43 protein-coding genes and 1 pseudogene are annotated in these 47,833 nt (G+C 48.0%); 12 read left to right on the top strand and 32 right to left on the bottom strand.

Annotated features, from left to right (window positions below):
- Positions 1–898: 898 nt before the first annotated feature.
- The 9 genes from B153_RS37845 to B153_RS0124375 form a co-directional block, all read right to left on the bottom strand.
- Positions 899–1,162 (bottom strand): hypothetical protein, encoded by a 264-nt coding sequence (locus B153_RS37845; protein WP_157634819.1) that lies wholly within the window; start codon positions 1,160–1,162, stop codon positions 899–901.
- A 50-nt stretch (positions 1,163–1,212) separates the two neighbouring features.
- Entirely contained in the window at positions 1,213–1,911 is a 699-nt protein-coding gene (locus B153_RS0124410; protein ID WP_020599374.1) for a hypothetical protein, read from the bottom strand.
- A 31-nt stretch (positions 1,912–1,942) separates the two neighbouring features.
- The gene (locus B153_RS36890; protein ID WP_020599373.1) at positions 1,943–3,451 is read right to left on the bottom strand and encodes a replicative DNA helicase; all 1,509 of its coding nucleotides are present in this window, start codon (positions 3,449–3,451) and stop codon (positions 1,943–1,945) included.
- 135 nt (positions 3,452–3,586) lie between these two features.
- Complete coding sequence (locus tag B153_RS0124400; protein WP_020599372.1) at positions 3,587–4,354, bottom strand: hypothetical protein; 768 nt, start codon at positions 4,352–4,354, stop codon at positions 3,587–3,589.
- Between the two features lie 265 nt (positions 4,355–4,619).
- Positions 4,620–4,907, bottom strand: coding sequence for a helix-turn-helix domain-containing protein (locus tag B153_RS0124395; protein ID WP_020599371.1), 288 nt, complete (start codon positions 4,905–4,907; stop codon positions 4,620–4,622).
- Between the two features lie 66 nt (positions 4,908–4,973).
- Positions 4,974–5,807 (bottom strand): hypothetical protein, encoded by an 834-nt coding sequence (locus B153_RS0124390; protein ID WP_020599370.1) that lies wholly within the window; start codon positions 5,805–5,807, stop codon positions 4,974–4,976.
- Between the two features lie 55 nt (positions 5,808–5,862).
- Positions 5,863–7,173 (bottom strand): tyrosine-type recombinase/integrase, encoded by a 1,311-nt coding sequence (locus tag B153_RS0124385; protein ID WP_040761982.1) that lies wholly within the window; start codon positions 7,171–7,173, stop codon positions 5,863–5,865.
- Positions 7,174–7,600: 427 nt separating this feature from the next.
- On the bottom strand, positions 7,601–7,924 hold the full coding sequence (locus B153_RS0124380) for a hypothetical protein (protein WP_020599368.1): 324 nt from the start codon (positions 7,922–7,924) through the stop codon (positions 7,601–7,603).
- A gap of 189 nt (positions 7,925–8,113) precedes the next feature.
- Positions 8,114–8,536: a hypothetical protein gene (locus B153_RS0124375; protein ID WP_157634817.1), complete on the bottom strand. Its 423-nt coding sequence runs from the start codon at positions 8,534–8,536 to the stop codon at positions 8,114–8,116.
- A gap of 391 nt (positions 8,537–8,927) precedes the next feature.
- Here B153_RS0124375 and B153_RS0124370 point away from each other — a divergent pair, with 391 nt between their 5' ends.
- From B153_RS0124370 to B153_RS0124355, 4 genes are read left to right on the top strand one after another with little or no spacing between them, the layout of a single operon-like run.
- Positions 8,928–9,875, top strand: a complete 948-nt coding sequence (locus B153_RS0124370) for an aldo/keto reductase (RefSeq protein ID WP_020599366.1) — start codon at positions 8,928–8,930, stop codon at positions 9,873–9,875.
- Between the two features lies 1 nt (position 9,876).
- On the top strand, positions 9,877–10,914 hold the full coding sequence (locus B153_RS0124365; protein ID WP_020599365.1) for a zinc-binding alcohol dehydrogenase family protein: 1,038 nt from the start codon (positions 9,877–9,879) through the stop codon (positions 10,912–10,914).
- The gene (locus B153_RS0124360) at positions 10,914–11,726 is read left to right on the top strand and encodes a sugar phosphate isomerase/epimerase family protein (RefSeq protein WP_020599364.1); all 813 of its coding nucleotides are present in this window, start codon (positions 10,914–10,916) and stop codon (positions 11,724–11,726) included. Before B153_RS0124365 ends, B153_RS0124360 begins: the two co-directional genes overlap by 1 nt.
- Positions 11,727–11,770: 44 nt before the next feature.
- Positions 11,771–12,118, top strand: a complete 348-nt coding sequence (locus B153_RS0124355; RefSeq protein ID WP_020599363.1) for an L-rhamnose mutarotase — start codon at positions 11,771–11,773, stop codon at positions 12,116–12,118.
- Positions 12,119–12,510: 392 nt separating this feature from the next.
- On the opposite strand, the gene B153_RS0124350 is transcribed toward B153_RS0124355, so the two are convergent.
- The 10 genes from B153_RS0124350 to B153_RS35785 all read right to left on the bottom strand — a co-directional run bounded on the left by B153_RS0124350 (position 12,511) and on the right by B153_RS35785 (position 23,709).
- Complete coding sequence (locus B153_RS0124350) at positions 12,511–13,377, bottom strand: hypothetical protein (protein ID WP_157634816.1); 867 nt, start codon at positions 13,375–13,377, stop codon at positions 12,511–12,513.
- Positions 13,378–13,615: 238 nt separating this feature from the next.
- Positions 13,616–14,113, bottom strand: coding sequence for a hypothetical protein (locus B153_RS0124345; RefSeq protein WP_020599361.1), 498 nt, complete (start codon positions 14,111–14,113; stop codon positions 13,616–13,618).
- Positions 14,114–14,129: 16 nt separating this feature from the next.
- Positions 14,130–14,612 carry a response regulator gene (locus B153_RS0124340; RefSeq protein ID WP_020599360.1) on the bottom strand — a complete coding sequence of 161 codons (483 nt, stop codon included), beginning with the start codon at positions 14,610–14,612 and terminating at the stop codon, positions 14,130–14,132.
- 182 nt (positions 14,613–14,794) lie between these two features.
- A complete protein-coding gene (locus B153_RS0124335; RefSeq protein WP_020599359.1) occupies positions 14,795–16,576 on the bottom strand; it encodes a sensor histidine kinase in 1,782 nt (593 codons plus the stop codon).
- 2 nt (positions 16,577–16,578) lie between these two features.
- Positions 16,579–17,709 carry a sensor protein KdpD gene (locus B153_RS0124330; RefSeq protein ID WP_020599358.1) on the bottom strand — a complete coding sequence of 377 codons (1,131 nt, stop codon included), beginning with the start codon at positions 17,707–17,709 and terminating at the stop codon, positions 16,579–16,581.
- Positions 17,710–17,768: 59 nt separating this feature from the next.
- Positions 17,769–18,956: a porin gene (locus B153_RS0124325; protein ID WP_020599357.1), complete on the bottom strand. Its 1,188-nt coding sequence runs from the start codon at positions 18,954–18,956 to the stop codon at positions 17,769–17,771.
- Between the two features lie 116 nt (positions 18,957–19,072).
- The gene (locus B153_RS0124320) at positions 19,073–19,636 is read right to left on the bottom strand and encodes a K(+)-transporting ATPase subunit C (protein ID WP_020599356.1); all 564 of its coding nucleotides are present in this window, start codon (positions 19,634–19,636) and stop codon (positions 19,073–19,075) included.
- Positions 19,637–19,696: 60 nt separating this feature from the next.
- Positions 19,697–21,817, bottom strand: a complete 2,121-nt coding sequence (gene kdpB, locus B153_RS0124315) for a potassium-transporting ATPase subunit KdpB (protein ID WP_020599355.1) — start codon at positions 21,815–21,817, stop codon at positions 19,697–19,699.
- An 82-nt stretch (positions 21,818–21,899) separates the two neighbouring features.
- Positions 21,900–23,615 (bottom strand): potassium-transporting ATPase subunit KdpA, encoded by a 1,716-nt coding sequence (kdpA, locus tag B153_RS0124310; RefSeq protein WP_020599354.1) that lies wholly within the window; start codon positions 23,613–23,615, stop codon positions 21,900–21,902.
- A gap of 13 nt (positions 23,616–23,628) precedes the next feature.
- Positions 23,629–23,709, bottom strand: a complete 81-nt coding sequence (locus B153_RS35785; protein WP_020599353.1) for a potassium-transporting ATPase subunit F — start codon at positions 23,707–23,709, stop codon at positions 23,629–23,631.
- 462 nt (positions 23,710–24,171) lie between these two features.
- On the opposite strand from B153_RS35785, the gene B153_RS0124295 reads away from it, so the two are divergent.
- Complete coding sequence (locus B153_RS0124295) at positions 24,172–24,579, top strand: hypothetical protein (RefSeq protein WP_020599352.1); 408 nt, start codon at positions 24,172–24,174, stop codon at positions 24,577–24,579.
- Between the two features lie 66 nt (positions 24,580–24,645).
- On the opposite strand, the gene B153_RS0124290 is transcribed toward B153_RS0124295, so the two are convergent.
- The gene (locus tag B153_RS0124290) at positions 24,646–24,879 is read right to left on the bottom strand and encodes a hypothetical protein (RefSeq protein ID WP_020599351.1); all 234 of its coding nucleotides are present in this window, start codon (positions 24,877–24,879) and stop codon (positions 24,646–24,648) included.
- Positions 24,880–25,121: 242 nt separating this feature from the next.
- Between B153_RS0124290 and B153_RS0124285 the strand changes: the two genes are divergently transcribed.
- The 3 genes from B153_RS0124285 (at position 25,122) to B153_RS0124275 (ending at position 28,079) form a co-directional block, all read left to right on the top strand.
- A complete protein-coding gene (locus B153_RS0124285) occupies positions 25,122–26,744 on the top strand; it encodes an NADP-dependent glyceraldehyde-3-phosphate dehydrogenase (protein WP_026262420.1) in 1,623 nt (540 codons plus the stop codon).
- 79 nt (positions 26,745–26,823) lie between these two features.
- Positions 26,824–27,813: an ABC transporter ATP-binding protein gene (locus B153_RS0124280; RefSeq protein WP_020599349.1), complete on the top strand. Its 990-nt coding sequence runs from the start codon at positions 26,824–26,826 to the stop codon at positions 27,811–27,813.
- An 83-nt stretch (positions 27,814–27,896) separates the two neighbouring features.
- Positions 27,897–28,079, top strand: a complete 183-nt coding sequence (locus B153_RS0124275; protein ID WP_020599348.1) for a hypothetical protein — start codon at positions 27,897–27,899, stop codon at positions 28,077–28,079.
- 63 nt (positions 28,080–28,142) lie between these two features.
- Here the strand turns inward: B153_RS0124275 and B153_RS0124270 are convergent, their stop codons facing one another.
- The 5 genes from B153_RS0124270 to B153_RS0124250 all read right to left on the bottom strand — a co-directional run bounded on the left by B153_RS0124270 (position 28,143) and on the right by B153_RS0124250 (position 35,040).
- Positions 28,143–29,105 (bottom strand): AAA family ATPase, encoded by a 963-nt coding sequence (locus B153_RS0124270; protein ID WP_020599347.1) that lies wholly within the window; start codon positions 29,103–29,105, stop codon positions 28,143–28,145.
- A gap of 97 nt (positions 29,106–29,202) precedes the next feature.
- Positions 29,203–30,576, bottom strand: a complete 1,374-nt coding sequence (locus tag B153_RS0124265; RefSeq protein WP_020599346.1) for a peptidylprolyl isomerase — start codon at positions 30,574–30,576, stop codon at positions 29,203–29,205.
- Between the two features lie 105 nt (positions 30,577–30,681).
- Entirely contained in the window at positions 30,682–33,036 is a 2,355-nt protein-coding gene (locus tag B153_RS0124260) for a peptidylprolyl isomerase (RefSeq protein ID WP_020599345.1), read from the bottom strand.
- Positions 33,037–33,128: 92 nt separating this feature from the next.
- Positions 33,129–33,851, bottom strand: a complete 723-nt coding sequence (locus tag B153_RS0124255) for a hypothetical protein (protein ID WP_020599344.1) — start codon at positions 33,849–33,851, stop codon at positions 33,129–33,131.
- A gap of 145 nt (positions 33,852–33,996) precedes the next feature.
- A complete protein-coding gene (locus B153_RS0124250; RefSeq protein ID WP_020599343.1) occupies positions 33,997–35,040 on the bottom strand; it encodes an agmatine deiminase family protein in 1,044 nt (347 codons plus the stop codon).
- Positions 35,041–35,327: 287 nt separating this feature from the next.
- Here B153_RS0124250 and B153_RS36885 point away from each other — a divergent pair, with 287 nt between their 5' ends.
- On the top strand, positions 35,328–38,447 hold the full coding sequence (locus B153_RS36885; RefSeq protein WP_211221710.1) for a leucine-rich repeat domain-containing protein: 3,120 nt from the start codon (positions 35,328–35,330) through the stop codon (positions 38,445–38,447).
- 125 nt (positions 38,448–38,572) lie between these two features.
- Here the strand turns inward: B153_RS36885 and B153_RS0124240 are convergent, their stop codons facing one another.
- The 6 genes from B153_RS0124240 to B153_RS38735 all read right to left on the bottom strand — a co-directional run bounded on the left by B153_RS0124240 (position 38,573) and on the right by B153_RS38735 (position 43,273).
- Entirely contained in the window at positions 38,573–39,241 is a 669-nt protein-coding gene (locus B153_RS0124240; protein WP_020599341.1) for an HAD family hydrolase, read from the bottom strand.
- A 45-nt stretch (positions 39,242–39,286) separates the two neighbouring features.
- Positions 39,287–39,541: a hypothetical protein gene (locus B153_RS0124235; RefSeq protein ID WP_020599340.1), complete on the bottom strand. Its 255-nt coding sequence runs from the start codon at positions 39,539–39,541 to the stop codon at positions 39,287–39,289.
- Between the two features lie 50 nt (positions 39,542–39,591).
- Entirely contained in the window at positions 39,592–40,299 is a 708-nt protein-coding gene (locus B153_RS0124230) for a 3-keto-disaccharide hydrolase (protein WP_020599339.1), read from the bottom strand.
- Between the two features lie 159 nt (positions 40,300–40,458).
- Complete coding sequence (gene mnmA / locus B153_RS0124225) at positions 40,459–41,574, bottom strand: tRNA 2-thiouridine(34) synthase MnmA (protein ID WP_020599338.1); 1,116 nt, start codon at positions 41,572–41,574, stop codon at positions 40,459–40,461.
- 195 nt (positions 41,575–41,769) lie between these two features.
- Entirely contained in the window at positions 41,770–43,017 is a 1,248-nt protein-coding gene (locus B153_RS0124215; protein ID WP_020599336.1) for an exo-beta-N-acetylmuramidase NamZ family protein, read from the bottom strand.
- Positions 43,018–43,141: 124 nt separating this feature from the next.
- The gene (locus B153_RS38735; RefSeq protein WP_020599335.1) at positions 43,142–43,273 is read right to left on the bottom strand and encodes a hypothetical protein; all 132 of its coding nucleotides are present in this window, start codon (positions 43,271–43,273) and stop codon (positions 43,142–43,144) included.
- Between the two features lie 200 nt (positions 43,274–43,473).
- On the opposite strand from B153_RS38735, the gene B153_RS0124205 reads away from it, so the two are divergent.
- The 3 genes from B153_RS0124205 to B153_RS0124195 all read left to right on the top strand — a co-directional run bounded on the left by B153_RS0124205 (position 43,474) and on the right by B153_RS0124195 (position 47,162).
- Complete coding sequence (locus tag B153_RS0124205) at positions 43,474–44,349, top strand: UbiA prenyltransferase family protein (RefSeq protein WP_020599334.1); 876 nt, start codon at positions 43,474–43,476, stop codon at positions 44,347–44,349.
- A 253-nt stretch (positions 44,350–44,602) separates the two neighbouring features.
- Entirely contained in the window at positions 44,603–45,652 is a 1,050-nt protein-coding gene (locus tag B153_RS0124200; RefSeq protein ID WP_020599333.1) for a hypothetical protein, read from the top strand.
- A gap of 226 nt (positions 45,653–45,878) precedes the next feature.
- Entirely contained in the window at positions 45,879–47,162 is a 1,284-nt protein-coding gene (locus B153_RS0124195) for an FRG domain-containing protein (RefSeq protein WP_020599332.1), read from the top strand.
- Between the two features lie 422 nt (positions 47,163–47,584).
- On the opposite strand, the pseudogene B153_RS0124190 reads toward B153_RS0124195, so the two are convergent.
- Positions 47,585–47,833, bottom strand: a pseudogene (locus B153_RS0124190) (IS5 family transposase); the annotation flags it as partial.

The following is a 47,833-nucleotide window of genomic DNA, read 5'->3' as shown; positions in this document are numbered from 1 at the left end:
GGTGTACAGGTCGCCCGGTACGCAGGTCGAAGCTGATCAAGTCCTCAGTCGTTTTATCCGGTTCCAGATAGCGACGGTAATCCGATTCCGGTTGAGGTAGACCACCATCGGCAAAGGTTTGGTAGCTGCTACGCCGGTAACCTCCATAGCGGGGATGGCGGGAAAACCCGATAACTGCCTGCTGGATAGNCGTTGGCAGCATATCGCCTGTTGGCTTGAGGAGCTCAAGTTTAGCGGCCGTCGGGGAGCTAGCTGTACTCAGGCCATTGATAAGCTGATTTTTCCCATCCTGAAGACTGCTCATGTTGAGTATACCAGTGTTTAATGCTCCATTGTCGGGAGTCGGATTAACCGATTGCAGCTTGTTGAGTCGATCGGTAGACAACCCTTCTCTTCCCGGAATGATGTTGACCAGGCTGGAGAGGTTACTGAGTAGACCCGCTCGCGCCATTTCAGGAGCCAGGTCATCTTCGATCGTATTGAGGGCATCGGTGGCCCCTTGCAGTCGGGCTTCGGCCGCGTCGCGCCGGTTCATCGTGGCCACAATGCCCTGACCCAGGGCCTGGCCAGCAGCTGAACCCAGCGGGCCACCTAGGGCCGTGCCCGCAATCGTGGTTAGTACCGGAACGGCCGTTTTGATGGCATCCCCAAAGAAGGTGCTCTCGCCATTGCGTTTTCGAAACCAGGTCGGTTTCTGAAACTGGGGTAGGTCGGCTACCTGTGTGAGCGGTTGTAAATAATCGTAAATAGCCATGAGTTGTTCGTTGAAAAATGAGTGAGTAACTGGATATAATAGCTTAGAGAACAGTAATTTATTGAAGCACCCGAAAGTCAGGAAATGATTATTTTGCGAATATGTAATGATTAAATCGCGCATATTCCTGTAGGCAGGTAAAGATTACTGGCGGCTTCGAACAAGCTCCATTTTAGACGTATACAGCGCTAGAATTTGGGGTACTCCGCAGTTCAGACTGGCAAAACCTTTGAGTATGCGCAGGCTACTACTGTATGTTTTCCCATGCTCATCGCAGGGAAAAACGAGCGTATAAGGCCCTTCACAGATTTCCGATAGCGGAGCGCAGACTTTAAGAATCCGCACAATTGTCTTTACCGGGTGAGAAGTCTGCGCGTCAGAATCGAAGAATGATAACACTAATCTCATCGGCTTCAATAGGGTATATACAGCATGGGCATCGCCTAACATGAGTGAAGTCAGACGGTTAATAGATTTTTAGCCAGTGAAAGTAGCTTGTCGATGTGGCCATGCCTTTGCACGGCTTGCAACTTCGATTCAGCAAGGCCTAGTTTGTAGCCAGCAACATTTATAGAATATCGATAAAAGAGTTCTCTATAAAGTACCCGCCAAACTTCTTGATGAGAAATGGACTTGCTTCGGGAATATCCATCCACTAAGGCGCGAACTTCAACATCCGGGCGCATCGTCGGTATTGTTGGTGTCAGTGAAGGTAAGGCAGGGGCTGCTTGCTGCAATTGCAGGAGTTGATCCAGTCGCGATTCGAGCGCCCCAATACGCTTTAGAAGTTCACTGTGCTGTTGGGCCTGATCTACAGATTTGTGAAAGACCTGCCGGTAAATTTCAAAAACTTTCGGTAAGCGGCTGGCGATAAAAAACTCAACAGCCTCTAACGCCAACCAGTAAGTTCGCCTTGGTCGTCCTTTCAATTTTTCCGGTGACATGTGGAAAACTCGATAATGCTTTCCCTCCGTAAAAATTAAGGATATAGCTCGCACAGCCGTGTCTTTACGGGTAAAAAATAGTGGCCAGACATCGTCGAGGTCGCACGGGTATTCGTGACCGCTTTGATAAAGCTCAAGCAAGGTTACAAAATATGCCTTGACTGAGGTTGGATTTTCAATATCGACAGGATTTATTATTCCAAATGGTCCCATATTTAGTAGTCATTTTGTAGAAAAAATATTATTAGAAACCTTCCTCGCCTGGCGGAACTTGATTTAACTCCCAGGCTGGCTGTACGGAGGAAGTGGCTGGTGGATTTGATATGGTTAATACTTGAACTGAGGGCGCTTGATCAGCAATACGGTTTGTGGCTACATCTGCCCAAAACACAGCCGTGCCCGTTTCGCCATCGCGGTTCTTGACAATCGCGTATTCAATCAAATGGTCAAAAATGGGTTCGACATATCCTCTCCCTGAAGCCTCTGCTGCATCCCGGGCGGCTTTCTCTTTGTAATAATCATCTCTGTATAAAATGATTACAACTGAGGCGTCTTGTTCGAATTGACCCGTATTGCGCAGGTCAGCCATACCCGCCCGTTTACTACCTATTCGCCCTTCAACCGCCCGATTAAGTTGGGCTAACTCGATTACTGGACAACTTAACCGACGTTGCAGTTGCTTGAGTTTTTTACTGACGCTGGTTAATACATCGTATTCACTACTTGACTTGACAGTTCGGTCAGTCATTAATTGAACGTAGTCGATGACGACCAGACCAATCCCATAGCGCTTTTTCCAGTTTAGTAACTTGTAGCTTAAATCGTTTATATCGCGGTTGTAGTCGTCGTAGAAGTGAATAGGCAAACGCTCGATCAGTCCGGCCGCCTTGTGAATTTGGGTAAACTCATCTTTGGTTAAATTGCCTTTCTTCATTCGTCCGTACTCGATTTGCGTTTCGGACGAAATGAGCCGGTTAATCATGGATTTGGTTGGCATTTCCAGCGATAGAAATGCAACGGGTACGCCTTCGCGTGCGGCTGAAATGGTATGGTACAACCCAGCTACACTTTTACCCATGCCCGGCCTTCCAGCAATCATAATTACATCGGAATCCTGCCAGCCGCCCAAATTCCGGTTTAGCTTGCCTAAGCCCGTTGTAACGCCGGTAAGCGCCCCGGGCTTAGTCATAGCCGATTCCATACATTTCAGCGATTCACTCACCGAATCAGTTAGCGTTGGGTCGACACCAAACGATAGGCCTGCTGAAACTGATTCAGCCGCCTGAGTCATTAAGTCGGTTAAGGAACTGACTGATTCCCCCGACCGTACCGACGACAGAATTTTACCGGCCGATTCAATGGCTAATCGTTTTATCCATAGATTCCGTAAATAGACACACGTATCAGCAAATTCGAATGCTTTGGCTTCGTAGGGTAGATCAATCAGACTAATACCCATTTCCAGCAGTTTAGCCGCTGTTCCATTGGCGTTCATAAACTGCAAGACCGTACCGAGTCGAATGGGCTTGCTGGCTGCCTCCATCGCGTAAAGTGTATCCCACAACAGTCGATAGCCATCATGGGTGATTATCTCCCCACTACCGAGCAGTTCGCGTGCCTCTGATAGTAGCTTGGGCAAATCCATTAGCATCGCCACTAAAGCCCGTTCAGCGCTGACATCCACTGGCAATCCAGTATCATCGAAGGAGTTAGTAGCCTCGTTTGCTTTTTTGGGCTTGCAAGCGTTCTTCATACTCGAGAATAAGTTGGTCTTCGGCTTGTTTCTCTTGGCTTACCGGAATTGATGGGTGAAAGGCCAAGTCAGGTGTTGGTTTAAGGCTTCGATAAGCCCTTTGCCCTAAAGGCGGAAAGATTTGCTTGGCTTGAGTCATGTTAGTTCGCGGGATGGTAAGGGGCGATTAGCATAGGCGGGCTGCGGTTGATTGGTAACCGGATTTGTAGAAGAGGTACGGGTAGATTTTCGGTGTTGCGTTTTCTCTACCTCATCAATAACCCAGCTATTGATAGCCCCGTAGTCGGATTTATATTGCTTGCCACTGGAAAGTTTATAGCTGGATAGTTTATCGAAACACCGTTCCACAAAAGCGTCACCGTACTTTGCAACTAACGTATCCCGTTCTTCAACCTTTAGCAGAACGTTTTCCCGATACATGACTTTTTCAGGTTCTAGTACCGTAGGTTCATCACGCACACGCTTATCTTTCTTTATACCCGTTTTATTCCTTTTATTAGTTTTAGTTGTTTGCACTTGTATTGCAGTTGTATTGCACTGGAATTGCATATCTGCAATAGCGAAACCCTCTTCAATTGCATCGCTATTGCAGTGCTTTTGCAGATATGCAATAGCGAGTTTGACCTTTGTACCGTGTCCCTTTGTTCGCATAATCACCTCAATAATTCCCCAAGCGGCTAAATCATCAATGGCTTTGGCTAGCGTATGCTGTGAACCGATGAAACTCATTTGCATGGTGTGAAGTACGGGTAAATCCAGAATTTCGCGCTTCATGCGATTCCGTAGCTCACAAATCCACGTGTACAAACTTTGATGGTGTGGCTTACAACCCATTTGCATCGATTCGTTTTGCTCCACCTCTGCATAGAAGGCTTTCGTTAGTTCATATCCGTTGCCAATCATGGTGGGTAATAAGGTTAAGACAAAATCAAGGCATCCAATGGCTAGGCTGAGGCAATGGATAATAACGAGTTTTCTAATTGCTGCCTAATAATGACAATACAGGTATAAGATGCCGCAGGAGAGTTTGAATTGGTCAAGATCTTGGCGAATATTCGACATTGTTTTTGAACCATTTTAGCATGGAAAACAAACCAATTGGTTTCATCTTGGATGTGATGAACTTTACTCACTGAACCTTGAATGGGAGAGCTAATTTCATGAATGGTCATAACTCACCTCCTTTCTTGGTAAGTGCTGCCATTGACTCACTACGGAGATAATATTTTTTGTTTCCGAGATGATATCCTTTGAGAAGTCCTTTTTTTTCCCAGCTCCAAATAGTAACCTTGGAAGTTTTAAATAGCTTAGCGACCTCATCAGGTGTGAGAGGCTCATCTGGTTCAATAGTCGAGGGGGAAGTTGCCTTATGACCGCGCAATAATTGCAGGGTCTCTAAACTCAACGCTTCAAGATTTGTCAGCCGCGTGTTTATTGGCTCAAATGGATTTTGCATTGCTATCGTTATTTTGCTTGACGATAGCAAAGTTTAACTGAGTGGAAGAGTTGCAACTAGTTGCAACTAGTTACTAAATTTTGCTCTAATTGTAATTATCTCACTTTCAGCCTGTAGCTTGGCTTTTTCATTTAAATAAGGTAAAATCTTTTCGATCGATTTAATTAAAGAATTAGCTTTCTTACTTGAATCATTAGAATATGCTAGTCGTTTTATGGGAGTAGCATAGTCACAGTAGTCATTATATAATTTTTCTCCTTTCTTAATTGGCGGTTGTAAGTTATAGCAATGAATTAGAGCTCGTTCACGGTCTGTAAGACCATCCTGCCTATTACTTATTCTCCCATACTTCTTAACCCAGTTTTTGATAATTTCATCAAGGAGTGAATTTACCATTGGTGTCGTAATGTGTAGGTTTTTAAGCTCTGTAATGGTTATGTCCCTATTCTGCTCATTCCATTCTATAACTGCTTTCTTGGCTGTAAGTGACGTTTTTAAACCTCTAACTTTTCGTTCTTCTAATTCATTATCAAATAACTGTTTTAGTTGTTTTCTTCGACGTTTGATCAACTGTCTGCTATTCAAAAAGAAATTTTTTGTGTTAGTTAGCCATTTTTGTTTTCTATTCTCTTTGAAGTTTTCAATAGCCTGACGATGCAATTCACCCTGTAGAGTTAAGTCCCAGTATTCAGTTTCAGATGGATCTATATCGGGTATAGGTAAAACCATTTCCCAAGTACCATTACCCTCTTCAACCCACTTTACAGCCCTCAATACTTGAGTCCATGACAATTCGGCTGTTGCTTTGTTAAAAGCAGTATATAAGTAGGGGGGCTTAAGCCAATTCTGCCAATCTCCGAGCGAACTCTTGAACTGTTCATTGTCTTCAGACGTTTCCATAACGATCTATTTTAGGTTTTCGCCCGTTACAGTGTTCCAGACTGTAGCGGGCTTTTTATTTAGTAGGTAAAAAAGGGGTATTCTGTTGCTGCTTCTGCCAGTGCAGAGCCATTACTTTAGCATGCTGTTCCCGGTCTAGCTTGATGTAACGCATAAATGCTTTCTCTGTACGGTGGCCAGTGATTTGCATGATGGTCAAAGCAGGTATACCAGCTAGGTACATATTCGTAGCAAATGACCTTCTTGCTGTATGGGTGCTGATAAGTTGCCATTTTTCAACTGAAATAGTTACCCGCTTTCCTGCCTTCGTTTGTGATTTGCTTTCCAGGTCGTTCAAACCGGCTAGCTGACAAACCTCCTTTAGGTAGTCGTTCATTTTCTGGTTCGATATACTACGGGGTAGCGTCCCTTTGTATTTTTCCAGCATAGCCGTTACAATACCATGACAAGGTATTACCACTTTATCCGCCGTTTTCTGCTGCTCGATACGAATCAATCCATCCTTGATGAACTCAGGACGTAAATTGGTTAGATCGGAGAAGCGTAAACCCGTGTAGCATCCAACCAGAAATAAATCTCTAACCCGCTCCAATCGTTCCTGGCGACTCAGATCCAGGGATAGTAGTTGCTCCAATTCGCTTTCACTCAAATAAACAGCATCGGCTACTTCGTTGACGACCTTAAACGATCGGCTGCGATAATCCTGCTTTACATTTATCCCTTTAGCCGAGGCTTCATTTAGGAAGGTCTTCAGCATTTGGATGTATTTACCGACGTTGTTCTTCGAGAAGCCTTTCTTAAACGTGAGCCATGACGTAAAGTCTTCGTAGAAGTCCAGGTCAATTGTGTCAAAATCAACCTTACGCTTATAGGTACTGGCAAAAGCACGTAACCCGTTCAGGGCAGTTTGATACCGCTGGATGGTACGATACTCCACAGGCTTGCCCGTATCCAGGTTAATGCGTTTAGGGGCGCGTTGTATGAAATCTTCAATAAACGTAAATAAGGCAGGTTGTGATGGTCCCTGATCAATTGCAGCTGCTTTGGGTGGAGCAAGGTACTGGTCAATTCGTTTTCTAACTGTTTCTTTGGTGAGTTGAAGGTCAGCACGAAGCTCTGAAACAATCGTTTCTATTTCGGTTTCCAGACGATCCAAAAAATTATTGATGCTATCTTTGTCCAGTGCATCCACTACGTTTTTTACACGCTGTTTGGCCGTATTCCAATGAGCAGGTAATACTTTAAAGCCCGTACCAACATTGATCCGTTCGTTCGAAAATCGAACCACACAATTAATCGGTGTTGGCTTTTTGGCTTTAGGATCACGAAGCAGATAATTAACAGGGGAGTCCGATGAACGGGCCATAGTCTGAGCAAATAAATTCCGTACACCAAATATAAGCCGGTATACGGAATGGTGTACGGAATAGCTTAATTTATTTTGACTCAAATTAATCTTGCTTAATTTTGGGTAATTATAAAAAACAGCTTATGTGATTAAATAGGGCTATATTTTTGGCCAATCTGAGAAATGGTGAAGATGTTAAAATTAAGTAGGTGTTAGTCCGGCTCCCGGTACAAAAACCCCTTACGAATTTCTGTAAATCAGATATTTGTAAGGGGTTTTAGGTTATTATTGAAATCTCAGAGAATACCGGGGTCAGTTCTTAACATACATGGGCCGTTGTGTTGATCTCGGCAGGAGTCTACAAACCGAATTGTGTTTGGAAAGCTCCCTGTTCATCATCCAGGATTATCCAACTGCTGCTACCTGCCAAACTGCAATCGTTCGGCTAGGGCCTCTTTCGTATAGACAGGAGATTGATTCGGTTTGTATCCTGGGCGCAGCTATCGGGTGGGGCCGATTCGTAACGCACCCAAACCGGAATGGGCCATGCGTTTGGTTCTTCATAATCGGCCGAAAGGTGATTGCTAATGGTGTGATAGTCATTACCTATTTTAATCTGTAGTCCACCAGCACTACAGCCCTTGCTCCAATAATCGGCGATCACGTATCCTGTTAGGATCGCTTCTACTTCATTCGGCTCGATTTTGGAGTCATTTTTACAACTCAGTAGGCAAATCAAACTAAACAGAATCAACTGGGACTGTCTCATTGGTGAAGGTCTGTTTTGGGCTAAGACTCTGTTTAAGCGTCTAAGTAAAGCCACTAAGGGGCGCTTAATTTTAGAGTGTTTGAACAGACTTAAGACCTGAAAAGCAGCCTATTCGTTGGAATTTAATGAAGATTATCGATGAGCTTATTTTAAGCCTACCGTTAAAAATTTACTGAACAGCTTCGCTTTTCAGTACTCAACAGCCCTTAGCGTAATTCGGGGGGTAGGATAAATTTCAATAAACCGACTAATACCATCGCTACCAGCCTGACCTAAGTATTTTCCCTTAAAGAGGAGGGTATACATCTCCTGATCGAAGGCGTTCTGGCCCGTTAAAACTACATCGACGTTGGGATAGGTATAGGTGAATTTGGTTTTACCCGAGGTGCCCGTCGCAGTGATACTGATCAAGTCTGGGCTAATTTCATTGACCTGAATCGTTCCTTTAGGGTTGTCGTCGGAAAGAGTAGCCGTAGCGTACTGGTCCAGCTTATAGCTGCCCACGGTAGCCTGAGCGACGCTGGGGCGTACATAATGACCGCAACGGATACCCAGCAGTAAGGCTGCCAACACAAAGCCAGTTCGAAGTCTTGTTAGGGAAGAGCGTAGCATAACGTCATCAAGGGGTGAGTGGTTAATTGAGAGAGATACCCAAAGGTAAGGAATTAGTAAGTAAAAATACGGATAAATCGATGCGTATAAACAGGTTTATTGGCAAGGGGGAAGTTTTATAAAGCTCGTTGCAAGCCATTTAGCTTATGTAGTTTCACGCTTACCTGCTGAGTCAGTTACGGGATCAATGTAAAAACGCGTCGGAAACAAGGCCTAGGGGTTCTATTCCGGTGAACTTTTCTGCAAATCGGGGTTTGAGGTACTTTTTTCGCTAGTAGAAATGGGAGCTGCGTGCATTTGCTATCTGAGTAGATTAGGCAGGAACCCCGTTGTATTCTGACCAGCCGGGGCAATAGCAGCTACTAGGATGTATAGTTTATAAAACGAATCAATGCAGTATCGTCAACTAGGAAACACAGATCTGATTGTATCACAGTTGAGTTTTGGGGCGTCTCCGTTGGGGAATGTGTTTAATGAGGTATCGGAAGACGAGAGTTTACGGGCTGTCCATGTAGCTATCGATCAAGGCATCAACTTTTTTGACGTAGCCCCCTTTTACGGCGACACACTGGCTGAAACACGGCTGGGTAAGGCGCTGAAGTATAAACGTAATTCTGTTTTTCTGGCTACAAAATGCTGTCGATACGGAAACGGCGTATTCGATTTTTCCTATGAGCGGGTATTACGCAGCATCGACGAGTCGCTGGAACGACTACAGGTTGATTATGTAGACCTGCTTACGGTTCATGACATCGAGTTTGGGGATCGCCAACAGGTATTGAACGAGGCTATTCCCGCAGCCCTGAAAGTCAAAGAGATGGGTAAAGCGCGTTATATCGGATTTTCGGGCCTGCCCGTACGCTATCTGGCCCAAATTGCCCGGCAAGTAGACGTCGATACGGTGTTATCCTGGGGACATTATACGTTGCTGGAAGATGAAATCAACGACGAGCTTGTCCCGCTTTCTATCCAGAAAGGATTTGGTTTGATGAATGCTGCTCCGCTGATGCAGCGGATTTTGTCGGATGCACCGATTCCACCCTGGCAAAGCTCCCCTCCAGCCGTGAAGGCTATACAGCCCAGACTAATAGCGCTGTGCCACGAATACGGTTTGGCCTTGAGCGACGTAGCGTTAAAGTATGCCGTGGGCCATCCGGTGATTGCTACCACCATTGTCGGTATGTCGGAACAGAAACAAGTTGAGCAAAATCTGCGGGCGTTACAAATCAGCATTCCCGATGAGTTACTTCAGCGCATTGAGACGTTGGTGGCTCCGGTGAAAAATCAAATGTGGTTTGAAGGAAAACCCGAAAACAATATTCCAAAATCGAACGCTTGAGATGAATAAGCAACCTGCTCTGGTCCTGGTTGAGCCCGGAAAAACAGAAATACGTGAGATTGATGTACCCACCCTCGGCCCGGAGGATGTATTGTTACAGGTCAACCGGGTAGGGTTCTGCGGGGGGGATCTCAACGGGTTTCGGGGTTTATTTGAATTACAGGAATATCCGAACGTTCTGGGCCACGAAGTAGGCGCTACGGTACTGGAAACCGGGAACCAGGTGCCGGGTCAGTTTCAGCCGGGAATGCGGGTTACGTTGAATCCCTATCTGAATTGTGGCGTTTGTCTTTCGTGTCGCAAAGGGCGGCCAAATGCCTGTCAGGATAACAAAACCATGGGGGTCCGTCGGCCGGGTGCGATGACCCGTCTGATCAGTGTGCCCTGGCAAAAACTGCATAGTTCGGCTACCTTATCGGCCCGGGAGCTGGCGCTGGTTGAACCACTTACGGTGGGCTTCCATGCCGTAAGTCGGGGGCGGGTCGTAGCGGGCGAAAAAGTAGCTGTGATCGGTTGCGGAATCGTAGGAATGGGGGCTGTAGCGGCTGCTGTTCATCGGGGAGCCGAGGTAATTGCCATCGACATTGACGACGCCAAAATGCGAACGGCCAGCCTGGCCGGGGCGGCTCACACCATCAATACGACCCGCGTCGATTTACATGAGGCTCTGATGGAAATTACCAACGGCGATGGTCCCGATGTGATTATTGAAGCCGTCGGTAACCCAAACACCTACCGGGCAGCCGTCGATGAGGTGGCGTATACCGGACGGGTGGTTTATATTGGCTATGCTAAAAAACCAGTCGATTACAATACGGGTACATTTGTCCGGAAAGAGATCGAAATTCTGGGTTCACGCAATTGCCTGGGTGAATTTCCGGAAGTGATCGAATATCTGGAAGCGGGTAAATTTCCGGTCGATGCCGTGATTAGCCGGGTTGTTTCGCTGGATGATGCGGGAGCAGCCCTGGCCGACTGGTCGGACAATCCCGGACCGATTACAAAAATTATGGTCAATTTTGATACGTCTGCCAAGTAATGAAATCCTGTGTGACAATTGCGCTGGTTCCCAGTATCAAAACCGGCCCCTGGATTTATTGGCATGATCTGGAAACGAGTATGGCCAAAGCGGCCGCTTTAGGTTTTGATGCCGTTGAGTTATTCACACCGGCTGCCGATACCGTAAGCCCCGAACAGCTAACGGCTTTAACCCGTCGATATAGCCTGCAGGTAGCGGCTGTGGGCACGGGAGCAGGCAAAGTGCTACACGGCTTGACCCTGACCGACCCTGACCCGCAGATTCGAGCCGATGCGGTAGCCTTTATTGCCGCTATGATTTCGTTCGGGTCCACCGTCGGTGCTCCGGCCATTATAGGCTCCATGCAGGGGAATGTTGCGCCAGGTATTGACAAAGAACAGGCGCTTCAATGGCTGGCCGATGGGTTGAATGAGTTGGGCAGGCACGCTGAAGAGCACGGGGTAACACTGATTTATGAACCGCTGAATCGGTACGAAACCAACCTGATCAATGACATTACTACGGGGGTTGCGTTTATCCGAACCCTGACTACCAACCAGGTGATGCTGCTGGCCGACCTGTTTCACATGAACATTGAAGAGCGTTCTCTCCCGGAGAGCATTCGTGCCGCAGGGGCTTCCATCGGTCATGTGCACTTTGCCGATAGCAACCGACGGCCTATTGGTATGGGGCATACATCTATGGATGAGATAGCTACCGCCCTCAAAGCGATTGGGTATAGTGGTTATATTTCGGCCGAAGCGTTTCCGTATCCCGACCCCGATCGGGCAGCTCAGCAAACCATTCAGTCATTCAGGACCTATTTTGGTTAATCTTTCATTTTGCCCACTCTCTAGCAAATTTACCTTTAAGCTATATGCAACGATTCTGTCTGGCGCTCGACTTAAAAGACGACCCTGAACTGATTAGCGAATATGAACGATGGCACGCTCAGGGAAGCGGCTGGCCAGAAGTGCGGGCCAACGACCTGAAAGCGGGGATTCAGGATCTTCAGATTTACCGAACCGGCAACCGGATGTTTATGATCCTGGAAACCGATGATGCCTTTAGCTTCGAAAAGAAGAGAGAACTTGACGCCGAAAATCCGCACGTGCAGGAGTGGGAGCGGCTGATGTGGCGGTTTCAGCAGCCATTGCCCTGGGCCAAAGAAGGCGAAAAATGGGTACGCATGGATCAGATTTTTCAGTTTGAGAAAGACGTCTGATCGATTCCTTAACGGGCTGGATGTAGCTTGCCTAAGTGGGTGTGAAGTAATCGGACGGTTAATGATCGTATCCATCAACCCCATACATGGCGTTTGTCTGATTAGTGAGAATCTTGCAGTTATGTATAATCTAATGGCTAATTGCGATCATCAAATGGCGTATAACTGATATAAGAAGGGCTGTCGGGCAATTGTGTCACGGTATTTGCTCTCTTGAGTCAGGTAGATATAGACATACGATATTTAATAAAAAGCAGGCTACGTATTAAAGCCTGCTTTTTTTCTTGTAGTACAGCTGTATTGATTAAGCGTCTGTCGGCGAAATCTATCTACTGAGTAGGTAGTCAGCGAGCACCCGATAGACGATACTAATTAATCGGAGACCGGATTTCTTAATAAGATTCGTACTCAAAATATAAGGTTCCCATCACAATTCGGTCTGGGAATCCAGCGCGGAAAGCGGTTCGGCTGGTAGGTAAGCCCAGGTTATTATACGTGTACACAAAATCATAATACCCATCGGAAGTGGGGTTGTTCTGGCTCAATGACATCAAATTGGCAATACCGTCATTTTTGGCTGGATAAACGAAAACCGATATCGGAGAAATGGTTACAGGGTCGAGATTGAGCGTTGCAATGGGCATGATGATCCCATAGAAAGGATTGACCTTCGTATCGTAGAGGAAATCGAATTCGCTTACCTGACCCGTCGGCAGAAAGGTGATCCGAGCCGATGTCAGATTTTTATTGGTATAGGTAAATTGGGTAGTAAACTGGTTGTATTGATAGCCATTAAAGCTCTCTACATAATTACCGATGATTTGATTGGCGGAATTATAGGTCGGCTTGCAGATAAAATTAAGGCTGTCGACTGCATTATTGGTATAACGGATTTCGGCAATCTGGTCATCTCCGGCATAGCCGAAACTATACCTGTCGGTTTTAGTTCTGGGTGGATCGGGCGTTAGATGAGTCTGAATGGTTCGCTGGATTTGTACGAGTTTACTTTGGTTGTCGTAGATGTACGAGGTGAACTCAAGGCGGGCCGTGTCTTTTCGGTATGTTTTAATGCCGCTTAATTTTCCTTGTTGATCATAACTAAACTCGCTGGTTAGCTGGTTGCTGCCAATGACTTCGGTTACTGTTTTTAATCGGAGTTGGCTGGGGGCCAGGCCTGGAAAGCGGTGGTCATCACAGGCAGAAAGCAGAAACATGAGCACTAAACTGCTCAGGATGAAATGGATTGGATACGTCTTCACAATGGTAATTGAATCAAAAAGTGGCCGTTTACCCTTGACGGCTGATTCCCGCACATACATTAGCGGCAGCCGGTCTGGGATGTCGGCTGTAAAGAAGGGGTATTGGAAGACAATCGTATATGATGATAGTCAGGTGAACAGATGATAATGACCAGAAGATGAATAGGTTGTCCTGTGACTACACTGCTTTTTTATCGTAGATTTCGTTGCGTGTACGAGTTGAGTTCTCCTGGAACAATCAGACGCGAATGTTTACTGAGGGGTAATCGTTGGTTCGGGCAAGGGATGTCCTGAAATGATTCAGGGCTTGTTGGTAGTGACGTAACAAACGGGTTTTAGGGGCTCCCCGTTTCATTTGATGCTGGGTTTTCCAGATCAGTTGCTGCATCTGATCGTGGCACGCCTGTAAGTGAGCGATTCGGCTTTGCCGGATATGCCGGGCTCGCTGAAACAAATTCATCCAGTCGGAGTCGTAGCAAAAACCGTTGGGTTGAGTTAGCAATTGTCGCCAATCCTGCTCAAGGTTGGCCAGTGATTGGGCAAAGGGTGCCCCGTCGAAAAGGTAAACAGGCAGCTCGCTGATACCATCTTCATCCAGATAGCGTACTCTTTGTAGGGTATCGCCCTTCTTAGCCAGTGCATTAATGATGTCAAGACCTGAATCCAGCGACACGCCACTGAATGAAAACGTCCGTTCCTGCTGGTCCTGCGTATACAGATTGACTAGAAATGTCATTTTAGATCGTGTGAATTTAAAATGAAATATGGGTAGGCGGGAGAATGGCTGTTTCCCACCAGTAAGCATGAAGGCTACGAAAGAGCTGCTCCCAATCGGATGGCGTGGTGGGCTTCGCCAAATAAGAGGCTACCCCCAGTTGATACGCATTTTCTATATCCTGCTGACTCACCGAAATGCTGAGCAGGATAACTGGTATATGGCTGTAGGGAGGGTCCAGGGCTTTGATATGCTGGAGAAACTGCCATCCCTCCTGAGCGGTTGGCAGGTACAAATCCAGCAGGATCAATTTAGGGAGTTCCCATTCCTGATGGGCCCATTCCTGAAGCAAATCCAGGCCCTGCTGGGCAGTACTTACGCGTTGCAAAGTAGCCTGGGGAAGCAACCGGGTCAGGACTTGGTGCATGACCAGCCAGTGGTCATCATTATCTTCAATAAATAATAGTTTAGCCTGTTGAGTGGTCGACTTTGAGGAGGTTGTCGAACGGGTAGAAGGCATTCGTTGAATTAATTTAAATATGTTGTAGTAAAACTACGGCATATCATCGAAAATCAACAGGAAAAGCCGATAAAACCATTGAATAGCCCTTGGTTGGTATAAAACAGCGTATAAAGTACATGACTGGCTAACCCAGGAGGGTAGAGTAGGGGTGGGATAAGACCAGAGCTAGTCTACAGGAATCAGGAAACGTTTAGCCTGAAGTAAAAAGCGGCTCCTGGTTCAACATCGGCATGAATACCAATCTGACCACCCATACTTTGAATAAACTCTCTGGAAATAGCCAGACCTAAGCCTGTGCCGCTGACCTGGCCATTGAGGCCAGGCGCTTTGAAATAGCGATCAAACACCCGGTCGCGGTGTTCGGGCCGTAACCCTGGACCATAATCCCGAACCCTAAATTCCACCTCTTTGTCCAACTGATGAACCGTAATGTCGATCGGTGATTGTTCGGGGCTATAGCGAACGGCATTGGATAGGAAATTAATCAGTACCCATGAGGCTTTGTCCAGATCGGCCTTGACGAGGGGTAAATGATCGGACGCTGATAGCTTCAACTGGATTTGTTTCTGATCTGCCTGAGTACGCAGAGCCGCCAAGGCTATATGGACCATGTCCAGTGGCTTAACCGGCTGAATATGAAGTTCGATTTGCCCCGACTCAACCTGGGCCATGTTCAGGATCTCGCCAGTCAGCCGGAGCAGACGATCCGTATTTTCTTCAACGTGGGCCACCATCTCCTGCTGTTCTGTATTCAGATCGCCAAGGCGTTTGTCGCGCAGGAGTTTCAGGCTCATTTTGATCGCTGAAATCGGCGTTTTCAATTCGTGCGAAATGGTGGCAATAAAATTGGTTTTAGCCAGATCCAGTTCTTTATACGAGGTAATGTTCTGAAGGACAATGACGTATCCGGCCTGGATCGGTTGCGATTCGCCGGTAGGTGTCACGACCACCTTGTGGATCTGTTTACTAAAATAACTTTCCTTGCCTTTCCCGGTCGATCCGGTATCATAAATTTTTAAGATGGTATTGGCGGTGTCGGGAAGTTGAATCGGTATGGGAGCTGGATCATCGGTTGCGGATTGATCCGTCATGACATCTTGAATGAGGGTTCGCAACAAGTCATTGGTAGTGGCTACATCTGGGGCATACTGACCGATCAGATGATACCGCTCTACGCCCAGCAATCGTTCGGCAACAGGATTGACGAACAGGATACGTCGTTTCTGATCCAGTCCAATAATGCCATCGGGCATTAATTCTACCAGCGTATCGATGCGTTTTTTTTCGAATAAGACCTTCGCCAGATTGGAATGCTCATACTCGTCGAGTTTCTGCGCCATGGAATTGAACGAGCGCGCCAGTTCGCCAAATTCATCGCTTGATTTAAAATGTAAGCGTTCTTCAAAATTTCGGCTGGCAATCTGTTTAATCCCTCGTGTTAATTCCCGTATCGGATTGGCAATGTACCCCGGAATATTAATGACAAAGGAAAAAATGACCAGAAAGCACAGGGTGCCTACCGAGCCCAGCAGCACCAGCGCATCGTTGGCGGTTTGATCGGCTGTCTTACTTTTGCGTACGATGGCCTGCCGATTGACATCATCGATGGCCAGCAGGTGTTGACGAATCCGATTCAGCGTGGCCTCGTCTGTTGCGCCCGATTTTAACCGGATAAATTCGCGCCGTACAGCCGACGTCGGCTGTTGCTCTCCGGGTTCTGTTACGTTTCGTTCCTGCTTTTTCAGGTTGGTTTCAAAGTCGGTCAGGGCATCGGGGTCGGTGAGGTCCGTGAGGGCTTTTTGCATATTGCCGACAAACTCCAGCGAAATGTAATTGTCTTTTAAAATCGCCTGTGAATCTTCCGATAGTCGATTCAGATAAAAGGCGCCTAATCCGCCCAGTAGCAGAATGATGCTAACCAGGAAAATCAGAGATAATGCTATTTTGGCCCTGAGTGTCATAGTTACGAAAGAATAACCAGGTCCGTATCTGATTCGGAAAGCCGGTTTAAAAGCTGATTGAAAGCAAATGTGCGTAGAATAATCTGAACTAGATTAAAATGGGGCTTACCAATGCATACCGTGGTTACGTTACGTTTCTGAACTTCCTCAATAATGCAGCTGACGATATTGTTGCCCTTAGCCTGGATGACTTCAGCCCCCAGTTCGGTGGCTAATTTGAAGTTATTGATGAGGTGTCGCTGCCTGTCCAGCCGGATCCGATCGGGCGACTCGGCAGGGGTCTGCACGTAGAGCACATACCAGCGCGAGTTGTAATAGGCGGCCAGCCGGGCCGTTTTTCGGATCACCTTGCGGGCTACTTCGGCATTGGAGCTGATGCTGGCTAAAAAACGCTCGGGTTTGGCCTGGGTATTGGCCGGAAGGGAGGTTTCGATTTTACGTTCGACGGCGGTAGCTACTTCCCGAAGAGCAAGTTCGCGAAGCTGCAAAATTTTCTCTGGCTGAAAAAAATTACTCAGCGCCGTCTGGACCTTCGCCTGATCATAGATTTTCCCTTCCTTTAGCCGGGTAATCAACTCATCGGCAGTCAGGTCGATATTGACGACCTCATCGGCCAGGTGCAACACCCGATCGGGAACGCGCTCGGTGACATCAATACGGGTAATCTCATGCACTTCGTCGTACAGGCTCTCAATGTGCTGTATATTCACCGCACTGATCACGTTAATGCCTGCGTCCAGAATCTCAAGCACGTCCTGCCAGCGTTTTTCATTCTTGGAGCCCGGAATATTGGTATGGGCCAGCTCATCGACAATGGCCAGTTCGGGATGGTAATTGATAATAGTCTGAACATCCATTTCTTCCAGCTCACGCCCTTTATAAAACAACTTTCGGCGTGGAATAACGGGCAATCCTTCAATCAGCGCATGGGTTTCGGCCCGGTTATGCGTTTCGATAAACCCAATTTTTACATCAATTCCACTACGCAGCAACGTGTGGGCTTCCTGAAGCATGCGGTAGGTTTTGCCCACTCCGGCACTCATACCAATGTAAATCTTAAACTTACCTCGTCGAGATGCCTGGATAAGTCGAAGAAACTGTTCAGCAGATTGATCGCGTTCGTTGGGTTGCATAGGTTTACAGGCTGGTAAAGTCGGGTAGGGGAACTTCGCCTACCCGACTTTAGGCAGGATTAAAAACTGATGGCCAGGCTGGTCGTTAGCGAGGTATTGGTGTTGCCTGTTCCGGTATGGGTCTCGAAAAGAGCATCCTTACTGTCGTATACTTTTCCTTCAATACGAACCAGTGCGTTGGGCAGAATGGCATAATCGTAATTCAGCGAATACCCCATCGTTTGGAAGCCGTTTGGGGTTCCGGTGCTGATTATGACGCCGTTTTTATCGGAATAGTACTCCATACGACCCGCCAGATAACTTTTAGAACTGGTTGCTACACGGGCAATAACGACGGGCGAATACCAGATATAGCTGCCCGTGCCAACCCGACTGCCGCCGGGACCGATGGGTTTGCGGTCGGCACCAATGTCGAAGCCCAGAATTAGGCCAACTTTTTTGGCTGGGTTGATGATGGCGTAAAAGTTATTGAAGAATCGTCCCTGCTTCAGCGAGTCGGGCCGATCGGAACCGATAAATGTACTCCAGTTCAGGGTTACTTTATCCGATGGTTTGAACTGAATCTGAGTACTGAGCGATGGGCCGCTATAACCGGGTAGTTTGGCTATACGCTGCCAGCCATTCAGCACTGAGCCAAGGAGGGTCCATTTGCCGTTTGGTGTGGCATAGGTGAGTTTGGCTCCCGACAGATAGTAAGGCGAATTTTCGGCCAGCAGGCTACGGGTCAGCGTCCAGCAGTCTTTCGAAATGGCACTTTCAAAACCAATGTGAGAGGTGAAAATGCCCGCATCCAGCCACAGTTCGCGAGATTGGCTAAGCCTGACTCCTACGTTGGCTTCCAAGACGTTTTTCAGTAAATCCTGTTCCGCAGCATAGTTATACTGGGCATACGTACCAACCTGAAGGGCCAGGTTGGCCCGGAGCCGATCGGTTGAATAAGCGGCTTTCAAATAGGCCAGATTGATGTTGATCTCCCGGTTTCGTTTGTGATTGTATAAAAAACCTGGTCGTTCCTGTGTTGTTTTCGGAGCGGTAAAGTCGTGTGTATAATACGCTTCTACATAACCTGACAGGGTCAAGCCTGAGTCGGCAGAATGGGCAGACAGGTTAGAGGCCAGTGGATTTTTGGTGGAGTCGGTTAATGAAAAACCCGTTTGGTTCAAACGTTGAGGAGTATCGGTAGCCTGAGCGAATGAAGAACTACCTCCTACGGATAAAGCGAAAATTGTACTGAAAACTACGTTCATGGTTGTGATTGACCGATTGAATCGATCCGGGGTTGTTGTACTCAATGAGCTTGATGCCTGTTTGGCTCGCCCTGGAAACTCAGGAAGCCGGGTCTTCCCGGACGAGCCGGTCTGGATTAGTTTATCTGGTCGAGAGCCACATTCAGGGCCAGTACATTTACGGTGGCTGGACCAAATAAACCCAGTAGCGGGCCTTCGGTGTGGTCATCCACTAATTGATTCAGTCGGTCGGCCGAAATACCGCGAACCTTTGCAATGCGGGCTATCTGAATTTTAGCGCCAGCCGGGGATAAATCCGGATCAAGGCCAGAGCCAGAAGCCGTTACCAGTTCGGCCGGAATATCGTCTTTGCGTACTCCCGGATTATGGACCAGAAACGTATCGATACGAGCCTGTACCGCTTTCAGATAATCAGGATTCGACGGGCCTTTGTTCGAACCGGCAGAACCGGCAGCATTGTAGTCTACCGCCGACGGACGACTGTTGAAATAACGGTCTTCGGTGAATTTTTGGCCCACTAGTTTGTATCCCACTACTTTACCATTTACCGTAACGGTTTCGCCTTTCCCACCGCCCGGGGTTAATGTAGCAATGCCTGCAACTACCAGGGGATAGATGACCGCGATGATGACCAGCATGACCACGGTTAGTCGGATGGCTGGACCAATATGAGATTTCATGACGTGTATTAAGTTAGTGTTGGCGGAGTACGACCCTTCGGACTCCGGTATGTATGATGATTAGATAAAAAGACCTACTGCCAGATCAATCAGCTTGATACCGACAAAGGGCGCTGCTATACCACCTAGTCCGTAAATGAACAGGTTTCGGCGCAACAGAGCGGAAGCTCCAATCGGCTTGTATTCAACCCCTCGCAGGGCTAGTGGAATGAGTAAGGGTATGATGATCGCATTGAAAATGACCGCCGATAAGATGGCCGATTCGGGAGAATGCAAACCCATAATGTTCAGTGCCTGTAACGCTGGGATGGACAGCGTAAACAGAGCGGGTACGATAGCAAAATATTTAGCCACGTCGTTGGCAATGCTGAAGGTGGTCAGTGTACCGCGTGTAATGAGCAACTGTTTTCCGATTTCCACCACCTCGATGAGTTTGGTGGGGTCGTTGTCCAGATCGACCATGTTACCAGCCTCTTTGGCGGCCTGTGTTCCCGAGTTCATCGCTACACCTACGTCGGCCTGGGCAAGTGCAGGCGCATCGTTGGTACCGTCGCCCATCATGGCGACGAGTTTACCCCCGGTCTGTTCGCGTCGGATGTAATTCATCTTGTCTTCTGGTTTGGCTTCAGCAATGAAGTCGTCGACCCCTGCTTTGCCCGCAATGAACTTGGCTGTCAGCGGGTTGTCGCCAGTCACCATCACCGTTTTTACGCCCATTTTCCGAAGCCGGTCAAATCGCTCGGATATGCCCGGTTTTATGATGTCCTGTAGTTCGACAACGCCTTTTACGACCTCATTCTCCGTCACAACCAGCGGTGTACCTCCATTGGCGGCAATCTCATTGGCTTTGGTTTCAATTTCCGTTGGAAATGGGTTCCCGGCTCGCTGTACAATGGCCCGGATCGAATCTACGGCACCTTTTCGAATCCGAAGCAACTGGCCGGTGGCCTGTCCGGTCAGGGGCAGATCGATCCCCGACGAACGGGTTTCGGCTGTAAACTTGATCAACGTTGCCCCAGTGGTACTCAGGTTGCGGGTTACATCGGCTCCCCAGTCGCCACTACGGGCTAGTTCTACGATTGATTTTCCTTCCGGGGTTTCATCGGCCAGTGAACTTAAGGCCGATGCCCGTACCATATCGGCCTGACTGACACCCGGCGCCGGGTAAAAATTCGTTGCTTTCCGGTTGCCAATCGTGATCGTTCCTGTTTTGTCGAGCAATAAAGTATCGACATCCCCCGCTGTTTCTACCGCCCGACCCGATTTGGCAATTACATTGGCCTGAAGCGCCCGGTCCATACCGGCAATGCCGATGGCGGATAGTAACCCGCCGATGGTGGTGGGAATCAGACAGACGAACAGCGAAATCAGTGCGGCAATCGTGATGGGTGTGTTGGCATAGTCGGCAAAGGGCTTCAAGGCCACGCAGACGATGATAAAGATCAGGGTAAAACCGGCCAGCAGGATCGTCAGCGCAATTTCGTTCGGGGTTTTCTGCCGGGTAGCGCCTTCAACCAGCGCAATCATCTTATCCAGAAACGATTCGCCGGGTTGGGTCGTCACCATCACTTTGATGCGGTCGGAGAGCACTTTCGTTCCGCCCGTAACCGATGATTTATCCCCACCAGCTTCCCGAATTACCGGGGCCGATTCGCCCGTAATAGCCGACTCATCAATGGTGGCCAGACCTTCGATGATTTCACCATCCGACGGAATAATATCACCGGCTTCGCAAAGAAATACATCCCCTTTTTTGAGTTGTGCCGAAGAGATCGTCTGCACCAAATTGTCGGACCGTTCGTCGAGTTTGTATTCACCAGCCGATCGGATCACTTTAGCGGGTGTTTCCTGCCGGGTTTTTCGAAGCGATTCGGCCTGGGCTTTGCCCCGTGCTTCGGCAATGGCTTCGGCAAAATTGGCGAAGAGAACCGTTACGAACAGGATGAACGTAATGCTCAGATTGTAGGCCAATGAACCCTGGGTGGTATCGCCCGTGAAGGCGATGTAGGCCGTTACCAGCACCATGATGAGGGTGCCAACCTCAACGGTAAACATGACTGGGTTTTTGATTAAAACAGTGGGATTCAGCTTTATAAACGATTCCCGGATGGCGGTCCCGATCAGTTCTTTCTGGAACAGGCCAGGCCGTGTGCGGTTCGGGGATGAAAGTTGCTTTGCCATAGTGGTAATGAGCCGCTTTCGCGGTGAGTTGGGCACCCTTCGGCGATGAGAACCCATTGCCGAAGGGTTGACGACAGACGTATTATTTGAGAGAGAAATATTCAGCGAGAGGCCCCAGAGCCAGTGCAGGGAAGAATGAAAGTGCCGTAATGATAAAGATGACCGCAAAAATCATCAGTCCAAAGGTGGGGGTGTCGACAGGTAAGGTGCCGGCCGATTCAGGAACGTATTTCTTACGAGCCAGCAGTCCGGCAATGGCAACGGGACCGATGATCGGGATATAGCGTCCCATAATCAGAACGATGCCGGTAGCGTAGTTCCAGAAAAAATTGTTGTCGCCCAAGCCTTCAAAACCCGACCCATTGTTGGCATTGGACGAGGTTATTTCGTACAGCATCTCGGTAAAGCCATGAAAACCGGGATTATTGAGCCAGGCGGATGGTTTTACGGCCCAGGAAGCATCGCCATAGTGGATAAAAAACCAGGCCGCCAGGGCCGTACCGCCTTTCACCAGAAAAGCACTCAACAAGGCAACGATCGAGGCAATCTTGATCTCTCGGGCTTCAACTTTTCGGCCGAATAGTTCGGGGGTTCGGCCAACCATGAGCCCGGATATAAAGACCGCGATAATCAGGAAGTAGTAGAAATTGAGCAGTCCGGCCCCTACACCCCCGTAAAAGGCGTTGACCATCATACCCAGGAGTTCCATCGTACCCGACATCGCCATGGAGCTATCGTGCATGGAGTTGACAGAGCCCGTCGAAATAACCGTAGTAACGATGCTCCAGTACGCCGAGGCCAATGGACCGAATCGGACCTCTTTCCCTTCCATAGCGCCGGTAGGTTGACCGATTCCCATCTGGGCAATCGCCGGATTTCCACCTAGCTCAGTAACCAGCGTTGGAACCAGCAGCATCAACAGCCCCACCGTCATCACGCCATATATGATCCAGGCAAATCGTTTCCGGTTGATGAAAAAGCCCAGCGCAAAAATCATGGCAATCGGAATCACCACCTGGGCAATCATCTCGACCATATTGGTCAGGTAATTCGGATTTTCAAGCGGATGGGCCGAGTTGGTACCAAACCAACCCCCGCCGTTGGTTCCCAGGTGCTTGATGGCAATGAACCCGGCGGCTGGACCACGCGAAACCCCAACCGTATCGTCCTGCATGGTTACAAGCGTGTCTTTGCCGTCGAAACTGGCGGGTGTTCCATTGAAAGCCAGAATAGTTGCTACAACCAAACTGAACGGCAGGAGTACACGAGTGATTGATTTGACAAAGAGTACATAGAAGTTTCCTACGGTCTCGACGGGTTTGGGCATAAACGAACGGAACAATAGGACCGCAGCGGCTATGCCGGTAGCTGCCGAAACAAACTGGAGAAACATCAGTACGCCAAGCTGGGTAAGATATGTTACCCCCGATTCGCCCGAATAGTGCTGAAGGTTACAGTTGATGAGAAAACTGATGGCGGTGTTGAACGCCAGATCGGGCGTTTGAGAGGGATTGCCATCCGGATTGAGGGGTAAACTCCCCTGTGTAAGTAATAGAACAAAAGCGTAGACCAGCCATAGCGCATTGATCGTCAGTAGCGCAACCAGGTTTTCTTTCCAGTTCATCTCCCGACCGGGATCAATACCGCCCAGGCGATAAATGAGCCTTTCCAGGGGCTTCATGAAGTCGAACGCATTGGGTTCATCTTTAAAAACCTTGGCAAGAAACTTGCCCAGAGGTATTGCCAGCAGCACGGTAATGCCATAGGTGACAATAACCCCCATCCATTCGGTAGTCATTGTGTAGTTTGAGTTAGAATTTTTCTGGTTTAATCAGGACGTAGAGCATGTAAGCGAAAACCAGAAGCGCAACAATAAAGACGAGCGTAATCATGATAGTCCGGTGAGCCGGTGTTTAGTTTAAATGTGTTCGAACCAGTCGATGGCTTTGTAGAAAATGATGAAGCAAAGGATGGCCGTAACAATCAGCAGCAGGAGAGTTCCCATAAAAGACCTGTTTGGTTTCGACCTCAAAAAGTCCAAACCTGTGCCAATGCAACAGAGTTAGCTTATCTCTTTTGATAAGTATCTGTTAATTAATAGGTTGGCTTTTGGGTGTGGGCCGATCTGGAAAAACCAGCAAGTGAAAACCCTTTCATTTTGAAAGGGTGCTTTTCCATTTTGGAAGGGTAGGTGGTAAAAGGCCGGACGGACTTTGTCTGATAGAACGCTTTAGACCTTTGCCTAACTTGGGCGACCTCTGTGAATGTAAATAAACCCGCACTATGTATATTTGACTAAGCCAGAAAACATCTTGTCCAGATGATTGGCTGTAAGGATCTAATCGGAGTCAGCTATGCTTAAGAACTATTTACCGCTCGCTATTGCTGCACATGTGCTCGTTTCGGTTGCTTTGAGCAAGGGCATGGCCGGGCCGACAAACCTGGTGGTTTCGGTGGCGCCGGGCGAGCACGAAATGGATGGGTATGGACCTTTATCGGTAGTTGATGGTCAGATTCGGCACGAAGAGTTGCTGGATGCAAAAATGACGGCAGAAGAATACCTCAAAACGACCATACGAGATCCGTCGAGCCTGGAAATTATCCGGGAAGAAGCCGATTTCGGCCGTGTCGATCCCCGAAGAGCCTACATCATCGTCCGGGTAAAGTACCGGGCCAAAAATACGCTGGGTAGCCTGAGCATCAATGAAAAAGTGTTCGTGTTCGACAACAAACTCAATCTGAAGAGTGTCCAGGCACTCTAGGTGTGGGCGGCCTAGCCCGCTCCGATGAGGGTTGACCCTGGTCGATGACCTGTTCCTGCTTTCGGCTTAGAGGGTCGATTGATCAAATGCCTCATCTTCCAGCCGCTGTCGATAATCGATGGCCATCATCATAAACAGCAGTTCTGATTTTGTGCGAATCGCCGGGGCAAAATCATAGAAGAAGAACGTGTTATCGTCTGCCAGGAGCCGACCGGCTACACCCTTATAGATGTATCCTGATTTTCGATTAGGCAGTTTTACGAAGCCCAGTGATAGGAGTAAGTCGTGATTGATTTCCATTACTCAGCCTGACTTGTACCAGGAACGTTATGGATGAGTTGTGCGAAAAGAATAGGGGAAAATAGGCCGTTGCGTGCCTGAAAAGGGCAATCCCGATAAAGATTAACGTTTTAATTCGCGACCTCCCCGATCAGGATTTCCAGTTTTGGGGCTTTGTGGCGCCATTTTGTTTTTTGACGGGTTGGAATTTGCCTGCTAAATACCGACGTTTACCGCCGTTACTTTTCAAGTTGATTCTGCTCATGAACGATTCTCAATTGGCCAGATTATTTCCGACCGAAGATCAAATTCCAGCCGAGTATCTCATTGAACCCATCCATCAGCGCGAATACCTGCTCAATGGCGACATGCGGCAATGGGATGGTGCTGTATCGGACGTATATTCACCCATTTGCCTACCCGCAGCCGATGGAACTCTACAGCGAAAACTGGTCGGCAGTTTTCCGGTAACGGGCGAAAAAGAAGCCCTCGAAGCGTTGGATGCTGCGGTAGCTGCCTATGATAATGGCCGGGGCGAATGGCCACAAATGGGTGTAGCCGACCGGATTGCCTGCATGGAAACGTTTGTGGGTAAAATGCTGCAGCAACGAAAACTGGTTGTGAACCTGATTATGTGGGAAATTGGCAAAAACCTGGCCGATGCCACCAAGGAGTTCGACCGAACGGTAAAGTACATTTACGACACCATCGACACGCTCAAAAATATGGACCGTAATTCATCCCGGTTTCGTATTGAGGAAGGTATTATCGGACAGGTTCGTCGGTCTCCTCTTGGGGTTGTGCTGGCCATGGGCCCGTTCAATTACCCTTTGAATGAGACCTACACAACCCTGATTCCGGCTATTTTGATGGGCAACACCATCCTGTTCAAGACACCTAAACACGGTTCGCTGCTGCATTATCCCCTGCTCGAAGCCTTCCGTACCAGTTTTCCGAAAGGGGTCGTGAATTCGCTCTATGGACGCGGAGCCACTGTGGTGCCTCCCGTCATGCAATCCGGTAAAGTAAACGTGCTGACCCTGATTGGCTCCAGTCGGGTAGCGGATGAGTTACAACGTCAACACCCCAAACTGAACCGTCTCCGGTCTATTATGAGCCTGGATGCCAAAAATGCGGCTATTATTCTACCCGATGCCGATCTGGATGTCGCGGTGAGTGAGTGCCTGCTGGGTACGTTGTCGTTTAATGGGCAGCGGTGTACGGCTATCAAAATTATCTGGGCGCATGCATCGGTTGTTGACGAGTTTCTGAAGCGATTTGGACCCGCCGTCAGTAAATTGAAGCCGGGTATGCCCTGGACGGACGGGGCCCAGATTACCCCATTGCCTGAACCCAACAAGACACACTATCTGGCCGACATCATTGCCGATGCACAGGCCGGTGGAGCGTCTATCGTTAATGAAGGCGGTGGCGAAACGGAAGCATCGTTGTTCCGGCCGGCGGTGGTGTATCCCGTTCGGGAAGGCATGCGGCTCTACCGCGAAGAACAGTTTGGACCCGTAATTCCGGTAGTGGCTTATACGGACGAAGAAGAGTTTATTCAATACCTGATCACCGACGATCACGGCATGCAGGCCAGTATTTTCGGGACTGATCCCGAAGCCATTGCCCGATTGATCGATCCCCTGGTGAATCTGGTCAGCCGGGTAAATATCAACGCCCAATGCCAGCGTGGCCCCGATACATTCCCCTTTACGGGACGAAAAGATTCGGCCGAAGGTACGCTCTCTGTTGAAGATGCACTCCGGTCATTTTCGATACGGTCGGCAGTGGCTACCAAAGATACCGGAACAAACAAGGCCATTCTGAACGATATTGTACGCGGACACAAGTCGGAGTTCTTAAGCACAAACTTTATTTTTTGAGAACCTGTAATCCGGATGGCCACGTCCGGGTAGGTTAAACTTGTCTTTATCCAGATGTGGCCATCTGGGCTATACACTTTTGCTCACTGCCAACAAACTCACGAAAACCTATGCAGAGGTTGCTGCTGTTAGTCAGGTTTCGCTGACGCTGGAACCCGGTCGGATTATGGCCATGGTTGGAGCCAGTGGGTCGGGGAAAAGTACCTTGCTCAATGTACTGGCCGGACTGGCTGACGCCGATACGGGCGACGTCTGGCTGAATGGTGAACGGGTAGTAGGCCCTTCGGAGAAACTGGTACCTGGGCATGATGCCATTCGGCTGGTACATCAGGAGTACCAGCTCATGCCGAATGTATCGGTACGTGAAAACATTGCCTACGCGCTGCGCTTTTACGAGAAAGCGTATCGTGATTTCCGCGTTGATCAATTGCTAAAGCTTTGCCGCCTGACTGAGGTGCAGGACCGGATTCCGCGTCAGGTGTCAGGTGGCGAAAAACAGCGCACAGCCATTGCCCGTGCTGTTGCCGATAAGCCGGCTGTTCTGCTGCTGGATGAGCCGTTTAGTCACCTCGATTTACCCAATCGGCTTATTGTCCGGGATCTGCTCTTCGATCTGGTTCGTCATGAACAAACATCCTGTCTGTTTGTAACCCATGATGCGTCGGATGCACTTTCACTGGCCGATACGCTCGGTATTTTGCGTGATGGAAAACTGATTCAGCTGGGGTCACCCATCGCGGTGTACCATCAGCCTGCTACAGCCTATGCGGCACGGATGACGGGCCTGGTCAATGTATTTAAAGCGAAGTATTTACCTGTATTTGGTTTTAAAGAACCCGTGAATCCGGACGAACTTATTTGTCTTCGTCCTGAACAGGTTCGACTCGATGAGCAAGGGGCTTCTGGAACGCTGCGGGTTGTCTACTTTAAAGGGAGTCACTACGAACTGGATGTGCAGGTATCGCGCTACCTGTCGCTACGCCTGCTTACCAGCCGCAATGATCTACAACCTGGTCAGCAGGTGGGGGTTTCATTTGATGAGGGTGCCATCTGGCGGCTCAAAAGCTAATTCACGATAACCATTTGGGTGGTGTGTGGTTTTAAAAACAGGCTTCACGAAGAGCCGGGTGTACTATTTAACCACATATACTTATGGACCGTCAGGATAATTTGCAGGACCTGGACCAGGATATAAAAACCGGAAAAAGAACCGTTCTGGTTGATGAAAAAACCGAAGGGGTTAAACCAACCGGAGTCGATGATCAATCGACGGGGATGGGTGAAGGAGATAGCGACTATTTGGGGAAGACGAATAAAAAAGAGGAGAACGAGTAAAAAGCGAACGGGAGAAAGGAATGACAGCATGGTCTCCTTTCTCCCGTTTGCTTTTGCTCCTTTCTACAGCAATCGTTTGATCAATTGCTCAACGGAGATGCCTTCGGCTTCAGCTTTAAAGTTTCGAACCACCCGGTGACGAAGAATGGGTAGGGCAACAGCCTTTACATCTTCAATATCGGGCGAGTATTTGCCATTGAGCAGGGCATTGCATTTAGACGCCAGTATCAGAGCCTGCGATGCCCGTGGACCTGCGCCCCATTCAAGATACTGGTTGGCATCGGAAGCGGCCATCTCCGTATTGGGACGGGTCTTATGAACCAGCTTAACCGCATATTCGACCACATTGTCGACCACCGGAACCCGACGTACGAGCTGCTGGAACTCCCGGATTTCTTCTCCGGTAATAACCCGTTTCACTTCATTCTGCCGATCTGAAGTGGTATTTTTTACGATGTCCAGTTCCGATTGATACGATGGATAATCCAGGTAGATATTGAACATAAATCGGTCCAACTGAGCTTCGGGAAGCGGATAGGTACCTTCCTGTTCAATGGGGTTCTGGGTGGCTAGTACGAAGAAAGGACGGCCCAGACTATATTTTTGTCCGGCAATGGTAACCGCATATTCCTGCATGGCTTCGAGCAACGCCGACTGGGTTTTAGGCGGAGTCCGGTTGATCTCATCGGCCAGAATGATGTTGGCAAACACTGGCCCTTTAATGAATTTGAAGTTACGCTCCTGGTCGAGTGTTTCCGAGCCAAGGATATCAGAGGGCATCAGGTCGGGCGTAAACTGAATCCGGTTGAAGTCAAGATCCAGTGCACTGGCAATGGTCTGAATCAGTAGGGTTTTAGCCAGTCCCGGAACACCAACCAGCAGACAGTGCCCCTGACAAAAAATAGCCGTTAAAAGGAGACGAACCGTTTCGTCCTGCCCGATAACGACTTTTGAGATTTCACTTTTGAGCTTTTGATACGAGTTGGTAAGGGCTTCGGCAGCCGCAACATCCGATGAGTAGGGCACAGGTATAAAAGTTAGTTTAGAATGATAGAATGATAGAGTAATAGAATTGTTGCCATGAAATCATTATTCAACAATTCTATCATTCTATCAGTCAAAATTAATTTCCTCCCGTATTGGCTGCACTATTTTGGGTCGTGCCGAATATTCGACAACCATGGAACTCCGGGTCGATCGTGATGTACACGTCAGCAATCGATTTACGGAACCAGTCATCGATGGCCCGATTTTTCTTATTTTGAAGCACAATGGTTTGTAGCTTTTCAAAATCTTTTGTGTAGTCAGCCGTATGAGGAACAATTTTGCTTTTATAGTACAACAACCGTACCGCACTTTTGCCATCTTCGGTCCGGTAAGGTAACGGTTTCGAAATGGCACCTACCTGCATGGTGTCGAGCATTTGAAACAGGGCATATTCCATAGTACCGTCCATAGCCAGGCGGCTGGCACCTGATTGTGGATCGCGGATCAGTCCTCCCGCATCGGCAGTGGATTTGTCTTCCGAAAAATCTTTAGCGGCTTTATCAAATTTCAGCGAGTCGATCTGGATCAGATTCCGCAGGCTATCGAGATAATGCGTTGGCCCTGTTAGGTCAAGGCGGTTGTAATCGGGGCGGAGCAGGATATGCCGGGCATGGTATTCGGCTCCGCGCGTTTCGATTAATTGAATCAGGTGGAGGCCAAATTCAGATTCAACCACATCCGACATTTCATTGGGTTTCAGCTTGAGCGCAGCGCCTTCAAATGGAGCCACCATCATACCCCGCTTGGCAAATCCTAAATCGCCATTGCGTTCGGCGGAGCTTACGTCTTCGGAGTTTTCTTTGGCTAGTTTGCCAAAATCCTCCCCATTTTCAACGCGTTTTTTCAGATCAAGCAGCCGTTGGCGCAGTGCTTCTTTTTGCTCTTTGGTCGGTTTGGCAAACCGGACAATCTGGCCCACCTCTACCTCGGCAGGCATGTAAGGAAGGCTGTCCCTGGGAATGCTGTCGAAAAACTTACGAACCTCGCGGGGAGTGATCTTAACGTCGTTCGTAATTTTTTGCTGCATTTTCTGAACGACCTTCTGATCTTTCACTTGCTGGCGTAGCTCGCTTTTCAGCATTTCGAGGCTTTTACCGTACGCTTCAACGATATTTTTCTCAGACCCGAACTGCTGCACCATGTACTGCATACGGGTATCGAGTTCGTTGTCAACGATTTTGTCATCTACCACGACGGAGTCGATCTCTGCCTTGGCCAGCATCATCTTATTGATTACCAGACTTTCGAGCAACTGGCATTTCTGCGGAGGGGTCTGATTTTGCCCGACATACGATTGGTAAGCCTCTTCGAGGTCGGACCGCAGCACATAGTAATTATCGACTTTGGCGATTATTTTATTGAGGCTAAGCCCTTGTCCCTGCCCAAAGGAGGGAACTGTCAGGAAAAAGCCAATCAAAATAAGAAGCGCACTGCTGATTACTTTTTTCATACTCTCAAATATACGCACAGAACCGCTACAGCTCTGTGTTTTAAGAAAAATTAAGGAGGTAAGGACATAGGGAATGCACCTTTCCCTCTTCCCTTACTCCACTGCTTATTTTACTAGTCGCTGGATTTCCTGTTCGTTTACTTTAACGGGGTAAGTTTGTTTAAGTTGGGCTAGCCACTGTTTTTCGAGTTGAGCCTGGTATTCGTTGATAACCGTTCCACGAGCTTCGGCAAATGTTTTGGCACGGGCAGGTTCAATTCGACTGATAATCACGGCGATGGCTTTGTTATCGCGGTGTAAGGTAGTGGTCCCTACTTTCCATTGATTGATGGCGTCCAGATAAGGATTGGTTCCTTCTGCAAATACCCCTTCGGTAATCGTGAGGGCCGGTTGGTTTCCAGAAGCAGCAAATCGGCTATTGAGTACGCGCACGGCATCCTCTTTCGAATGGCTGAAATACTGGAAGGTTACATTCCGCTGGTCGTCTCGCGCTACGCCGGGCCGAGCCCCCTGATAATCTTTTTCCATAATCCGACTCAGGGCAATTCCGTTCTTCTGAAGGTAACTGACCACATTGCGAATGCGGCTGGCCGAAACGGTATCGGCTTCCGAAGGGTCGTGTGAACCACTCACTTCAACCACATAGTCGGGATTGCGGCTCATGACTACCAGCACATCAAATAAGTTCTCTCGCAACTGAGGAGTCAGCGTTGTTTGATTTTTGGTGAACGCCAATGGCGCAGCCGACCGTCGAAGCTGGTAGGGGGGGCGGCTGCTAAAAAGGGTGGTTGCCTGTTTTAACAGGCTATCAGTCGGGGCTATCACAATCGTGGCGACCGCTCGTTCGGGAAAGCGATATTTCGCCTTGTTCTGTTCGAAATAAAGCCGTTGCCCTGTTGAGTCACTCATGGAGCGATCCCATACATTCTGTTCCATCATTTGCGAGAGCAGAACCCCATCGCGGATTTCGCTCATCAGGGCCCGAAACTCGGGGGACTTTTTATCCAGATTGGCTTCCTCGGTGGCCATTAACTGATCACCGACAAAACGGTCGTAGAGCCGATGCATGGCAACAACAGGAGAGCCGGAAACGGGCCGGTCGGTCTGCGTAGCTGGATTGGAGGCCAGGGCGGGGTTGCGCTGGGGCTGCTGGCGTTGCCGAACGTAGGCGAAAAACTGGTTTACCGTATAGGGCTGTCGGGCTACGGTGACAAGCGTTTTGCCCTGAAGGGCGGGGTCAAGCGGTTCGGTATAGCGCCATTGGCCTCGCAATAAACTACTATCGGCTTTGGTAAGCGCCACATCGAGCAGGGTTTTAACCTCGTCTACAGGGTATTCTTTATGCAACCGCTGAACCGTTGCCTGCCGGAGGAGTTCGGCCCGGCTGTCGGTCGTGACGCGTTGTCGTAACGAAGGAGCCAGGGTTGTATAGGGGTCAATACCCCGTCGCTCAATGAGCTTGATGATGTGCCAGCCGTAATTGGTGCGAACAGGTTTCGAATAATCGCCCGGCTTAATGAGCGAGAATGTCGCATCTTCAAAAGCAGGCACCCAGCGGCCGGGTTCGAATATGGGTAAAACACCACCGTTGGTTTTTGACGTAGCATCGTCGGAGACTTCACGACAAACTAGTTCGAACGAATCGCCTTTTTGCAAACGGGCATAAGCCGCATCGATGCGATCCTGGGCTGCTTTCTGACCCGCTTCATCGGCACCGGGGCTAATACGAACCAGGATATGTGCTACCCGCGCCCGTCCCCGACTCGGTCGACGACTGTTGACTTTAATAAGGTGATAGCCAAACCGCGTTCGAACGGGTTGGGAAATGCTCCCAACGGGGGTGGTATAAATAGCCGTTTCGAGTGGATACACCACGTCGAAAACGGGTACAAATCCCAGATTACCCCCTGTTTTTGCCGTCGCCATATCCTGCGAATTATCGCGGGCGAGCTGGGCAAAATCCGTTCCGGCCAGTGCCTGCTGACGTAGCGATCCGATTTTCTGGTAAGCGGCAAGGGTATCGGCAGGCGGGGCATCTTCCGATACCGAAATCAGAATATGCTGGGCATTGACATCCTGCTGCATACGCTGATAGGCTTCGGCCGCCAGCGATTCAACCTGTAATTTATCGGTTAAGTAGGACTGAGCCAGTTGCTTGCGGTAGGTAGCCATCTCTTCCCGAAAGGCTTCGGTCGTATCGTGCCCTTCGGCTTCGGCCGCCAGTACTTTCAGTTTCAGATTGGTATACAAATCAAAATACTCTTTGATGTCGGTACGTTGAGCCGAGTCGGCAGAGAGTTGATTTTTGGTAAACGACTGAAAAAAATCATCGGTCGTAAAGGTCTTGTTGCCCAGGGTCAGAATGACTGGCTTCGGAGGAGTTTGCTGAACAACGGGTGTGGTTGTTTTGCAGGCCGATACAAATAAAGCCAGCAATAAACCACCAGTTACATGGCGCATAGCGTCGATATCAAGAATGGGGAACGTAGGAGTTAAACAGTTCTGATGGCAAAAACATTCGCTCCCGCTAAAGGAACGATTCGATAGAAAGGTTATTGGCGAACGGGTTGAATTTTGACGGTTTTGAGCAATACATCATATTCCAGTCGGTAGTCGAAGGTATCTTTCATATGCTGGCCGGTAAACTGGGCTGGCACATGAATAAGTCGTTGGCCCGACTTACGGAGATCGGTTTCGCGAAGTTCTACACTGCTTTGGCCCAGCAGATCATCTTCGTCGAGTTTATCCATCAATTGCAGCCCAACACCCGACGCTATCAGGCCTGCCGACACATACTTGAGGGGCGTCAGCACTTCGGCGGCTGTAATGAGTAAACCAACCGGAATGGCCACTATGTTGTGGATTTTCTGAATTTTGGTCATGGTTTCCCGGGCGCGGGTATAATCGTCTACTTCAATCAAGACCAGCGAAGCCACAATCCGGCCGTTATGGGGTAATGTTAGGCTGATGGGTTTGGCCGGATTGATTGCTTCGGAACCGCCCTTTTGCAGGTCAATCTGTTGATCTTTCTGAACGGACACCACACCCCAACCGCCATTGACAACCGCAACGGCTTTGTTCTGGGCATCGTAGCTCGTCAGCGAATAGGCCATCATCAGTTCATCACGTCGGGTAATGGTTTCTTCCAGATTGAGCGCCTTGATCGAACGGGGAACCAGCTCGGCCGTAAGCGCGGGTTGACGCACACAAGCGATTGTCTGAACCAGGATTGCGCTGATTAAACCGATTTTTATGATTTTGTTGATGATGTTCATTACATATTCGGTAATCGAATGGAAGGGCTTTATGGATAAATGGGCATTAATGATCGAACCCTGTTAAGCGATCGAACTAAAATTCGATGATTTTATTTCAGACAAACAAAATCATCGAAGTCCGTTTAATCAGCGCAATCCTGGTTCAGACTGTGGGCTCCTGCTGGCTCAGGCAGTGGAAACTGCCCAGGCCCCAGACAATATCGGTAGAATCGATGCCCATGATTTTCCGGTCGGGGAAACAGGTGCCGATGATGTCCAGTGCCTGCTGGTCTTTTGGGCAACGGAACGTGGGTACGATAACGGCGCCATTGGTAATCAGGAAATTGGCGTACGAAGCAGGCAGTCGTAACCCGTCGCTGACAACCGGATCGGGCATGGGCAGTTCCACAATGTTCAGTTGCTTTCCGTTCAGGAGCCGCATCTGTTTGAGTTCGTGGTGGATCTCCTGCAAAAAAGGATAATTCTCATCCTGTGGGTTCGACTCATAAGCGGCAATCACCGTGTCTTCGTTGACAAATCGGACCGTATCGTCGATATGGCCGTCGGTGTCATCGCCTACGATGCCTTCCTCAACCCAAAGTACCTGTTGAACTCCGTAGTAATCGCATAGGTATTGTTCGATCTGGGCCTGAGTCAGGTGACTATTTCGGTTCTGGTTGAGCAGACAGGCCCGGCTGGTCAGTACCGTACCCGCACCATTAAACTCAACCGACCCGCCTTCCATAATGATGCCCGGTGTTACGTAGTTCAATCCCCGATAATGGGCAATTTCGATCGGAATCAGGTCGTCTCGGTCATACGGTGGGTATTTTCCCCCCCAGGCGTTATACCCCCAGTTGACAATCATCCGTTCTTTTTTTGTCGGGTTGATCAGAAACGCCGGGCCATGATCGCGGCACCAGGAGTCGTTGGTAGGGTGGGGCAGGAGCGTAATTCGGCTCATATCGGCTCCAGCAGCCAGCAGGCGAAGTTTGGCAGCCTGAATGACGATTTCGTTATGCGCATTGATACAAACCTGTTCGCTTTCAGCAATGGCTTTGATGAAGTCGATGTAGGCCGGAAACATCAGTTCCTGGCGTTCTTTGGTCCAGGAGGCTTCGGTATGCGGCCAGCTAAGCCAGGTTGCTACATGTGGATGCCATTCGGCGGGAAAGAAAAAGCCCTCGCGGGCAGGGAGAAACGACATGTATGAAGAATATAGGATGGATAATGAATAATGAACGGTCTGGAATGAATACTGCCGGACAACATCTGGCCATTTTCACTCCATTAGATTCATCACACAAGCATAATGTGGTTGATTCAATCAATGGCTGTATCTTCATGCAACCAGTACAACACACCCGCAAAAATACATAAAATATGCAGTTCAACAGGCACCCTTTATGGCTCAGCGTGATTGGTCTACTCCTGATATGGGCTACTAAAAGTATCGCTCAGCCTACGTCAAAGCCTTTATCTGAGCTTGATCGATTGACATTCTGGCACCCTGTTTATAAGGCCGTAAACGCGGATATGCCGTCCAGTTATTACCCGAAGCCCGATGCATATAGCTATGAAAACGTCGATCAATTGCTTCAATGGGCGAAAGAAGGAAAAAAGATAGAAGCTTTGAGTATTGACCAGACAATTTGCCGACAGGAGAATCTAGCCGCTTTGAGCCAGTTGACATCGGTGCGTTTGTTAAGCCTGAATGGGTTGACAGCCGGGCAGACCGACTCCCTGTTTCAGGCTATTCAAGGCTGGCCATCGTTGGAGCGTCTGGTAATTTTGGGCTATGCCCTCATCGAAAATAAACCTGAAGCTACCCGTGCGTTTAAAACAGTACCCAACGTAATTCAGCATTTCCCGAAACTGACCGATATTCGGCTCAATGGCGATTATCGGTTATGGGAGCCAGCAATAGAAAAAGTGCCTGGCCTGAAAATTCTTCATCTTGATCAGAATAGCGTTCCGTCTGCAGAGCCAATACGGCTCGATTTGAGTAAGTTAAGCCTGCTTGATCGATTGAAGGTCAGTGGCCAGAACTGGCTAATCAAACCGGAATTGTTGCATACCTTAACCCGATTACGGGAATTGTCGCTAACGGTTGTGAAAGTCGATTCCTCTACCCTGCAGCAAACGATCAATGGCCTTACCAGCCTAAACGTACTGACGCTGGACAACATCCGTTCGGTAGGGGGATTGCGTTTAAACAAACTGACGAACCTGAAAGAATTGTATATCAATTCGGATCTGACGATCAATACCCGCGATTTTGCCAGCCTGCCAGATCTGGAACGGCTGACAATTCAGAGTAGGCAGGCGCTGGACCTGTCGGGTATTTGTTCCCTGGCGCACCTTCGGTCGTTGCGGCTCACCGGACGGGGAACGACGATGAAAATTCCAGACTGTCTGGGGCAACTGAACCAGCTAACTGAGCTGCATATCGAGAATCTGAAACTGGATCGGCTGCCTACGTCTATGAAGGCGTTGCGTCGGTTGAAAAAACTGGATATTAGTTATTGTGGCCTGGATTCGCTCCCCGCCGACATGAGCCAGTTAACCGAACTGGAAGAACTGAATCTATCGGGGAATAAACTGATTCAACTACCGGGTCTGGGCCAACTGCGCTCTCTGCGTCGACTGAGCATTAGCGGGAATAAACTGACGACTTTGCCTGACGCTATTGGCCAGTTGACCCAGTTGACTATTCTGGAACTGTCGCGAAATGAGTTGACTCAACTGCCCGGCTCATTTGGTCGTTTGTCGGCCTTACGAACCTTGAACGCCGATCATAACCGATTGGAGCGGCTGCCCGACGATTTTGGCAAACTGCGAAAGCTTCATAATCTTTCGCTGGGCAGTAACCAGTTGCAGGAGTTACCGGCAAGCATCGGTCAGTTGGATTCACTACAAAATCTGCTGATCGGTAATAACCGACTTAAAAGCCTGCCCGATAAACTCGGCCAACTCCGCAATCTGACCGATTTGAGCATTGGAACCAATGAATTGACCACGTTGCCCACGACAATAGGCGGCCTTACAAAGCTGACCCGACTGTCCATTTATCCGAATCCGATAACCGAATTGCCTGCGTCTATTTGTGACCTGCGGAATCTGGAATCACTTACCATTATGGGGACACGATTACGGCTCCTGCCCGATAACATAGGGGCCTTGACGAAACTTCAGCAGGTAGTGCTGAGTAATAACGAGTTAATAGCTTTGCCCAATAGCCTTGGCCTCTGGCAGGCACTGGAAAATCTTTCACTGGAACGAAACAGACTGGAAGGTTTACCGAACGCCATTGGCCGCTTATCGAAATTACGGAGCCTGCGAATTACGGGCAAAGATAAGGTGGTGGAAGGCGCTACTGGCGGATTGCAGCAACTACCCGACAGCATAGTTAATTGTACCAGTTTGTGGGATGTGGCTATTGAGCGCCAGCCCCAGTTGGATGCCGATGATGTATTTACAAAATTGGCCCGGTTGAAAAAACTATTTACCCTGAACATTACCGAATGCAATATTAGCCATCTGCCGCCCATCGCCTGGAAAGACGTTAGTTGGGTAATGCTGAATCTGCATCAGAATCGATTGACTGAATTGCCCGTCGAACTACTTGACGCACCCAAACTGAATACCGTCTCGCTGTGGGAGAATCGGCTTCCTGAATCGCTCAACCAGGGTTTTCATGACAAAGAAGCGTTACGGGTAGCGTTTGTTGAGGCTGGACTGTTGCCACTGGAAAGCTTACGCAAGCCCAATCGTAGGGTATCCGCAGCGTATCAGCAAATGGCTAATCAGAAAGCCCGGACACGCGACTGGTCAGGGGCTATGACTGATCTTCAGCGAGCAATCGAGTATGCACCCGATACCCTTCTGTCGTTACCGTATGCGCAGCGGGCCAGTATGCACTTTTTTCGGAAAGAATACACCGAAGCACTGGCCGATTACGACAAAGCCATTGCCTTTGCTCCGATGCTCCGTAAGGATAAATTTGTAGATCCAGAATCTGCCAATCGGAATCTGGCAACCTACTGGCAGCAGAAAGCGGCTATTTTGGGGGTAACGGGCCAGCAGGAGGAAGCGTTTAAAGCCATAGGACAGGCCGAGCGTTTTCTGCCGACGAATGATCAGACCCCCTTGAGTGGATACGTCTACACCGAAAGTGGCCGGTATCTGGCCCAGAAAAATAGGCTGGTCGAAGCGGATTCCAGCTTTGGCCGGGCCATTCGGGCTTACGAGAAGTTAACATATCCTGACCCCGGTACCCGCCTGACCATCGTTGAATTGAGCTTGCTGACGGGGCAGTATGACCGGGCACAGCGAACATTAAACAACCTGCCACCAGAACAGATCCGTGATGGATTCGATATTCTGAAGGAGTACCTGGCGGCCTGTCTGAGCGTGCTGAAAAACGAGCAATCCGGTACGCAGGCGCTCGATCGGTTGACGGGCTATCTGGCCAAACACCCGGCTAAAGTGTATGGCTGGAGCTTCGATTTGTTTGATGGCTGGCTAAACCGTAGTAAACTCGCCCCCGACAAGCTCACCGCTCTCCACCAATTGACCGATACGACGAAAGAACGGCTGGTGAAACCGCAGTAAATAGGTCGGTTGTCGTTCCTGACTGGGCATACCTACCCCGCGTTCTGTGTCCTCACAGAATGCCTACGCACCAGCCAGGTTTACCTGCCGGATGGGCCTTCTTAGCTGGTACAGAAGGTGGAGAATCAACCAATCAGGTTCTGGACCTGCTCTACCGTCAGTTGGGTGAAATCGTCGATAATCAAACTGGCTCCCCGGTCGGCTAATTCGGCGCGGGTGTGCGTGGTAGCCAGCGCAATGACGTGCATACCCGCCCGAAGCCCGGCTTCGATACCCGCAAATGCATCCTCAAACACCACACAACGAGCGGGGTCGACACCTACCCGCTGGGCGGCTGTAAGGTAAATTTCGGGGTCTGGCTTGCCCTTCTGAATCATGCTGGCATCGACAATGGTATCGAAATAGGGACGCAGAGCTAACCCGTCGAGGGTAAAGCCTACATTGCTTTCAGGAGCCGAGGTTCCAACGGCCATGCGAACCCCGGCGGCTTTAAGTGCATCCAGAAAAAGAATCAGACCCGGTGTAGGCTGAAGATGTGGGCGATATAATTCCCGATAAATCGCTTCCTTTTCTTCGGTGAGTACAAGGACTTCAGCGGGCGTAACCGGGCGCTGTAAGACATAAGCGAGGGAATCGGCGGAGACGTGCCCATTAATATGGTCCATGTACTGATCGCGGGTGAGCGAAAGACCATGATGTTGGGCAAATTGCAACCAGGCATTCAGGTGAAAATCGGCATTGTCGATCAAAACGCCGTCCATATCAAACAGGGCGGCAAACAGAGCATTGGGCATAATCAGGATGAAAAGCAGCGAAACGCAAAGAACGGAGATTGTTGCTTAATCTGGATTCTCCGGGGCAGGATTTGGTAAAATATCTCCGGCCAGAACGGCTGCTTCGTGCAACAATTCCGTAGCCACCAGCTCATCTGTAATGGTTTCGATATGCTCATCGAAAGCCTGAATCGGCTCCTCATCTGTCGACGCAGCCTGGTGCATGCCTAGCAGAAATCGCCCCACATACAGCAGACTCAACGAAAAGCGTAGTTCGGGTAAGGTATGGCTGAAGCGGGTCTGAGGTTCGATAGGTAGCATAGGTGTACAACAAAAACAGACTCTCCGTAGGTTCGCTCCAAACCTCCTCCTTACAACGCTTTGATCTTTATATTTCGGAAATAGATGGGGGCACCGGCATGCTTACCCTGTAAGCCGATGTAGCCATGTAAGGGGAGATCGGCGGGGGGCTTGCTGAGCCATTCCGGTACGGGCGAACCATCAGGGTTGGTTTTGGTCGAGGTGAACTTGGTGAGGTCAATGGTGTTGATCAGTTCGTTGTTCATGACCACATAGATCATTTTGCCCTGGCAGGTTATGGTGTAACGGTTCCATTCGCCGGGTTGCTTCACAACCTTTTGCTTCGTGGCGGCCTGATGACCAAAGAAAGCTCCGCACTGCCAGGTTTTTGGGGAGTCGGCCCATTGTTTGGCGTAATCGTCGGCAATCTGGATTTCTACTGAATTCGGAATCCAGTTGGTGGTATCGCTGGCATGAACGACTACACCGCTATTGGTGCCGTCGGCTGTTTTGAAGAACAGGTCCAGAATAAAATCGTCGTACGGAATAGCGGTCCAGATGGTTTTGTCGGCGGTAGCGGTCAATGCTCCTTCATCGTCCCGATACCAAACGCCTTTGGGAAATACCGCTTCCGAAAGATCGGGACCAAAAAGGTGCTTCCAGCCTGCACCACTTGGATTAGGGTGCCCTTTGGGTGGAACAGACGCTGATGGAGATTGGGCTATCAGCGAAAACGAAATGCTGAGAAAAAAGAAAAACGTCAGAACAAGTTTAGGCATAATAAGGTGGTTTTGGCAGCACGAATATAAACATCCTGTTTTAAGGTTAAAACAGGATTAAACGAAACACACCGGGTTGCCCGAGCGGAGGTAGGGAGTTTTTAGTTTACCTGAGTTCTCCTTGTCCACGCTCGGGCAGCCCGGTGTGTGTATCTGGATTTATAAAGTATCCGACTGACGAAAGCTTTTCATGATCCAGCCACCGCCTACGACATCGTCGCCTTCATAAAAAACGGCTGCCTGGCCCGGTGCAATAGCCGAAACTCCTTCCTTGAAAAGAACCTCGATTTTATCGCCCGACTGCGAAATGGTAGCGGGTGTACCGGGGTCTTTGTACCGTACTTTGGTAACCGTTTCGAGAGGCCCGGCAAGATGGTCGTACTTTTGTAGGTTCAATTTGCTGACAATCATCCCATCGCGTAGTAAATCTTTGTCAACACCCAGCACAACCTCGTTGGTGTCTTTCCGGATTTCAGTCACGAACATCGGTTGCCCAAAGGCCATACCCAGCCCTTTCCGCTGACCAATCGTGTAAAAAGGGTAGCCCTGATGTTTGCCCAGTACTTTGCCCGTTCCTTCCATCACAAAGTTGCCTCCGGCTACTTCGGCTTCCAGACCCGGCAGACGTCGTTTCAGAAAACCCCGGTAATCGTTGTCGGGGACGAAGCAGATTTCGTACGACTCCGACTTGGTGACCAGTTCGATAAAGCCCCGTTCTTTGGCCATTTCCCGAATTTCGGATTTGCGCAGATGGCCCAGGGGTAGTTTGGTCCGACTCAGGCTTTCCTGCGAGACCCCCCAAAGCACATACGACTGATCTTTCAGCGTATCGACTCCTTTCGAGATCACGTATCGGTCATTTTCGTGCCGGATATTGGCGTAGTGTCCCGTAGCAATAAATTCGCAATCGAGTCGGTCGGCCCGGCGAAGCAGAGCGTCCCATTTGATGTGCGTGTTGCAAAGAACACAGGGATTGGGGGTCCGGCCTTCCAGGTATTCGCCTGTGAAATGGTCGATCACATAATCACCGAATTCATCACGGATGTCGAGAATATAGTGCGGGAAACCCAGGCTAACGGCTATGTTACGGGCGTCGTTGATGCTATCGAGGCTACAACAGCCCGTTTCTTTTTTTGTACCGCCTGAGGAGGCATAATCCCAGGTTTTCATGGTCATACCGATGACCTCGTAGCCTTCTTCGTGCAGCAGAACCGATGCCAGTGAAGAATCAATGCCGCCACTCATGGCGACCAGAATGCGTCCGTGTTTACTCATTTGTGTATCTGCGAGGGTTCAAAGCCCACCGATTTTATTGCCAAAAAATTATCCAATAAGTGCTCAACACCGGATTTGCTGAAATTGGTTTCCAACCGGTTTTTTCTGACAGGCATTAACAGGATAAAACAGGATTAGATCAAAATAAATGAATCCTGTCTATCCTGTTTTTTCCTGTTAATCCTGTCAGAAAAATTACGGATAGAGCAGATACTTCTTCCGCATCTGCTTATAAGCTGACAATCCGGGTTCCCAGCTTTTCCGGATTTCCTTTTCCGAAACACCCGCTATAATTTGTTTCTTAAGCTCTTCGTTGCCGCTTCGGAAGTTGAAGTTGCCAATCTGGTTGCTGTATTTGGTGTCGAAAAATTGATCTTTGTTGGGATACGCCTTGTATAACTCCATCAGCCATTGCAGGTTGAGCTGCCGGGTTTTGCGGAAACTATTGGTATCGTAGTTTCGCAGGTCGAGGCCATAGCATTCGGTATCCTGATGCAGAGGGGTTTCGCTCATGCCTTTTAGGCTGACGGGCTTAAACGAGAACGAATAAATGCCTTTAAGTGCCGGAGCCCCTAATACCGTAAATGGCATATACGTACCACGTCCCTGGCTGATGATCGTGCCTTCGAACCAGCAGGTGCTTGGATAAAGCATAATCGACTGCTGGGTATTCAGGTTGGGGGAGGGTAATACTGGCAGCGTATAAGGGGTATCGTGTGTATAGTTGGCCACCTTGATAATCTTGAGCTTACACAGGTTTTTGCCGGGCAATCCACCCCAGCCTTCGCCGTTGATCATTTGCGCAAACTCGCCGATGGTACAACCGTGCGTGATGGGGATGGGGTGCATACCAATGCCCGAATACAGGTGTTTTTCCAGAATAGGCCCGTCGATGATGAAGCCGTTCGGATTGGGTCGATCCAGAATCATCAGTTCCTTCTTGTGCTCGGCGCAGGCTTCCATCACGTGGTTCAGCGTGTTGATGTAGGTATAAAACCGACAACCCACATCCTGAATATCGAAAACCAGCAGATCTATATCAGCCAGTTGTTCCTGTGAAGGCTTCTTGTTTTTGCCGTACAGCGAAATAATGGGAATACCTGTTTTTGAATCGACCGCGTCGTCTACTTTCGCACCGTTGCTGGCGTTTCCGCGAAAACCGTGTTCGGGCCCAAAAATTCGGACTATGGTAACGCCCAGGCTCAGCAGACTATCGACGCTCGGCTTGTTGCCAATGATCGACGTCTGATTTACGACCATGCCAATGCGCTTCCCTTTCAGATAAGGCAGATAGGCCGAAACCTGATCGGCACCCGTCATGAGTTTGGCGGCTTTGGGCGGAGTTGCTGTTAAGACGTTGCCAGTCACTTCAGCAGGTTTAGTTGGGAACAGTAACCCCAGAAGCAGTGGGGCCAAAAAGAGGGCGATTGTTTTCATGAACATCAGCGAATCGGCAATAAAAAGGCAAGTTGCGGATAAAAGTACAAAGAAGAATGGTAGCGACCAGTGTATTGATTTCTACCGACGAGTATTCTATCCGTAGCGATCTTATTGAGCTAATCAGCGACTACTTAGTTTGGTTTGACAGGAACAAAGGTGCGCATTTTCGGTCGTCGGTATGCATAAACAGACGATTGACCAGTTCAGTGATGGCAAACTTGTTCAGTAGTTCGGTCAGAGTCGTTTCGGTGCCATTCATAGTCAGGAAACGAATGGTAGTGAAACCGCACCATAACCAATGAGTTCGGTCAATTGTTACCTTATTTTGGGAGGTGATTCGCATAGCGTTGCTCCCTCTATACTTGTCGTACATGCGTTAGCTATGGGGGTACACCTTCACCGTCTAGTTGAGAATTTGACTTGTCTGTATCGTTGATGCACTTAGTTGATCATGATCGAATGCGTCGAGCCCTGTTTGGCTTTTTAGAATCTACGCTCCAGTTCATTCTGTTTAGCAATGCCTACATTGCGTTCTGCGCTGTTGTTATGTGCCAGACGACCGCATTGCTGTTTGACCTCAGGCTACCCCGTTCGCTTTTGCTCTTTGTATTTACGGGCACCTTAAGCAGTTACTCCCTACACTGGTATCTGACCGATGCACCAACCGATTTATCGACAGCAGGTGCTTTGCGGCTTCGCTGGAATCAGCGAAACAAACCGCTGCTACTCGTGCTGTTTCTGTTGTCGGCCATCATTGGTTTACGCGAACTGTATACACTCAAAACCTATCTGTACGACCTTTTTCCGGTTGTTGTGCTGGCGTTTTTATATACGGCTCCCAAGCTCAATTTCTGGCCGTTTTTGGCACTGCGTCGGATTGCCATTCTCAAAACGGCCTACCTGTCGATGGTGTGGACCTACGTTACGATTGGCCTCCCGCTGCTGATCAACGACACAACCTGGCATTTTAGCAGTATGCTCGTCGTTACCTGGGCCTTAAACTGGTTTGTGTTCATCTACAGCATTGCCTTCTGGTTCGACTACCGCGACCGGAACGACGACGGTAAATCGAAATGGTTAACCATTGTATCGATGCTCACAAACCAGCAGGCACACCTGTTTTTTCGGGGGTTAGTGGTGGCTTATCTGGTTACGCTTGCGGCTTTGTTTATTCAGGGGATTTCGCCGAAAACTCTCCTATGCCTGGGCTTGCCTATGGTACTCCTGATTTTAAATGCCCGTCGTCTTCAGTCTCCCCTGTCCGACTATGTATATTACGTGTATTTAGATGGGCTTCTGATGATTCCCGGCCTTCTTCTGGCAATTAGTCAGTAAGGTCGGGCTTAGGCTTCACTTTATGCTACACGCAGGTAATTGAAGAACATCAAAAGTTCCGTTAGACAGACGATAAAACCCTACACGCATTTTGTATTATTTGAGAGTAAAATAAAAGCCCAAATAATTACAATGTATTCATTTTAAAGTATTTAGCAAAAGTATTGTTGGCAATTTGGAAGGTTTAGGCAAATACTTAAATTGAATCACAAACACAAAACATTCATCTATTTACGAGTTAGCCAGCATACTAATGACGAAATCTGAAAAGAAAACGAGTCCGGAACAAAGGCTGACACAACTGGGACTTGGACTAGTAAAGAAAGCCTTTCTAATCGTGATTGCTTGGATCGGTTACTGGCAGACTTATGAGTATGTGTCAGAAAGCCCTGAAATAACCGTAGTTATTGAAAAGACTGAAGCGAGCGGCAAGAATTTTAAAACTCCTATTTCCATCGAAAACGGCTCAGAATCTGTTTCCGCTGACGATATTGTTCGACCTATTAAATTGACGTTTACAGATACAGTGCTTGAGATAGATCCAAAAAAGTCCGAAATCAAGACAGCATACAAACTTTCGAATAAAGATGTCTTTATTGAGTTTGATTTACTTAATAAAAACGAAAATTTTCAGTTTCATATTTTAACTTCAAAAAGAGCTCAGCTTGTATCTACTGATTGTCGTATCAAGAACATAAAAAAAATTAAATATTATGACACAGTAAATAAGCCAAGACCGTTTTCTCGAATCCTTAATATATGGTTGGTATTATTCTTTTTATCAATCATTTTTTTCATTGATGCAATTCTAGTAATTGTCAAAGACATTGAATTGGGAGACATTAAGGCCTACATCAGAAATTTTCCACTCAGACCCGGTAATATTGAAGAGTTTTTGGACGGCTACAAAGCGGTGTACAAGACTTATAGGGTCAAGGTTAAACCAGATGCTGAGTTTATGAGACAAATAATTGCCAACCTGTTTATTAGCTTTCCATATCAGACTAAGGACGAAATTGCATTTATAAAACAAATGGCAAATTTGAAGACGGAACTCTACGTATGGTATAAGACACGGACCGCTTTTGTTATAATTTCTCCTATCGTATTCTTGCTTTCGCTGATAGGCAGCTTCGTGAATTATTTTTATTATGAATTTGACAATTTAAGAGCCGTCATTTCGCTGCCTGATCTTAATTTAATTCTTCTCAGAACTCTCTTGGTGGTTGCAATTATAATCATCATTTTTCCGCGCAATACTATGACGTTCATGTTTGTAAAAAAGGGTGGACATCCGTTTTAGTACGCCGGCTAACACGGGTTTTGCGTCAGGCGGGCTGACGTGCAAACTTGAAGCTTTGTGCTTCTATTGAACATTAGTAATAAATTGAAACTTTGTGCTCTGAAACCCGCCCGAACGCAAAGCCCGAGAACGTTATGTGCTATACTAATAAACCACAAATCCAACATTTTACACATCAAAAATGTCAGTAAAGTAAATACAAGATTACAGTTAAAAACTCAAACCTATGACGACACCACATAGCAGATATAGAGAATCCTATCAAATTTACAGGCGTTTAGTAAACCATTTATGCGACTCAACAAATAAAAAAGAATCAGCAATTGATTTAGCGGATTATATATTATCTCAGAAAGATTTGCAACAAATTCAATGGCAAGCTAAGTATTGTGGTTTATTTGAAGCATTAGAACCACATTGGAATGACATTAATAAAATTCACGAAGTTACACTGGAATTAACGGGTGGGCGACACGAGAACAATCCGTTACCAGATGTATATGCGGCAGCCTTATCAATGAGAATGTTTGATGTATGGAAGTGTGAACCCTCTGTATCTGTTTATCGTGGTCAAAGAAATTACAAATGGAGTACAATACCCTCAATCTATCGTTTTACATCTGATAAAAGAGAATATTATAAAACTCGACTACAAAACTTTGTGCATTTTTTGAGAGAAGAATATCCAAAGTTTTCAAAAACTCAATGCGTAGCTATTGCTCAGCATTTTAGTGCTGATGATGAAGGGGATACAAAAACTCATCTTGTTGATATTACTTGGGACCCATTTGTAGCTCTTTTCTTTGCATCTGATGGTGGTAAAAAAGGAGATATTGGAGTAGTAAATCGAATAATTGTTCCTGAATGGAAAAAATATATTGCTAATGAATTAAGTCACAGAGGTAACATTGAAATTATTGAAGTTGACGGCGTGCAACGCATTAAAAATCAACGTGCACTTTTTTTATCAACGCCCGACCCAAAATCATTTGATTTGTACCATCCTTGGAAGATTTTTTTTAAACAACATGATGGCGTTGTCTTCGATGATTTAGAATATGAGCAACCTCTGTCAAACAATACGTTGTACCCGATAGAGGGTTTTATGAAAGATTTATTAATAAAATTCAAAAAAACCACGTTTGATAGTATTAAGGATTTACCCTCTATTTCAATTCCATCTACAAACGAAGTCTATGGGAAAGAATACTTACTTGAAAGAGCTAAGCAAATGATTCCAAATATTGAGAATTGGATTCCTGCTAATCTGTCTGTTTTAAAAATTTGTGCTGAATTTTATGCCCGAGGGGAAGAATGGAGCGAAGATAAAACTTTATATTCTTTACATCGCTGGAATGAGTGTCTAAGACTTATTGGAATATCTGATGAAGATAATCAAATACGAACAGTTGAAGATTCAATTCAGTTTACTTTATCACGCATAAAAGATGAGAAAGAAGTTACAAAGGTTTTGGATTTTGCTAAAAATATTGAAGCAAACAATTTTTAGCATATTGCTTGTTAATTTTTTAAGTGTTTAGCATAACGATAATTTAATTCTCTAAGACTACTTCATTCATTGGAGAAAAAATAAGCACAGCACCCAATAAAGGTTTTGTACAAGTGGGGCTGACAGTTGTAAACTCAACATTTGTAATTCTAATAGGCATTTGTACAAATGTTGGGCTGACGTTTTCCAAATGCCCCACCATCGCCAATACGCAAACCGTTGTGTGCTATGCTAAACGATGACCAAAACCAGTTCAATAATTTACTAATTTCGATTTTGCCTTATTTAATTAAGCTATTTCGTATTACGTTAATGCAGTTTCAAAGTTCATACTTTTTAATTAGCAATATCTGTCATAATTGTTTCACTTGCAATATGTTTTTTCGACTTATTTGATTAAAATCTAAGAGCGTGTTGGGAAATTATGTTTGGTTTGCAGCCTCAAGCCGTTGTAGCATGATTTGACTGTTAGCTAAATACAGCCAAGACACCGAAGAAGATACGGTATACTCGTAATCCTTTACGATCCGCCGAAAGAAGTTGGTCCAGGCGATACTCCGTTCAACGACCCACCGCTTGGCAACGGGCACAAAACCACGCGCTGATTCAGGCCGAGCGGCTTTCTCAAAATCAATGCTCCAGCGGTCAAGCTCTTTGGCAAATACGCCATT

The organism is Spirosoma panaciterrae DSM 21099, assembly GCF_000374025.1.
Classification (GTDB): domain Bacteria; phylum Bacteroidota; class Bacteroidia; order Cytophagales; family Spirosomataceae; genus Spirosoma; species Spirosoma panaciterrae.
Note: the sequence above shows the minus strand (reverse complement) of the source record. Positions and strands in the feature narration are given on the sequence as shown.

Excerpts from the sequence above, each read along its gene's own strand:
- B153_RS0124200 (WP_020599333.1), top strand. The coding sequence starts at position 44,603 with ATGACGAAATCTGAAAAGAAAACGAGTCCGGAACAAAGGCTGACACAA.
- B153_RS0124275 (WP_020599348.1), top strand. The coding sequence starts at position 27,897 with ATGGACCGTCAGGATAATTTGCAGGACCTGGACCAGGATATAAAAACC.
- B153_RS0124215 (WP_020599336.1), bottom strand. The coding sequence starts at position 43,017 with ATGTTCATGAAAACAATCGCCCTCTTTTTGGCCCCACTGCTTCTGGGG.
- B153_RS0124390 (WP_020599370.1), bottom strand. The coding sequence starts at position 5,807 with ATGGAAACGTCTGAAGACAATGAACAGTTCAAGAGTTCGCTCGGAGAT.
- B153_RS0124340 (WP_020599360.1), bottom strand. The coding sequence starts at position 14,612 with ATGCCTTCTACCCGTTCGACAACCTCCTCAAAGTCGACCACTCAACAG.
- B153_RS0124375 (WP_157634817.1), bottom strand. The coding sequence starts at position 8,536 with ATGCTACGCTCTTCCCTAACAAGACTTCGAACTGGCTTTGTGTTGGCA.
- B153_RS0124365 (WP_020599365.1), top strand. The coding sequence starts at position 9,877 with ATGAATAAGCAACCTGCTCTGGTCCTGGTTGAGCCCGGAAAAACAGAA.
- B153_RS0124395 (WP_020599371.1), bottom strand. The coding sequence starts at position 4,907 with ATGCAAAATCCATTTGAGCCAATAAACACGCGGCTGACAAATCTTGAA.
- B153_RS38735 (WP_020599335.1), bottom strand. The coding sequence starts at position 43,273 with ATGAATGGCACCGAAACGACTCTGACCGAACTACTGAACAAGTTTGCC.
- B153_RS0124410 (WP_020599374.1), bottom strand. The coding sequence starts at position 1,911 with ATGGGACCATTTGGAATAATAAATCCTGTCGATATTGAAAATCCAACC.
- B153_RS0124380 (WP_020599368.1), bottom strand. The coding sequence starts at position 7,924 with ATGAGACAGTCCCAGTTGATTCTGTTTAGTTTGATTTGCCTACTGAGT.
- B153_RS0124285 (WP_026262420.1), top strand. The coding sequence starts at position 25,122 with ATGAACGATTCTCAATTGGCCAGATTATTTCCGACCGAAGATCAAATT.
- B153_RS0124260 (WP_020599345.1), bottom strand. The coding sequence starts at position 33,036 with ATGCGCCATGTAACTGGTGGTTTATTGCTGGCTTTATTTGTATCGGCC.
- B153_RS0124330 (WP_020599358.1), bottom strand. The coding sequence starts at position 17,709 with ATGCAACCCAACGAACGCGATCAATCTGCTGAACAGTTTCTTCGACTT.
- B153_RS0124360 (WP_020599364.1), top strand. The coding sequence starts at position 10,914 with ATGAAATCCTGTGTGACAATTGCGCTGGTTCCCAGTATCAAAACCGGC.
- B153_RS35785 (WP_020599353.1), bottom strand. The coding sequence starts at position 23,709 with ATGATTACGCTCGTCTTTATTGTTGCGCTTCTGGTTTTCGCTTACATG.
- B153_RS0124295 (WP_020599352.1), top strand. The coding sequence starts at position 24,172 with ATGCTTAAGAACTATTTACCGCTCGCTATTGCTGCACATGTGCTCGTT.
- B153_RS0124265 (WP_020599346.1), bottom strand. The coding sequence starts at position 30,576 with ATGAAAAAAGTAATCAGCAGTGCGCTTCTTATTTTGATTGGCTTTTTC.
- B153_RS0124230 (WP_020599339.1), bottom strand. The coding sequence starts at position 40,299 with ATGCCTAAACTTGTTCTGACGTTTTTCTTTTTTCTCAGCATTTCGTTT.
- B153_RS36890 (WP_020599373.1), bottom strand. The coding sequence starts at position 3,451 with ATGAAGAACGCTTGCAAGCCCAAAAAAGCAAACGAGGCTACTAACTCC.
- B153_RS0124325 (WP_020599357.1), bottom strand. The coding sequence starts at position 18,956 with ATGAACGTAGTTTTCAGTACAATTTTCGCTTTATCCGTAGGAGGTAGT.
- B153_RS0124385 (WP_040761982.1), bottom strand. The coding sequence starts at position 7,173 with ATGGCCCGTTCATCGGACTCCCCTGTTAATTATCTGCTTCGTGATCCT.
- B153_RS0124370 (WP_020599366.1), top strand. The coding sequence starts at position 8,928 with ATGCAGTATCGTCAACTAGGAAACACAGATCTGATTGTATCACAGTTG.
- B153_RS0124355 (WP_020599363.1), top strand. The coding sequence starts at position 11,771 with ATGCAACGATTCTGTCTGGCGCTCGACTTAAAAGACGACCCTGAACTG.
- B153_RS0124250 (WP_020599343.1), bottom strand. The coding sequence starts at position 35,040 with ATGTCGTTTCTCCCTGCCCGCGAGGGCTTTTTCTTTCCCGCCGAATGG.
- B153_RS0124320 (WP_020599356.1), bottom strand. The coding sequence starts at position 19,636 with ATGAAATCTCATATTGGTCCAGCCATCCGACTAACCGTGGTCATGCTG.
- B153_RS37845 (WP_157634819.1), bottom strand. The coding sequence starts at position 1,162 with ATGAGATTAGTGTTATCATTCTTCGATTCTGACGCGCAGACTTCTCAC.
- B153_RS0124290 (WP_020599351.1), bottom strand. The coding sequence starts at position 24,879 with ATGGAAATCAATCACGACTTACTCCTATCACTGGGCTTCGTAAAACTG.
- kdpB (WP_020599355.1), bottom strand. The coding sequence starts at position 21,817 with ATGGCAAAGCAACTTTCATCCCCGAACCGCACACGGCCTGGCCTGTTC.
- B153_RS0124400 (WP_020599372.1), bottom strand. The coding sequence starts at position 4,354 with ATGATTGGCAACGGATATGAACTAACGAAAGCCTTCTATGCAGAGGTG.
- B153_RS0124235 (WP_020599340.1), bottom strand. The coding sequence starts at position 39,541 with ATGCTACCTATCGAACCTCAGACCCGCTTCAGCCATACCTTACCCGAA.
- B153_RS0124335 (WP_020599359.1), bottom strand. The coding sequence starts at position 16,576 with ATGACACTCAGGGCCAAAATAGCATTATCTCTGATTTTCCTGGTTAGC.
- B153_RS0124205 (WP_020599334.1), top strand. The coding sequence starts at position 43,474 with ATGCGTCGAGCCCTGTTTGGCTTTTTAGAATCTACGCTCCAGTTCATT.
- mnmA (WP_020599338.1), bottom strand. The coding sequence starts at position 41,574 with ATGAGTAAACACGGACGCATTCTGGTCGCCATGAGTGGCGGCATTGAT.
- B153_RS0124195 (WP_020599332.1), top strand. The coding sequence starts at position 45,879 with ATGACGACACCACATAGCAGATATAGAGAATCCTATCAAATTTACAGG.
- B153_RS0124255 (WP_020599344.1), bottom strand. The coding sequence starts at position 33,851 with ATGAACATCATCAACAAAATCATAAAAATCGGTTTAATCAGCGCAATC.
- kdpA (WP_020599354.1), bottom strand. The coding sequence starts at position 23,615 with ATGACTACCGAATGGATGGGGGTTATTGTCACCTATGGCATTACCGTG.
- B153_RS0124240 (WP_020599341.1), bottom strand. The coding sequence starts at position 39,241 with ATGCCCAATGCTCTGTTTGCCGCCCTGTTTGATATGGACGGCGTTTTG.
- B153_RS0124345 (WP_020599361.1), bottom strand. The coding sequence starts at position 14,113 with ATGACATTTCTAGTCAATCTGTATACGCAGGACCAGCAGGAACGGACG.